Source organism: Agromyces sp. CF514 (assembly GCF_900113185.1).
GTDB lineage: Bacteria > Actinomycetota > Actinomycetes > Actinomycetales > Microbacteriaceae > Agromyces.
In genome coordinates this window covers 226,462-277,257 of record NZ_FOZD01000003.1, presented here as the reverse complement: position 1 = coordinate 277,257, position 50,796 = coordinate 226,462, and the positions used below count along the sequence as shown (strand labels likewise).

The 50,796-nt window shown below is 71.0% G+C and carries 48 protein-coding genes (1 of these 48 only partly in view); 30 read left to right on the top strand and 18 right to left on the bottom strand.

Annotated features, from left to right (window positions below):
• Positions 1–463 precede the first annotated feature (463 nt).
• Genes BM342_RS19340 through BM342_RS19330 form a run of 3 tightly spaced genes read left to right on the top strand, consistent with a single transcriptional unit; the run spans position 464 to position 5,008 of the window.
• The gene (locus BM342_RS19340) at positions 464–1,192 is read left to right on the top strand and encodes a TetR/AcrR family transcriptional regulator (RefSeq protein WP_177232273.1); all 729 of its coding nucleotides are present in this window, start codon (positions 464–466) and stop codon (positions 1,190–1,192) included.
• Positions 1,193–1,205: 13 nt separating this feature from the next.
• Positions 1,206–2,942 carry an ABC transporter ATP-binding protein gene (locus tag BM342_RS19335; RefSeq protein ID WP_092969443.1) on the top strand — a complete coding sequence of 579 codons (1,737 nt, stop codon included), beginning with the start codon at positions 1,206–1,208 and terminating at the stop codon, positions 2,940–2,942.
• Positions 2,939–5,008, top strand: coding sequence for an ABC transporter ATP-binding protein (locus tag BM342_RS19330; RefSeq protein WP_092969440.1), 2,070 nt, complete (start codon positions 2,939–2,941; stop codon positions 5,006–5,008). Before BM342_RS19335 ends, BM342_RS19330 begins: the two co-directional genes overlap by 4 nt.
• 104 nt (positions 5,009–5,112) lie before the next feature.
• On the opposite strand, the gene BM342_RS19325 is transcribed toward BM342_RS19330, so the two are convergent.
• Positions 5,113–8,463 (bottom strand): efflux RND transporter permease subunit, encoded by a 3,351-nt coding sequence (locus BM342_RS19325; RefSeq protein ID WP_092969437.1) that lies wholly within the window; start codon positions 8,461–8,463, stop codon positions 5,113–5,115.
• A gap of 134 nt (positions 8,464–8,597) precedes the next feature.
• On the opposite strand from BM342_RS19325, the gene BM342_RS19320 reads away from it, so the two are divergent.
• Entirely contained in the window at positions 8,598–9,713 is a 1,116-nt protein-coding gene (locus BM342_RS19320) for a hypothetical protein (protein WP_143109946.1), read from the top strand.
• A 123-nt stretch (positions 9,714–9,836) separates the two neighbouring features.
• A complete protein-coding gene (locus tag BM342_RS19315; RefSeq protein WP_092969431.1) occupies positions 9,837–11,216 on the top strand; it encodes a chaplin family protein in 1,380 nt (459 codons plus the stop codon).
• Positions 11,217–11,304: 88 nt separating this feature from the next.
• On the opposite strand, the gene BM342_RS19310 is transcribed toward BM342_RS19315, so the two are convergent.
• On the bottom strand, positions 11,305–12,792 hold the full coding sequence (locus tag BM342_RS19310; RefSeq protein ID WP_092969428.1) for a MocR-like transcription factor YczR: 1,488 nt from the start codon (positions 12,790–12,792) through the stop codon (positions 11,305–11,307).
• 62 nt (positions 12,793–12,854) lie between these two features.
• Here BM342_RS19310 and BM342_RS19305 point away from each other — a divergent pair, with 62 nt between their 5' ends.
• Positions 12,855–13,565 (top strand): membrane protein YczE, encoded by a 711-nt coding sequence (locus BM342_RS19305; protein ID WP_092969425.1) that lies wholly within the window; start codon positions 12,855–12,857, stop codon positions 13,563–13,565.
• Positions 13,566–13,682: 117 nt separating this feature from the next.
• On the opposite strand, the gene BM342_RS19300 is transcribed toward BM342_RS19305, so the two are convergent.
• Together BM342_RS19300 and BM342_RS19295 are read right to left on the bottom strand one after the other, a co-directional pair.
• Positions 13,683–14,354, bottom strand: coding sequence for a PadR family transcriptional regulator (locus BM342_RS19300; protein WP_092969422.1), 672 nt, complete (start codon positions 14,352–14,354; stop codon positions 13,683–13,685).
• The gene (locus BM342_RS19295) at positions 14,351–15,268 is read right to left on the bottom strand and encodes a DUF4097 family beta strand repeat-containing protein (RefSeq protein ID WP_092969419.1); all 918 of its coding nucleotides are present in this window, start codon (positions 15,266–15,268) and stop codon (positions 14,351–14,353) included. Before BM342_RS19295 ends, BM342_RS19300 begins: the two co-directional genes overlap by 4 nt.
• 215 nt (positions 15,269–15,483) lie before the next feature.
• Between BM342_RS19295 and BM342_RS19290 the strand changes: the two genes are divergently transcribed.
• The 5 genes from BM342_RS19290 to BM342_RS19270 all read left to right on the top strand — a co-directional run bounded on the left by BM342_RS19290 (position 15,484) and on the right by BM342_RS19270 (position 19,872).
• Positions 15,484–16,242: a MerR family transcriptional regulator gene (locus tag BM342_RS19290; protein WP_092969416.1), complete on the top strand. Its 759-nt coding sequence runs from the start codon at positions 15,484–15,486 to the stop codon at positions 16,240–16,242.
• A 76-nt stretch (positions 16,243–16,318) separates the two neighbouring features.
• Positions 16,319–16,840 carry a GNAT family N-acetyltransferase gene (locus tag BM342_RS19285; protein WP_092969413.1) on the top strand — a complete coding sequence of 174 codons (522 nt, stop codon included), beginning with the start codon at positions 16,319–16,321 and terminating at the stop codon, positions 16,838–16,840.
• 9 nt (positions 16,841–16,849) lie between these two features.
• Complete coding sequence (locus BM342_RS19280) at positions 16,850–17,269, top strand: fluoride efflux transporter FluC (RefSeq protein WP_092969410.1); 420 nt, start codon at positions 16,850–16,852, stop codon at positions 17,267–17,269.
• Positions 17,266–17,646 (top strand): fluoride efflux transporter CrcB, encoded by a 381-nt coding sequence (gene crcB / locus BM342_RS19275; protein WP_092969407.1) that lies wholly within the window; start codon positions 17,266–17,268, stop codon positions 17,644–17,646. The genes BM342_RS19280 and crcB overlap by 4 nt, the downstream gene beginning before the upstream one ends.
• Positions 17,647–17,769: 123 nt before the next feature.
• Positions 17,770–19,872: an APC family permease gene (locus BM342_RS19270; protein WP_255368976.1), complete on the top strand. Its 2,103-nt coding sequence runs from the start codon at positions 17,770–17,772 to the stop codon at positions 19,870–19,872.
• Positions 19,873–19,923: 51 nt separating this feature from the next.
• On the opposite strand, the gene BM342_RS19265 is transcribed toward BM342_RS19270, so the two are convergent.
• A complete protein-coding gene (locus tag BM342_RS19265) occupies positions 19,924–21,108 on the bottom strand; it encodes an NAD(P)-binding domain-containing protein (protein WP_092969404.1) in 1,185 nt (394 codons plus the stop codon).
• A gap of 180 nt (positions 21,109–21,288) precedes the next feature.
• On the opposite strand from BM342_RS19265, the gene BM342_RS19260 reads away from it, so the two are divergent.
• A complete protein-coding gene (locus tag BM342_RS19260) occupies positions 21,289–21,498 on the top strand; it encodes a DUF3073 domain-containing protein (protein WP_092969401.1) in 210 nt (69 codons plus the stop codon).
• Between the two features lie 33 nt (positions 21,499–21,531).
• Here BM342_RS19260 and BM342_RS19255 read toward each other — a convergent pair whose 3' ends face one another.
• Both BM342_RS19255 and purM read right to left on the bottom strand, forming a co-directional pair.
• Entirely contained in the window at positions 21,532–22,326 is a 795-nt protein-coding gene (locus tag BM342_RS19255; RefSeq protein ID WP_092969398.1) for an LLM class flavin-dependent oxidoreductase, read from the bottom strand.
• Positions 22,327–22,339: 13 nt separating this feature from the next.
• Positions 22,340–23,374 carry a phosphoribosylformylglycinamidine cyclo-ligase gene (gene purM, locus BM342_RS19250; protein ID WP_369823207.1) on the bottom strand — a complete coding sequence of 345 codons (1,035 nt, stop codon included), beginning with the start codon at positions 23,372–23,374 and terminating at the stop codon, positions 22,340–22,342.
• A gap of 159 nt (positions 23,375–23,533) precedes the next feature.
• Between purM and BM342_RS19245 the strand changes: the two genes are divergently transcribed.
• Both BM342_RS19245 and BM342_RS19240 read left to right on the top strand, forming a co-directional pair.
• Positions 23,534–24,145, top strand: a complete 612-nt coding sequence (locus BM342_RS19245) for a zinc-binding alcohol dehydrogenase (RefSeq protein ID WP_092969392.1) — start codon at positions 23,534–23,536, stop codon at positions 24,143–24,145.
• A gap of 67 nt (positions 24,146–24,212) precedes the next feature.
• Positions 24,213–24,647, top strand: a complete 435-nt coding sequence (locus BM342_RS19240) for a PaaI family thioesterase (protein WP_092969389.1) — start codon at positions 24,213–24,215, stop codon at positions 24,645–24,647.
• Positions 24,648–24,680: 33 nt separating this feature from the next.
• On the opposite strand, the gene BM342_RS19235 is transcribed toward BM342_RS19240, so the two are convergent.
• Positions 24,681–26,066 carry a MocR-like pyridoxine biosynthesis transcription factor PdxR gene (locus BM342_RS19235; protein WP_255368973.1) on the bottom strand — a complete coding sequence of 462 codons (1,386 nt, stop codon included), beginning with the start codon at positions 26,064–26,066 and terminating at the stop codon, positions 24,681–24,683.
• A 73-nt stretch (positions 26,067–26,139) separates the two neighbouring features.
• On the opposite strand from BM342_RS19235, the gene BM342_RS19230 reads away from it, so the two are divergent.
• The gene (locus BM342_RS19230; protein WP_092969384.1) at positions 26,140–26,661 is read left to right on the top strand and encodes a carboxymuconolactone decarboxylase family protein; all 522 of its coding nucleotides are present in this window, start codon (positions 26,140–26,142) and stop codon (positions 26,659–26,661) included.
• 130 nt (positions 26,662–26,791) lie between these two features.
• Complete coding sequence (gene purF / locus BM342_RS19225; protein WP_092969381.1) at positions 26,792–28,249, top strand: amidophosphoribosyltransferase; 1,458 nt, start codon at positions 26,792–26,794, stop codon at positions 28,247–28,249.
• A 113-nt stretch (positions 28,250–28,362) separates the two neighbouring features.
• Here purF and BM342_RS19220 read toward each other — a convergent pair whose 3' ends face one another.
• On the bottom strand, positions 28,363–28,803 hold the full coding sequence (locus BM342_RS19220) for a hypothetical protein (RefSeq protein WP_255368972.1): 441 nt from the start codon (positions 28,801–28,803) through the stop codon (positions 28,363–28,365).
• 90 nt (positions 28,804–28,893) lie between these two features.
• Positions 28,894–33,009 (bottom strand): HtaA domain-containing protein, encoded by a 4,116-nt coding sequence (locus BM342_RS19215; protein WP_143109945.1) that lies wholly within the window; start codon positions 33,007–33,009, stop codon positions 28,894–28,896.
• Between the two features lie 152 nt (positions 33,010–33,161).
• On the opposite strand from BM342_RS19215, the gene BM342_RS19210 reads away from it, so the two are divergent.
• From BM342_RS19210 to BM342_RS19190, 5 genes are read left to right on the top strand one after another with little or no spacing between them, the layout of a single operon-like run.
• Positions 33,162–34,388 carry a heme/hemin ABC transporter substrate-binding protein gene (locus BM342_RS19210; protein WP_092969375.1) on the top strand — a complete coding sequence of 409 codons (1,227 nt, stop codon included), beginning with the start codon at positions 33,162–33,164 and terminating at the stop codon, positions 34,386–34,388.
• Positions 34,385–35,482 (top strand): FecCD family ABC transporter permease, encoded by a 1,098-nt coding sequence (locus BM342_RS19205; RefSeq protein ID WP_092969372.1) that lies wholly within the window; start codon positions 34,385–34,387, stop codon positions 35,480–35,482. The genes BM342_RS19210 and BM342_RS19205 overlap by 4 nt, the downstream gene beginning before the upstream one ends.
• The gene (locus tag BM342_RS19200) at positions 35,479–36,282 is read left to right on the top strand and encodes a heme ABC transporter ATP-binding protein (RefSeq protein WP_092969514.1); all 804 of its coding nucleotides are present in this window, start codon (positions 35,479–35,481) and stop codon (positions 36,280–36,282) included. Before BM342_RS19205 ends, BM342_RS19200 begins: the two co-directional genes overlap by 4 nt.
• 60 nt (positions 36,283–36,342) lie before the next feature.
• The gene (locus BM342_RS19195; protein ID WP_092969369.1) at positions 36,343–36,810 is read left to right on the top strand and encodes an SRPBCC family protein; all 468 of its coding nucleotides are present in this window, start codon (positions 36,343–36,345) and stop codon (positions 36,808–36,810) included.
• A complete protein-coding gene (locus tag BM342_RS19190; protein WP_255368971.1) occupies positions 36,807–37,283 on the top strand; it encodes a DUF1990 family protein in 477 nt (158 codons plus the stop codon). The genes BM342_RS19195 and BM342_RS19190 overlap by 4 nt, the downstream gene beginning before the upstream one ends.
• A gap of 46 nt (positions 37,284–37,329) precedes the next feature.
• Here the strand turns inward: BM342_RS19190 and BM342_RS19185 are convergent, their stop codons facing one another.
• From BM342_RS19185 to BM342_RS19175, 3 genes are all read right to left on the bottom strand, one after another.
• Entirely contained in the window at positions 37,330–37,587 is a 258-nt protein-coding gene (locus BM342_RS19185) for a hypothetical protein (RefSeq protein WP_092969366.1), read from the bottom strand.
• Positions 37,588–37,727: 140 nt separating this feature from the next.
• Positions 37,728–38,300 carry a putative immunity protein gene (locus BM342_RS19180; protein ID WP_092969363.1) on the bottom strand — a complete coding sequence of 191 codons (573 nt, stop codon included), beginning with the start codon at positions 38,298–38,300 and terminating at the stop codon, positions 37,728–37,730.
• A 70-nt stretch (positions 38,301–38,370) separates the two neighbouring features.
• Entirely contained in the window at positions 38,371–38,817 is a 447-nt protein-coding gene (locus BM342_RS19175) for a sterol carrier family protein (protein WP_092969360.1), read from the bottom strand.
• A 208-nt stretch (positions 38,818–39,025) separates the two neighbouring features.
• Here BM342_RS19175 and purD point away from each other — a divergent pair, with 208 nt between their 5' ends.
• Complete coding sequence (purD, locus tag BM342_RS19170; RefSeq protein ID WP_092969357.1) at positions 39,026–40,339, top strand: phosphoribosylamine--glycine ligase; 1,314 nt, start codon at positions 39,026–39,028, stop codon at positions 40,337–40,339.
• A 42-nt stretch (positions 40,340–40,381) separates the two neighbouring features.
• Positions 40,382–41,329, top strand: a complete 948-nt coding sequence (locus BM342_RS19165) for a phosphoribosylaminoimidazolesuccinocarboxamide synthase (protein WP_092969354.1) — start codon at positions 40,382–40,384, stop codon at positions 41,327–41,329.
• A gap of 81 nt (positions 41,330–41,410) precedes the next feature.
• Here BM342_RS19165 and BM342_RS19160 read toward each other — a convergent pair whose 3' ends face one another.
• On the bottom strand, positions 41,411–41,938 hold the full coding sequence (locus BM342_RS19160) for a DUF1269 domain-containing protein (protein WP_092969351.1): 528 nt from the start codon (positions 41,936–41,938) through the stop codon (positions 41,411–41,413).
• A 223-nt stretch (positions 41,939–42,161) separates the two neighbouring features.
• Between BM342_RS19160 and BM342_RS19155 the strand changes: the two genes are divergently transcribed.
• Entirely contained in the window at positions 42,162–43,004 is an 843-nt protein-coding gene (locus tag BM342_RS19155) for a VOC family protein (protein ID WP_092969348.1), read from the top strand.
• 10 nt (positions 43,005–43,014) lie between these two features.
• Here BM342_RS19155 and BM342_RS19150 read toward each other — a convergent pair whose 3' ends face one another.
• Both BM342_RS19150 and BM342_RS19145 read right to left on the bottom strand, forming a co-directional pair.
• Positions 43,015–43,296, bottom strand: coding sequence for a hypothetical protein (locus BM342_RS19150; RefSeq protein WP_092969345.1), 282 nt, complete (start codon positions 43,294–43,296; stop codon positions 43,015–43,017).
• A 30-nt stretch (positions 43,297–43,326) separates the two neighbouring features.
• Complete coding sequence (locus BM342_RS19145; protein WP_177232272.1) at positions 43,327–43,986, bottom strand: TetR/AcrR family transcriptional regulator; 660 nt, start codon at positions 43,984–43,986, stop codon at positions 43,327–43,329.
• Positions 43,987–44,179: 193 nt separating this feature from the next.
• On the opposite strand from BM342_RS19145, the gene kynA reads away from it, so the two are divergent.
• From kynA to BM342_RS19125, 4 genes are all read left to right on the top strand, one after another.
• On the top strand, positions 44,180–45,058 hold the full coding sequence (gene kynA, locus BM342_RS19140) for a tryptophan 2,3-dioxygenase (protein ID WP_092969339.1): 879 nt from the start codon (positions 44,180–44,182) through the stop codon (positions 45,056–45,058).
• A gap of 4 nt (positions 45,059–45,062) precedes the next feature.
• A complete protein-coding gene (locus tag BM342_RS19135) occupies positions 45,063–46,079 on the top strand; it encodes an amidohydrolase family protein (RefSeq protein ID WP_177232271.1) in 1,017 nt (338 codons plus the stop codon).
• Between the two features lie 32 nt (positions 46,080–46,111).
• Positions 46,112–47,335 (top strand): kynureninase, encoded by a 1,224-nt coding sequence (locus BM342_RS19130; RefSeq protein WP_092969508.1) that lies wholly within the window; start codon positions 46,112–46,114, stop codon positions 47,333–47,335.
• Between the two features lie 147 nt (positions 47,336–47,482).
• Positions 47,483–47,920 carry a hypothetical protein gene (locus BM342_RS19125; RefSeq protein ID WP_092969336.1) on the top strand — a complete coding sequence of 146 codons (438 nt, stop codon included), beginning with the start codon at positions 47,483–47,485 and terminating at the stop codon, positions 47,918–47,920.
• Positions 47,921–48,031: 111 nt separating this feature from the next.
• On the opposite strand, the gene BM342_RS19120 is transcribed toward BM342_RS19125, so the two are convergent.
• The gene (locus BM342_RS19120; RefSeq protein WP_092969332.1) at positions 48,032–49,558 is read right to left on the bottom strand and encodes a DHA2 family efflux MFS transporter permease subunit; all 1,527 of its coding nucleotides are present in this window, start codon (positions 49,556–49,558) and stop codon (positions 48,032–48,034) included.
• Positions 49,559–49,602: 44 nt separating this feature from the next.
• Positions 49,603–50,190: a PadR family transcriptional regulator gene (locus BM342_RS19115; protein ID WP_092969328.1), complete on the bottom strand. Its 588-nt coding sequence runs from the start codon at positions 50,188–50,190 to the stop codon at positions 49,603–49,605.
• A gap of 163 nt (positions 50,191–50,353) precedes the next feature.
• Between BM342_RS19115 and purS the strand changes: the two genes are divergently transcribed.
• Positions 50,354–50,629 carry a phosphoribosylformylglycinamidine synthase subunit PurS gene (gene purS, locus BM342_RS19110; RefSeq protein WP_177232270.1) on the top strand — a complete coding sequence of 92 codons (276 nt, stop codon included), beginning with the start codon at positions 50,354–50,356 and terminating at the stop codon, positions 50,627–50,629.
• Between the two features lie 4 nt (positions 50,630–50,633).
• A protein-coding gene (gene purQ, locus BM342_RS19105) for a phosphoribosylformylglycinamidine synthase subunit PurQ (RefSeq protein ID WP_092969324.1) crosses the window boundary here: on the top strand, positions 50,634–50,796 show its 5' end (the start). Its footprint extends 536 nt past the window's final position; only the first 163 of its 699 coding nucleotides appear in the window; it begins with the start codon at positions 50,634–50,636; its stop codon lies off the right edge, out of view.

The following is a 50,796-nucleotide window of genomic DNA, read 5'->3' as shown; positions in this document are numbered from 1 at the left end:
ACGCTGTTGAGTTCTCAAGAACCAGACGCCACAAAACCAGACACCCACAACCCGTGGACCTGCAATTCAGGGCAACCTGCCAACCATACCACCACCCAGCACACCCAAACCGGAAACCAGCTGAGAACACCAAGAGGAGAAAGGTTCAATCCTAGACTTGAAATCACCGAGTCGCATTCCTGCGCCTTCGAGGTTATTTGGCTAGAACCGCACCCGACCATCCGGCCCGAAGACCCGACCGCCGCGGCGACATGGATAAACATACGCACCCCCACCCCGACCACACAAATCCAACACACACCCCGGGCGTGTCGCACGTGAGCCGGGGCGCCCGCGCTCCGCGGTGACGGCCGACATCCGCGCCCGCCGCCGGCATCCGCTCGCTCGAACAGGCCACCTCGAAACAGCCGCTCATCTGCGATGAGTCTTCTGAGTGAGCGCTCATTCAGTTATGATCGCACTCATGACCGAACGCACACGACGGGCGAAGCCGCTGAGTCGCGACGAGCGACGCGCCTCGATCATGGACGCGGCGGTGCCGCTGCTCGTGCAGTACGGGCGCGACGTGACCAGCAAGCAGCTCGCCGAGGCGGCCGGGGTGGCCGAGGGCACGCTGTACTCCGTGTTCCAGGACAAGGACGAGCTCATCCACGACTCGATCCACCGGCACATCGAGGCGACCTCCATGGTCGACGCGATCCGGGAGATCCCGGCGTCCGCCGAGCTCGAGGACGTGATCCGCACCATCGTCGAGCTCACGCAGCACCGCACCGAGCAGATCTTCGCGCTCGTCGCGATCCTCGGCTTCCACGAGCGCACCCCCGAACAGGCCAAGCGGCGCCCGCCGGACAACGAGCCCGTCATCCAGGCGATCACCGACGTGCTGCTGCCGCACCGCGAGCAGCTCGCCGTCCCACCGCGGCGTGCGGCCCAGTTCATCCGGTACGCGACCTTCTCGATGACGCACCCGATGATCACCAACGGCGACATCGTGCCCGCGGGCGAGATCAGCGAACTGCTCCTGCACGGGTTCTCGGCACGAGCGGATGCCGGCGGCACGCCCGCACCCGCCGACGAACGCCGCGCCGCGGCATCCGTCATCGACTCGCCCTTCATCGTGCCGCCCTCCACCGCGCCGCCCACCGTGCCGCCGTCCACCGCATCGCCGTCCACCGCATCCGTCTCCGCGTAGAAAGCCGCACCGCATGCTCCTCACCCTGTTGAAGCGCTACGTCCAGCCGTACTGGGGGCTGGTCGTGGGCGTCATCGTGTTCCAACTCGCGCAGTCGATGGCCTCCCTGTACCTGCCGACGCTCAACGCCGACATCATCGACCAGGGCGTCGCCACCGGCGACACCGCGTACATCCTGACGACGGGCGGCTGGATGCTGCTCATCACCCTGCTCCAGGTCGCCTGCTCGATCACCGCCGTCTACTTCGGCGCGAAGGTCGCCATGGCCGTCGGCCGGGACCTCCGTCGCGGGGTGTTCCGCAAGGTCGGCGAGTTCTCGGAGCGCGAGGTCTCGAAGTTCGGCGCCCCATCGCTCATCACGCGCACGACGAACGACGTGCAGCAGGTGCAGATGCTCGTGCTCATGACGTCGACCATGCTCGTCTCGGCTCCGATCCTCGCGATCGGCGGGGTGATCATGGCCATGCAGCAGGACCTCGAGCTGTCGTGGCTCATCGCGATCAGCGTGCCCGTGCTGCTCATCGCCGTCGGCCTCATCGTGACGCGCATGGTGCCGCTGTTCCGGGTCATGCAGAAGAAGATCGACCGCGTGAACCTCGTGCTCCGCGAGCAGCTGACCGGCATCAGGGTGATCCGCGCCTTCGTGCGCGAGCCGGAGGAACGCGACCGATTCGAGGTCGCGAATGCCGAGATCACGGATGTCGCGACTCGCGCCGGTCGCCTCATGGCCCTCATGTTCCCGGTCGTGATGGCCGTGCTCAACGTGTCGAGCGTCGCGGTGCTGTGGTTCGGCGCATTCCGCATCGAGGACGGCAGCATGCAGGTCGGAACCCTCATGGCATTCCTGCAGTACCTGATGCAGATCCTCATGGCCGTCATGATGGCGACGTTCATGGCCGTGATGATCCCGCGCGCGTCGGTGAGCGCCGACCGCATCGGCGAGGTGCTCGACACGACCTCGAGCGTCGTGCCCCCGCTGCAGCCCGCCCGCGAGCTCAGCATGCACGGCGCGATCGAGCTCGACGACGTGAGCTTCGCCTACCCCGGTGCCGAATCCCCCGTGCTGCGCAACCTGACCTTCCTGACCGAGCCGGGCACGACGACGGCGGTCATCGGCAGCACCGGCGCAGGCAAGACGACCCTCGTCAACCTGCTCCCCCGGCTCTTCGACGCGACCGAGGGCAGCGTGCGCATCGACGGCGTCGACGTGCGCGACCTCGAGCCCGACGCACTCTGGGAGCGCATCGGGCTGGTGCCGCAGAAGCCCTACCTGTTCTCGGGCACGGTCGCTTCCAACCTGCGATACGGAAAGCCGGATGCCACGGACGACGAGCTCTGGCACGCGCTCGAGGTGGCTCAGGCGCGCGGGTTCGTCTCGGCGCTGAAGGGAGGCCTCGACGCCCCCATCGCGCAGGGCGGCACCAATGTCTCGGGCGGACAGCGCCAACGACTGGCGATCGCGAGGGCGCTCGTGAAACGACCGGAGATCTACGTCTTCGACGACTCGTTCTCGGCACTCGACGTCGCGACCGACGGCCGCCTGCGCCGCGCCCTCCGCGCCGACATCGGAGACGCCTCGATGTTCGTGGTCGCCCAGCGGGTCTCGAGCATCGTCGACGCCGACCAGATCCTCGTGCTCGAGCACGGCGAGATCGTCGCCCGCGGCACCCACGAGGAGCTCCTCGCGAGCTCGCCCACCTACGAGGAGATCGTCTCCAGCCAGCTCAGCGCCGAGGAGGCCGCAGCATGACCACCGAGCAGCGCGACGCACAGCCCGATACCGGCTCGATCAGCGCGGCCACCCAGGCCGAGGTCGCCTCGGAGGCCGAGGCGGCGCCCGCGCCCGCCGCACCTCCCCGCCGCGGCGGCGGTCCGTTCGGCGGCGGCGCGCAGGCGCCCGTGCAGAAGGCCATCGACTTCTGGCCGTCGGCGAAGCGGCTCATCGGGCGGCTCCGCCCCGAGGCGTGGCCCGTCATCAGCGTGACCGTGCTCGCCATCATCGGCGTCGTCTTCAGCGTGCTCGGGCCGAAACTGCTCGGCGAGGGCACGAACATCATCTTCGAGGGCGTCGTCTCGTCGGCACTCGGCGGGCAGATGCCGGCCGGCACCACGCAGGCGCAGGCCGTCGAGATGCTGCGGGCCGCCGGTCAGGACGACATCGCCAACATGGTCTCGGCGATGAACGACTTCAGCGTCGGTGCGGGCATCGACTTCCAGGCGCTCGGCATGGTGCTCATGGGCGTGCTCGCGCTCTACCTGCTGGCCTCGCTGTTCATGTGGCTGCAGGGCTGGGTGCTGAACGGCGCAATCCAGCGCACGGTGTACCGCCTGCGCGAGGACGTCGAGGAGAAGATCAACCGCCTGCCGTTGAAGTACTTCGACGGCATGCAGCGCGGCGAGGTGCTCTCGCGGGTCACCAACGACATGGACAACGTGTCGCAGAGCCTGCAGCAGACCATGAGCCAGATGCTGACCTCGCTGCTGACGGTCGTCGGCGTGCTGGTCATGATGTTCACCATCTCGCCAGTGCTCGCCCTCGTGGCGCTCGTGACGATCCCCCTCTCGGCGGTCATCACGGTCGTCATCGCGAAGCGATCGCAGAAGATGTTCGCCGCCCAGTGGAAGCACACCGGCATGCTCAACGCACGGATCGAGGAGACCTTCACGGGGCACTCGCTCGTCAAGGTGTTCGGCCGCCAGAAGGAGGTCGACGAGGCATTCGACGCCAAGAACGACGAGCTGTACACGGCGAGCTTCGGCGCCCAGTTCGTGTCGGGCATCATCATGCCGGCCATGATGTTCGTCGGGAACCTCGTATATGTCGCCATCGCCGTCGTGGGCGGGCTCATGGTCGCCGGCGGCACCATGCGGCTCGGCGACGTGCAGGCGTTCATCCAGTACTCCCGCCAGTTCACGCAGCCGCTCAGCCAGCTCGGCTCCATGGCCAACCTGCTGCAGTCGGGCGTCGCGAGCGCCGAGCGCATCTTCGAGCTGCTCGACGCAGACGAGCAGGACGCCGACCCCGAGACGCCGGCGTCACCGGCATCCGTCGCGGAAGGCGGCGAGGCCGGCGCGCGCCTGGCGTTCGAGGACGTCTCGTTCAGCTACTCGCCCGACAAGCCGCTCATCGAGCACATGGACCTCGTGGCCGAGCCGGGCTCGACGGTCGCGATCGTCGGGCCGACGGGTGCAGGCAAGACGACGCTCGTGAACCTCATCATGCGGTTCTACGACGTCGACTCGGGTCGCATCACCTACAACGGCGTCGACATCAACGACATGACCCGCGACGACCTGCGCTCGCGCACGGGCATGGTGCTGCAGGACACCTGGCTGTTCGGGGGCACGATCCGCGACAACATCGCCTACGGGCGACCGGATGCCACCGAGGAGGAGATCCTCGCAGCGGCCGTGGCCGCCTACGTCGACCGGTTCGTGCACGCACTGCCCGACGGGTACGACACCGTGCTCGACGACGAGGCCGGCAACCTCTCGGCCGGCGAGAAGCAGCTCATCACCATCGCCAGGGCGTTCCTCGCCCGGCCGAACGTGCTGATCCTCGACGAGGCGACGAGCTCGGTCGACACGCGCACCGAGGTGCTCGTGCAGAAGGCCATGGCCGCCCTGCGCGAGAACCGCACGAGCTTCGTCATCGCGCACCGGCTCTCGACGATCCGCGACGCCGACGTGATCCTCGTGATGGAGGACGGCTCGATCGTCGAGCAGGGCTCGCACACGCAGCTGCTCGCCGCGAAGGGCGCGTACTACCGCCTCTACAACGCGCAGTTCGAGGCACCGGTCGACGAGCAGGTCTGATCGACGGATGCCTCGAGCCGGGCAGGATCCGGCGGGAACGGCCGAGGGGCGCATGCGAGTGATCGCATGCGGCCCCTCGCCGTTCGGGCGGGCCTTGGGCCGGGTCAGGCTCCGAGCTTCGGCTCGGTGGGCTCGTCGGGCTCGGACGCCTCGTCGGATGCGCTCGTCTCGAGAGGCTCCGCTCCTCGACCGGCGGGAACCAGTGCGGGCTCCGTGGCGGCATCTGCGGTCTCGGCGGCCTCGGCACGCGCCGCGCGCTTGGCCGCGCGACGCTCGCGCCCGCCCTCGACGAGGTTGTAGAGCACGGGCAGCACGACGAGCGTGAGCACGGTCGACGAGAGCAGTCCGCCGATCACGACGATCGCGAGGGGCTGCGAGATGAACCCGCCGTGGCCGGTGACGCCGAGGGCCATCGGCACGAGGGCGAAGATCGTCGCCAGAGCCGTCATGAGGATCGGGCGCAGTCGTCGCGAGGCGCCGTGCACGAGCGCGTCGCGCACGTTCATGCCTCGATCGCGGTACTGGTTCACGAGGTCGACGAGCACGATCGCGTTCGTCACCACGATGCCGACGAGCATCAGCACGCCGATCAGCGAGGGGACGCCGAGCGGCACGCCCGTGATGACCTGCAGGGCGATGGCACCCGTCGCCGCGAACGGCACCGAGACGAGCAGCAGCAGCGGCTGGAGCAGCGAGCGGAACGTCGCGACCATCACGATGTACACGATGAGGATCGCGGCGAGCAGCGCGAGTCCGAGCTGCGAGAACGACTCGGCCTGGTCGGCCGACACGCCGCCGATCTCGGCGGTCGTGCCCGCGGGCAGGTCGACCTCGGCGAGCGCGGTCGACACGTCGGCGTTGGCCGCCGTGAGGTCGTCGCCGGCCGGGGTCGCCGTGACGGTCGCGCTGCGCAGACCCTGCACGGTCGTGATCGAGGTGGGGCCGTCGACCGTCTCGACCGTCGCCAGGGTGTCGAGGCGAACCAGGCCGGTCGCCGTCGGCACCTCGAGGCCCTGGAGCTCCTCGACCGTGGTCGGGGGGTTCTCGTCGGCGATGTAGATCGTGAGCGTCTGCTCGTCGATGACGACGGAGCCCTTGGCCTGCGGCGACATCTTGCCCGACACGAACCCGCCGAGCGCCACCTCGGAGAACCCGGCATCGGCCGCCGCGTCGCGGTCGATCTCGACGGCGATGTACTCGCGCGACTCGGACAGGTTCGAGCTGACCTGCGTCAGCGAGTCGAAGCTCTCGAACTCGTCGACCATCGCATCGGTCGCCGCCTGCAGGTCTTCGGCGTTCGACGCGGTGATGTTCACCGCGATGTCGTTCGACGCCCCGAACCCGCTCGACGCGGTGAGCGTGACCTGGCCCACGTCGGAGAGCCCGTCGAGGCTCTCGCGAACGTCGGCCTGCAGCGCCTCCTGGTCGGCGTCTTCATCGGTGGTGATCGAGTAGGTGACCGTCGCGCCGCCGCCGCCGAAGATCGCGGCGAGTCCGCTGCCCGACCCGATCGAGGTCTGCACGGTCTCGACGCCCTCGGTGTCGAGGATCGCCTGTTCGACGGGCTCGGATGCCGCGTCCATGGCGTCGAGGCTCGAACCCACGGGGAGCTCCTGGGTGACCTGGAACGTGTTCTGGCCCGACGAACCGAGGAAGTTGGTCTTCATCAGGGGGACCATCGCGACCGTGCCGCCGAGCACGAGCAGCGCGATGATGATCGTCACGAAGCTGTGCTTCAGGGTCCAGGCGATGATCGGCAGGTACCCGCGCTGCAGGCGCGACGGGTGCTCGAGCTCGTCGGGAGCGCCCTTGCCCGCCTGATCGACGAACGCCGCCGCCGCGGCATCCGTCGCCCCTTCGCCGCCGTGCGCGTGCACCTTGGCGGGCTTGAGGAACCAGTACGCGAGCACGGGCACGATCGTGAGCGACACGAGCAGCGAGGCGAGCAGCGCGATCGTGACCGTCAGCGAGAACGGACGGAACAGTTCGCCGGTCACGCCCTCGACGAGCGCGATCGGCACGAACACCGCGACCGTCGTGATGGTCGAAGCCGTGATCGCTCCGGCGACCTCGCGCACGGCGTGCACGATCGTCTCGGCCTTGTCGACCCCGGCGACGAGATGCCGCTTGATGTTCTCGATGACGACGATCGAGTCGTCGACCACGCGGCCGATCGCGATCGTCAGCGCGCCGAGGGTCAGGATGTTCAGCGTGTAGCCGGTGGCCTGCAGCCCGATGAAGGTGATCAGCACCGACGTCGGGATCGAGATCGCGGTGACGAGGGTCGCGCGCACCGAGAGCAAGAACAGCAGGATCACGATGACGGCGAACGCGAGCCCGAGCAGGCCCTCGGTCGCGAGCGATTCGATCGACTGCTGGATGTAGGGCGCCTGGTCGAAGACGACCGTGAACTCGGCTCCGGGGTTCGTGCTGTCGAGCGAGGCCTGCAGGTCGGGCAGCAGCGCCGTGACCGCCGTCGAGACGTCGACCGTGTTGGCTGCCGGCAGCTTCGTGACCTGGATCGTGAGCGCGGGCTCGCCGTTCACGCGCGAGATGCTCGTGACCGGGTTCTCGTCGAGCGCGACGGAGGCCACGTCGTCGATCGCGAGGGCCACCGGGACGCTCGCGGCCGCGACGGCACCGGCACCGGGAATCGCCGTGCCGTCGGGCAGCGCGCCGGCTGCGGCATCGGGTGCGACCGGGGCCGCCTCGGTGCCGCCCAGCACGGGAAGCGCGGCGAGTTCGTCGATGCTCCCGATGCGGGCGCCCGTCTGCACGGCGTAGGTCTTGTCGCCCTCGGTGATCGAGCCGGCGGGGATGAGCACGCCGTTCTGCGCGAGCGCGTCGCCGATGGCCTGCGAGGTGAGGCCGTACGACGCGAGCTTCGCGGGGTCGGGCGTGATCGTGACGCGCTGGCCGGAGTCGCCGACCAGGGTCGCGTCGCGCACGCCGTCGACGTCCTTGATCTCGCCGAGCGTCGTGCGCGTCAGCTCGTCGGAGAGCGCCGCCGTGTCGTCGGCGCCGGTGACGGCGATCTGCAGCACGGGGAAGTCGTCGAGGCTGAGTGCGAGCACCTGCGGGTCGACGTCGTCGGGCAGCTGGCTCGAGATGCGGTTGATCGACGAGAGCAGCTTCTGCTCGGCGAAGGCGAGGTCGGTGCCGTACGTGAAGCTCGCGGTGACTCGCGAGACGCCCGTCGAGCTGTTCGTCGACGTGTCCTCGAGCCCGGTGATGCCCTGGATCGCGGTCTCGATCGGCGTCGAGACGTCGGTGTTCACCACGTCGGGCGAGGCGCCGGGGTACTGGGTGATGATCGACAGCTGCGGGAAGGAGATCGACGGCGCGAGCTCCTGCTTCAGGGTGGTCAGCGAGATTCCGCCGAAGATCGCCACGACGACCGTGACGAGGGCGATGAGCGCGCGGTTCTTCATGCTGAGCGCAGCGAGCAGTGACATGGGGTCAATCCTCGCAGTGCACGGGGTCGGATTCGGTCACGGATGCCTGTGAAAGCGAGGACCGAGTCTCCGGATCGTGCGCGCACCACTAGCCCTGTTCGGGGGACACCCGATATGGTGCAGACAGGATGGGGGTGATCCGGTTGGATTCGACGACGAGCGCGCTGCGCACGAACGCGACGCCCCGCGTCGGCGTGCGATACGCACTCCTCGGCGTCGGCATCTCCGCCGCATGGCTCACCGTCTCCCTGTTCTCGGGCGCCCAGAGCGCTTCGGCCGACGACGGCGGAGGCCGCGGCCTGCTCGGCGCCGTCGGCTCGCTGCTCGGCGGGGTCTCGGCGACCACCGACACCGTGGGCGACACGCTCGGAGCGGTGGTCGGCGTCGTCGTCGAACCCGTGAACACCGCGCTCGAACCGGTCGTCGAGATCGTGCCCGAGCCCGTTGCACCGGTCGTCGCCGTCGTGCCCGCGGTCGTCGACGGCGCCACCGGCACGGTCGACGCCGTGCTCGACACGGCGGACGACGCGACCGTCGACGTGGTCGCCGAGACGACGCAGGCGGTGACGGATGTCGCGAGCGGCGGCACCGTCGGAGGCATCGTCGATCCCGTGGTCGGCGTGGTCGACCGCGTGGTGGGCGAGGTTCCGGTCGTCGGCGGCGCCGTCGGCGGACTGGTCGGCGACGGCGGTCTCGGCGGCGTGATCGCTCCGGTGACGAACGGCGTCGACGACCTGCTCGGCGGGATCATCGGCTCGACCGGCGACCTTCCGGGCGGCGTGCTGCCCGGTCTGCCCGACGTGCCGCTCCTGCCCGGCATCGTCACGCCCGGCGGCGGGTCCGAGGGCGAAGAGCCCGCCCTGCCTCCGACACCGCCGGCGACGGTCGAGCCCGCCGGGCCCTCGGGGCCCCCCGGATCGACCGGTTCCGCGGGGCAGGCGCGTGCCGCGACATCCGGCGCACAGTACGCATCGGATCTCGGCCTCGCGCCGCCCGACGCGATCGTCGCCTCCGCACCGATCGGCGACATCCGCTCCGCTGCTCCTCCCGCAGATGCAGGCGGCCCATCCGGTGCGCCGCTGCCCGCCGGCGGCCCGAGCGCGGGTTCCGGCTCGGCTGCCGGCCTCATCGGGTCCGACGCGATCGACGCCTCGCAGGCGCTCGACGCCACCGCGTCGCGCACGCTCTCCTCGGTCGACGACGCGCTGCCGTCGTCGCCGGTCTTCGCGACCGACACCACCCCCGACTGACGGGGACCGCACCGCCCGCTCGCCGGGCGCGCAATCGGCGCGCCACGAGCACGGCGGTCACGGTCATCGCCCGCTCCGCATCGCGGCGCCGGGCAACCCACACGATCAGTCAGGAGCAACACCATGGATCTCAAGCGATTCGCCACGAGGGCGCTGTACGCCGCCCTCGTCACCGGAGGGCTCACGCTCCTCGGCGCCGGCGTCGCGCACGCCTCGGAGACGAGCGGCGACGACGGCATCCTCTCGGGCACGCAGGCGCTCGTCTCGATCTCGGTTCCGGTCACCCTCTCGGGCAACGGCATCTCGGTCATCGGCGACTCCAGCTCGTCGGATGCCGCGACCGAGGTCGCACCGGCACCCGCACCGGCACCTGCTGCCGAGCCGGCCGCCGAGGCGGCGACCACGAACGGCGACGACTCGCTGCTCGGCGGGCTCCAGGGCCTCGTCGACGTCGCGATCCCGGTCACCGTCGGCGGCAACGCCATCAGCGTCGTCGGCGACTCGTCGTCGGAGGGCGCGGCGACCGAGGTCGCACCGGCACCAGCTGCCGAGCCAACCGCCGGAGCGGCCACCACGAACGGCGACGACTCGCTGCTCGGCGGCACCCAGGCGGTCGTAGACGCCGCGATCCCGGTCACGGTCGGCGGCAACGCGATCTCGGTCGTCGGCGACTCCTCATCGACCGATGGGGGCACCTCCGTCGCGCCGAACGAGGCGACAGTCGGAAGCGAGGGCAGCGCCTCGACCTCCGGCGACGACTCGCTGCTCGGCGGGCTCCAGGGCCTCGTCGACGTCGCGATCCCGGTCACCGTCGGCGGCAACGCCATCAGCGTCGTCGGCGACTCGTCGTCGGAGGGCGCGGCGACCGAGGTCGCACCCGGCACGTCCACGGGCGCCGGAGACGGCGCGTCGACGAGCGGCGACGACTCGCTGCTCGGCGGCGCGCAGGCGATCATCGGCGCCGTCGTGCCGGTCACGGTCGGCGGCAACGCGATCTCGGTCGTCGGCGACTCCTCGTCGACGGATGCCGCGACGACCGTGACGCCGACGACCGGAGCCGGCGGCGGAACCCCGTCGACCTCCGGCCTCGGCGGACTGCTCGGGGGAACCCAGCTGATCCCGAGCGTCTCGCTGCCGATCACCGTCGGCGGCAATGCCGTCTCGGTCATCGGCGACAGCGCGACCGGTGGATCGAGGACGGTCGTCCTTCCCGGCGACCCGACCGACCCGACCGACCCGACCGACCCCGTGGACCCCGTGGACCCGGTCGACCCGGTCGACCCCACGGACCCCGTGGACCCGGGAACGCCGAGTGAGCCGGGCACGCCCGGAACCTCGGGCGGCAGCGGATCGAGCGTCGCGAGCGGCGCCGTGACGGCCGTCGCCTCGGACGGGTCGCTCGCCTCGACCGGCTTCGAGTCGAACTGGCTCTCGCTGGGCGGCCTCCTGCTGGCAGCAGGGCTCGGACTCATCGGCCTCCGGCGGCAGCCGAAGCGCCGCTGAGTGCCACGGTCGGGGTCGCCGAGTCTCGGCGGCCCCGACCGTCCGCGCGCCCGCAGGCCTCGCGTCAGCCCTCGCGTCGGGCCTCGCGTCAGACCACGGAGGCCAGCAGCTCGGGGTCGGGCTCGCCGAGCGGCACCCCGCCGAGCGAGCGCCACGCGCGCGCGAGCGCCTGCAGCGCGGCATCCGTCGCCTCGAGGCTCTGGCAGATCGGCACGCGGAGGAACCGCTCGAACGCGCCGTCGACGCCGAACCGCGGGCCGGCCGTGATGATGAGGCCCTCCTGCCTGGCGGCGAGCACGAGCTGCGAGCTCACGGGAGCGCCGAGGCCGATCCACGTCACGATGCCGCCGTCGACGTGCGGCACCTGCCACTCGGGCAGCAGCTCGGCCACGCGACGCTCGACGAGCTCACGACCCGCGAGCAGTTGCTCCCGTCGCAGGGCGAGCACGTCGTCCATGCGCTCGATCGCACGTGCGACGAGCAGTTGCTCGAGGATCGGCGTGCCGAGGTCGCCCGGGGCCCGGACGGCGAGCAGGCGACGGATGAGCGGTCGGTCGGCGCGGATCCAGCCGACTCGGATGCCGCCCCAGATCGTCTTGCCGACGCTGCCGATGAGCACGGCGGGGCCATCGGCAGCCATGGGCGGGAACGTCTCGGCCCGGTCGATGTCGAGCTCGGCGATCGTCTCGTCGGCCATGACGACGGTGCCCTGCCGCGCCGCGGCGTCGAGCACGCGCGCCCGGGACTCCCGGCTCATGGTGCGCCCGGTCGGGTTCTGGAAGTCGGGCATGAGGTACGCGATCGCCGGATTCGAGTGGCGGATGGACTGCACGAGGCTCGCGGCCTCCTCGCGGTCGGCGTCGAGCGCGGCCGCGGCACCGGCCCCTGCCCCGGTGGCCCCCTTCGGCCCCGCGCCGGCGTGCGGCACGACGGGCGAGCCCACGAGCCGGGCGCCGGCACCCCTCAAGGCCTCGTAGGCGTGCGGGTAGGTCGGCATCTCGATGAGGGCGCGGTCGCCGCGGCCGAGCACCGCGCGCGAGACGAGCGCGATGGCGTGCTGCGCGCCGATCGTCACCATGATCTGGTCGGGCGAGGTCGGCAGTCCGCGCTGCGCGTAGCGGTCGGCGATCGCCTGTCGCAGGGGCAGGATGCCGATCGGGTCGTACCCCGAGTCGCCGAGGTGGCCTGGCAGGTCCGCTGCGGCTTCGCGCGCGAGGTCGGACAGCCACGGCAGGGCCGGCGGCGCGGCCTTCGAGAAGTCGAGGTACTCGGACTCGAACGCCGCGGGCAGGATCGCGGGAGCACCGGGCAGTCGGGCCACGCTGCCCGACCCGCGCACGCTGTGCAGGTGGTCGAGCTCGCGCAGCCGACGATAGGCCGCGGCGACGGTCGTGCGGCTCACGCCCAGGCGGTCCGCGAGGTCGCGTTCGGCAGGCAGGCGCGTCTCGACGGGGATGCGCCCGTCGACGACGAGCAGTCGGATGCGGTCGGCCAGCGACTCGTAGGCGCTGCCACGGCCGCGCCAGTCGCCGAGCAGCAGTTCGAGCGAGCGGGCGCTGAGCGAACGATCAACCATCAGGCCACTTTAGGAGAATTGGATGTATACGAAAAGGCCAATCGTGGAATTGGATTGACGTCATGCTCAGCTCCTTCCGCGATCCCGCGCCGATCCTCGTACGCCGAATCGTGCAGCTCTACGTCGGACTGCTCTTCTACGGCATCGGCATCGCACTCATCGTGCGCGGCGAGCTCGGCGTCGCACCGTGGGACGTGCTCACGCAGGGCATCTCCAAGCAGACCGGGCTGAACTTCGGCCTCGTCACCGTCATCACGAGCGTGTTCGTGCTGCTGCTCTGGATCCCGATCCGGCAGAAGCCCGGCTTCGGCACGATCATGAACGTGCTGCTCGTCGGCCCTGCGGCCGATCTCGGCCTCTGGCTGATCCCGGAGGGCCTCGACCTCTGGGTGCGCATCCTGCTGCTGCCGGCCGGCATCCTCGTGCTCGCCATGGCGACCGGCCTCTACATCGGCGCGCACTTCGGCCCCGGCCCGCGCGACGGCCTCATGACCGGCATCCATGCGAGGACCGGTTGGCGCATCTGGATCGTGCGCACGAGCATCGAGCTTGTCGTACTCGCCACGGGTTGGCTGCTCGGCGGCAACGTGGGCATCGGCACCGTCGCGTTCGCGCTGCTCATCGGGCCGCTCTGCGGCTACACGATCCCGCTGTTCGCCATCAAGCGAGCCGCAGTCGAGCGCACGACGGTCGAGCGAGCGGATGCCGGCGCCTCCAGCGAGCGCGAGTCGACGTCACCGGCACCGTCGTCGACGGCCCCTTCGACCCCCTGAACCCGGCGGGTCGGCGCGTAGGGACACCCGCCGACCCGCCGTACCTCCACCCGGGTCTCGAGACGCCTCGATCCCCGAGCGACAGCGTCCTGCGACCTCGGCGTCAGCGGTCGGCGGTCAGCGGTCGGCGAAGGTCGCGAGCACATCGGCCCGCACCTGCGCGAGCCGCGCCTTGAGCAGCGTGACCGCCTCGGGGCGCACGCGATCGCGATGCGTGCGCAGGTCGGTGCGCAGCTGCTGGCGGAACTCCGTGATGGCGAGGTCGGCCTCCTGGAGCGCCCGCTCGGATGCGATGCGATCGCTCTCGGCCGACCCCGAACCCGACCCCGAACCCGTGGCCGACGTACCGCCCGCACCCCCCGACGTCGAGCTCGCGCCCGCCGTCGTGGTCGTGGCCGCGCGCTTGGCCTCGCGGGCCGCGCTCGCGAGTTCGGCGCGCAGCGAGCGCATGGCGTCGTTCACCTCGGCGCGCACGCCGTCGGCGAGACGTCGCACCGAGTCGGTGACCTCGTTCTCGATGTCGTCGAGCTCGTGGCGACGCGACTCGAGTTCTGCACGGCCCGCGGCCGTGATCTCGTAGACGGTCTTGCGCCCGTCGGCGGCCTTGGTGACGAGTCCCTCTTCTTCGAGCTTGGCGAGCCGGGGATAGATCGTGCCCGCACTCGGCGTGTAGGTGCCGCCGAACTGCTCGCTCAGTGCCTGGATCAGCTCGTACCCGTGCCGCGACCGCTCGTCGAGCAGGGCGAGCAGGTAGAGGCGCAGGCTGCCGTGCGCGAAGACGGGGGTCATACGGATGCCTCGGCGTCGCGTTCTGCGCCCGCGCCGCCCGCCTGGGCGCCGGCCTCTGCGTCGGCGGATCCGCCGGCATCCGTCGCCCCTGCGCCGCCGGTCGCACCCGTGCGCGCCCGTGTCATGACCGAGATCGAACCCGAGACGCTGTTCGCGGCGAGGTCGAGCCAACGGCCGGCGAGCTCGCCCGTCACGCGCTCGAAGCCCTTGCCGAGCACGCCCTTGATGCGGGTGTCGTCGAGCAGCACCGTGCCGCCGACCGTGTTGATGCGGTAGCGGGCGCCTGCGCCCGCGTCGTAGCGCACGGTGAGCGAGCCCGAGACGGTGTTCGTGTCGATCTTGCCGGGCGTGCCCTGCGCGTCGACGATCATGTTGCCCGAGACCGTGTCGGCGTCGAAGCCGTAGATGTCGCCCGTGGCGACGACGTCGCCCGAGACGGAGTGCGCGTCGATCGCGCCCACGTGGTTGCCGATCGAGATCTCGCCCGAGACGCTCGACACGTCGAGGTCGCCCTCGTGGTTGTCGACGACGACGCTGCCCGAGACGGTGCTGATCTTGCCGTCGGTCGTGAAGCCCGCGATGAGGGCGTCGCCCGAGACCATGCCGAGCTTGAGCGCGACGTGGCGCGGCGCGAGGATCGACACGTCGGCCTTCGCGTTGCCAGCCCAGCCCTTGAACACGTCGATGAAGTTGTCCCAGCCGAGCTGCGGGTGGTCGATCTCGAGCACGTCGCCCACGATCGAGACCTTCAGGTCCTTGCCGGTGACGCCGCTGATCTCGACGCGTGCACCGGGCTCGTCGTGCGCGATGACGTCGACCTTGCCGCCGATGAGGCCGACCTTGAGCCGGCGCACGAGTTCGAGGTCGATCACGCGCGTCTCGCCGGGGTTGATGACCCACTGCTCGATGCTCATGGGGTGCTCCTTCTGTTGCGGGCGGATGCCGCGGCATCCGGGGTGCTTCCATATCGCGATATATCGCGTCTGCTTCAAACACGATATATCGCGTCTGGCCGGAATGCAAGGGCGAGCGGATGCCGCGGGCTTGACCTTGACGTAACGTCAACCTCTAGCGTGGAATCCGTCGGGGCGAGCACCCCGGCGAACCGCATGAGAGGAAGGGAGCCGCCGTGGACTGGTCGATCCAGGAGATCGCGAAGCTCGCCGGAACCACGAGTCGCACGCTGCGTCACTACGACGACATCGGGCTGCTCGCGCCGGCGCGCATCGGCCCGAACGGCTACCGCTACTACGACGCCGAGGCGCTCGTCAGGCTGCAGCGCATCCTGCTGCTGCGCGAGCTCGGCCTCGGCCTCCCCGCGGTCGCCGACGTGCTCGAGCGCGAGGACCGCGCACCCCATGCCCTGCGGAGCCACCTCGAGTGGCTGCGCGGGGAGCAGCACCGGCTGGCACGGCAGATCGTGTCGGTCGAGAAGACCATCGACGCATTGGAAGGAGGTGAACGACTCATGGCAGAGCAGATGTTCGACGGGTTCGACCACACCGAGTACAAGGAGGAGGTCGAGCAGCGTTGGGGCGAGGACGCCTACGCGAAGAGCGACGCGTGGTGGCGCTCGATGACCGCCGACGAGAGGCGGGCCTGGCAGCAACGGCTGGCATCGCTGAACGCCGACTGGGTCGCCGCGGGCGAACGCGGCATCTACCCGGCGGGCGACGAGGCGCAGGCGCTCGCGCAGCGCCACTTCGAGTGGCTCCGCGGCATCCCGGGAACGCCCGGCGGCGCCGCGGCCGGCCCCAGCAGGGAGTACTTCCTCGGCCTCGCCGAGATGTACGTGGCCGACGAGCGCTTCGGCGCGAACTACGGCGGCACCGACGGCGCCCGGTTCGTGCGCGACGCGATGACGGCGTACGCCGAGCGCAACCTGTAGCGCCTGGCCGTGCGGGGGCGCTGCCGCGAGGCATTGCCCCCGCATCGACGTCGGTGGTGCGTGCTTGGGTGAGGGCATGACGGATGTCTCGCTCGAACCCTGGTCCGACGACGACCTCGACGTGCTCAGGCGCGCGAACACGCCCGACCTCATGGACCAGATGGGCGGGCCCGAGACCGACGAGCAGGTCGTCGCGCGCCACGCCAGGTACCTGCGCCTGCATGCCGAAGGCGCGGCGAGCCACTTCCGCATCGTGATCCCCGGGCATCCCGAGGGCGTCGGCATGGTCGGCTACTGGCAGCACGAGCACGCGGGCGAGCCGGCGCTCGAATCCGGGTGGTCGGTCGAGGCGGAGTACCGCGGGCTGGGCATCGCGCCCGCGGCCGTGCGCGCCATGCTCGACGTCGCACGCGCCGCCGGCGAGACGCTGCCCGTGCACGCGTATCCCCGCGTCGACAACCTCCCGTCGAACGCGGTCTGCCGAAAGGCCGGCTTCGACCTGCTCGGTCCGCTCGAGTTCGAGATCAAGCCGGGCATCGTGCTGCACACGAACGACTGGGTGTTCGACCTCGCCGCTCGCGAGGCGCCCCTGGCGTAGCCTCGTCGCGTGCGCTCCTACCTCGCCGTGATCGTCGGCGGCCTCCTCGGCACCGGGCTGCGGCTCGCGTGCGATCTCGCGCTGCCCCACGCCGACGACGAGTTCCCGTTCAGCACGCTCGCCGTGAACCTCGTGGGCGCGTTCGTGCTGGGCTGGCTCGTCGGCGGGCTCTGGAAGCGGCCCGCGACGCCGAACTGGCTGAAGGCCGGCATCGGCTCTGGCGTGCTCGGCTCCTTCACGACGATGTCGGCCGTGCTGGCCGCCGTGGTGCTGCTCTCGGGCGCGGGCGAGGCCTGGCTCGCGGCGATCTACCTCGCCGTCTCGGCCGCCGGCGGCCTGCTGCTGGCCGCCGCCGGCCTCAAGGTGGGCTCCCTCATCGCGCATCGTCCGATGCCCACCACGGTCACGGATGCCGGGCAGACCCTGTGACCGCCCAGCTCACGCCCCTCGTGCTCACCGCCGTGCTCGTCGCCGGAGCGTTCGGTGCCGTGATCCGCTTCGCGCTCTCGAGGGCCCTGCCCGTACGACCCGGGCACCTGCCGGGCGGCATCCTGATCGTGAACGTGGTCGGGTCGGGCATCGCCGGTGCCGTGCTCGGCCTCGCCGAGCGCGCCGCGATCGACGGCGACCTCCGGCTCGTGCTCGTGACCGGGTTCTGCGGCGGCCTCACGACGTTCAGCACGTGGAGCGTCGAGACGATCGAACTGCTCGACGGCGGACGATGGCGGGCCGCGATCCTCAACGTGCTGCTCACGCTCGCACTCGGCATCGCGGTCGCCGCCGGGGGGTACCTGCTGCTGCGCTGAACGCCGTCCGACTCGCGCGAGCGCGCCGGGGATTCCCCGGTGAACGGCGAGTTTCCGCGGATCTCGAGCCACGCGGCATCCGTCGACTTGACATGGCCCGTGGCGGGTGTAGTGTCATCCGCCGTGACAAATGAGGCGGATTCACCGCCCCCCGAACTGAAATCGCCGAAGCACTGGATCATCGGCGACCCGCTGCCGACCGAGAAGCTCGAGGGGCAGCTCCTACCGAAGCATCTCGCACTCCCGATCTTCGCGAGCGACCCGTTGAGCTCCGTGGCGTACGCGCCGCAGGAACTGCTCATGATCCTCACGGTCGGCGGCCTCGCCTTCCTGAGCTTCGCGCCGTGGGTGGCCTTCGCGGTCGTCGTGCTGCTCGTGACGGTCGTCGCGTCGTACCGGCAGCTGATCCGCGCCTACCCGTCGGGCGGCGGCGACTACGAGGTCGCGCACCGCAACCTCGGAGAGAAGGCCGGCCTGGTCGTGGCCTCGGCCCTGCTCGTCGACTACGTCATGACGGTCGTGGTGTCGGTCGCCTCGGGCGTCGACAACATCATCTCGGCGATCCCCGAGCTCGACCCGTTCCGCGTCGAGCTCGCCGTGATCTTCGTGATCATCCTCGCGGCGGTGAACCTCCGAGGCGTGAGCGAGTCGTCGAAGGCCTTCGCGATCCCGACGTACCTCTTCATCGGCAGCGTCTTCGTGATGATCGTGGTCGGCCTCACCCGCACGGTGCTGGGCGACGCACCGGTCGCATCTTCGGCCCACTTCGAGGTCGATGCCGAGTCCATGACGCAGGCGGGCGTGATCCTCCTGCTGCTCCGATCGTTCGCGAGCGGATGCTCCGCCCTCACGGGCGTCGAGGCCATCGCGAACGGCGTTCCCGCGTTCCGGCGCCCCAAGGTGCGCAACGCGCAGCGGACCCTCGTGCTCATGGGCGGCATCGCGATCATCCTGTTCGCCGGCCTCACGGCGCTCGCGCTCATCTCCCAGGTCCATTACGCCGAAGACCCGTGCAACCTCATCGGCTGGACCGAGTGCGCCACCGAGCCGCAGCTCAGCCTCATGGCCCAGGTCGCGGGGGCGACGTTCGGCGATTCGAGCGCGTTCTTCTACCTGATCCAGGCGGCCACGGCGCTCGTGCTGCTGCTCGCGGCCAATACGGCGTTCAACGGGTTCCCGCTGCTCGGTTCGGTGCTCGCCCGCGACGGGTACGCGCCCAAGTCGCTCTCGACCCGCGGCGACCGGCTCATCTACTCGAACGGCGTGCTGATCCTCGCGCTCGCGGCATCCGTGATCCTGGTGGTGTTCCAGGCGAACCTGACCGTGCTCATCCAGCTCTACATCATCGGCGTCTTCGTGTCGTTCACGCTCGGGCAGACCGGCATGGTGCGGCACTGGCTGCGCGAGCTGTCGAAGGGACGCCATCCCGCCGGCAAGTCCTCCGCGCCGCGCAGGGCCCCCGAAGACGACCGCGCCCTCTCCCGCGGGGCGATGCTGCGCGCGCTCGTGATCAACTCGATCGGCGCGGGCATGACCGCGATCGTGCTCATCGTCGTGACCGTGACGAAGTTCACCCACGGCGCCTGGATCGTGTTCGTCATGATGCCGATCCTCTTCACGCTCATGGTGGGCGTGAACCGCTACTACCGCGACGTCGAGCGCGAGATCGAGCCCGACCCCACGACCACGTTCGGGTCGAGCGGCGACCACGCGATCGTGCTCGTCGGCCGCATGCAGAAGCCCGTGCTGAAGGCGCTCGACTACGCGATCGCCGCCCGCCACGACTCGCTCGAGGCCGTGCACGTCTCGCTCGACGAAGATGCGACGAAGCAGCTCAAGAAGGACTGGGTCAAGCAGAACGTGCACGTGAAGCTGCGCATCCTGTCGTCGCCCTACCGCGACCTCAGCCACCCCCTCATCCAGTACATCAAGCAGCGCCGCGAGGAGCACGGCTCCGAGGTGATCACGGTCTACCTGCCGCAGTACATCGTCGGCCACTGGTGGGAGGGCATCCTGCACAACCACAAGGCCCGCCGCATCAGCCAGAAGCTGCTGCTCGTGCACGGCGTCACGGTGGCGCTCGTGCCGTGGCTGCTCGACTCGTCCGACCTCATCTACGGCCGACGGTCGCGCCCGCTGCCCGGCCAGGACCGCCGCGGCGAGCCGGTGCGTCCGCCCCGCCGATCGGTCGAGGCCACGACGGCGTCCAAGCAGCGCAAGCCGTAGTCGTCACGGGCGACGGATGCCGCGGACGACGCGTCTCTCGATGGACTGCCGTCAGAGCATCGCCATGATCTGGCGCGCGATCATGCGGCCGGCGCGGCTCGCCCCGACCGTCGAGGCCTGGGGACCGTAGCCCGCGAGGAAGATGCGGGGGTCGTTCCACGACGCACCCTGGCCGACGCTGATGCCGCCCGCCTTCTCGCGGAGCTTCAACGGTGCGAGGTGCCGGAGCTCGGGGCGGAACCCGGTGGCCCAGATGATCGCGTCGGCACGCACTTCGCTCGCCGGGTGGTCTGCATCGCCCTCCCAGACCACGCGGTCGGCGTCGATGCGGTCGAACATGGGCCGGGCGACGAGCAGGCCGCGCTCGATGCCCGCGGCGATGCGGCGGTTCTTGGGAACGCCCGTGCCGCTCACGATCGAAGGCAGGGCACGCCCGGATCGCGCCGCCTCGTCCTGCTTGGCGACGGCCGTTGACGCGCCCTCGAGATCGAGCTCCTGCCGGTCGAGCCAGTCGATCGGGCGTCGGGAGACCCAGGTGAGCTCGGCGGCGATGCCCTCGAGTTCGAGCATGAACCCGATCGCCGAGGTGCCGCCGCCCACCACGACCACGTGCTTGTCGCGGAAGTCCTCGGCGTCGGCGAAGTCGGAGGTGTGCAGGTGGCGCCCCTGGAAGGCGGTCATGCCCGGGTAATAGGGCACGAACGGCGAGCCCCAGGTGCCGGTGGCGTTGACCAGGAACTGCACGGCGAGCTCGTGCCGGGGCGGCGCCTGCTCGGGCGGCTCCTGGAACGACTTGCGCATGCGCCCGAAGAAGCCCCGCGCGCGCTGCTCATCGAGCGGCTGGGGGCTCAGGTCGTCGTAGCGCACGACGAGGTCGACGCCTTCGTTCGTGACCGAGCGCACGTCCATCGGGCGACGCACCTTCAGGTCGAAGTGCTCCTCGAACCGGCCGTAGTACTCGGCGACCACCTCGCGCGCCGGAAGCGTGCGATCGGCGGTGTCGAAGCTGAGGCCGAGGTCGGCCATGCCGGGCAGGTCGTTGACGCGATGGGCCGTGCCGAGGCGCAACGAGGACCACCGATGCTGCCACGCGCCGCCCGGGCCGGGGGCCCGGTCGAGCATCACGAAGTCCTCGCCTGCGACCAGCTCGAAGCGGCGCAGGTAGTACGCGACCGAGAGTCCAGCCTGCCCTGCGCCGATCACCGCGATCTTCACGCGTTCAGGGCTCGACGTCACGGTTCCATCGAACCACGTCCAGCTGTGCGCCCGCCCAATTACGCGGTCGAGACGCACCTGTGCAGGGCGAGATCGGCATGCCCACGGCGGTGCTAAACTGGCGGTCGGACGAATTCATATAAACCAGAAGCGCCGGGTGAAGACAATGCCACCCGGCCAGACGTCGTAAGGGGGTCACGCATGGGGCGCGGCCGTCAGAAAGCCAAGCACACCAAGGTCGCTCGGGAGCTGAAGTACTTCAGCCCGAACACCGACTACTCGGCGCTTGAGCGCGAACTCACGAGTTCGCATGACGATTATTCCGAAGAAGCTGCGAAGTGGGCAGAGTATGCCGACGACGAAGACGACAGCTACGTCACCGACGACGAACAGCACGAGCAACGCGCGTAGCCTGCCCGATCACTGCTGACCGGTTCACGGCCTTCAGTTCGATCCGGCCCAAGCGGCAGCGTGCTCGACGAACGCCTCGAGCTCGCGCAACGTCGAGCCCGCGGTGATCGCGCGCAGCACGAGTTCGTCGACGGGATCCGAGACCGACGCGTAGTCCGCGAGCCGGTCGGCATGGTCGATCGTCGAGTCGATCGCACGGAACCCGAGTCGGTCGAAGTTCGCCGCGTAGGCCGGGTAGGCGTCGTATGCGGACGCCTCGGCCGAGAGCACGGGCCTGGCCGCTTCGTCGACGATCGTGCGCGCGTAGAGCACGCCGCGCACGGGGCGCCCGCCTGCATCGGCTCTGAGCTCGCGCATCGCGGCGGCCCCGGCATCGGGAGTCAGCCAGTTCAGCAGCACGCCGTCGGCCTCCTCGGCCGCGAGCCGGCGCATGCGCGGACCGAGCGCGCCCACGACGATCGCGGCATCGGTGCGCTCGCGAAGGCCGACGATCGCCTCGCGTACCGAGGCGATCGGCCGGTCGGTGCGACCCGACCCGATGCCGATCGCCGTGCGGTCGGACGGAAGCCCGTCGAGGTCGAGTGAACTCGCCGGCCGCCGGTCGATCGGGATCACGCCGGTCGCCAGGCGCAGCGTCGAGGTCACGGATGCCGCGATGCGGAGGCCGTCGAGCGAGTCCCCGCCGGGGACGTCGTTCAGCCAGAGCCCAGCGAACCCGAGGCGTTCGATGCGCGGCGCGAGCGCCGACAGCGTCTCGGACGAGGTCGTGCCCATGAGGCCGATCGAGACCGCCATGGCGGTGCCGGCGCCCTGCGACTGCTGCGTCACGCGAAGGCCCGGATCAGCTCGCGTAGCCGCCGACGAGGCGGACCGCTCCGCCGTCGACGCCCTTGGCTCCCTGCTCGAAGCCGTCGAGGTCACGCGCGCCGATCGTGACCGTTCCCGCCTGCCAGGACGGCAGCCCGAGCCGTTCGAGCGCGCCGATCACGTCGGTCGCGGAATCGGCATCGACGACCGCGAAGAAGCCGACGCCGAGGTTCCACGTGCCCTCGGAGCTCTCGAGGGTCGACCCGGCGAGCGCGCTCAGCGAGCGGAACACCGCGGCCGGCGACCACGTGGAGCGATCGACCTCGACCCACGAGCCGACGGGCAGCACGCGGGCGAGGTTCGCGGCGATGCCGCCGCCCGTGACGTGCGAGAGCGAGTGCACGGCCGAACCGTGCGGGCCCTCGAGGAGCTCGACCAGCGGGCCGCTGTAGAGCCGGGTCGGTTCGAGCAGCGCCTCGCCCCAGGTCGTGCCGAGGTCGGGCGCGGCGTCGCCGTAGTGCAGCCCGGCGTTCGCGAGGATGTGGCGCACGAGCGAGAAGCCGTTGGAGTGCAGGCCGCTCGACGAGATCGCGATGACCGCGTCGCCGTCGCGCACCCGGTCGGCGCCGAGCAGTCGGTCGGCCTCGACCACGCCCACGGCAGCACCGGCCACGTCGTAGTCGTTCACGCCCATGAGCCCGGGGTGCTCGGCGGTCTCGCCGCCGACGAGGGCGGTGCCGGTCTCGGCGCACGCCTTCGCGATGCCCGTGACGATCGACGCGATGCGCTCGGGCACGACCTTGCCGCACGCGATGTAGTCGGTCATGAAGAGCGGCTTCGCTCCCACGACGACGATGTCGTCGACGACCATGCCCACCAGGTCTTGACCGATGGTGTCGTGCTTGTCGAGCGCCTGCGCGATCGCGATCTTCGTGCCGACGCCGTCGGTCGAGGTCGCGAGCAGCGGACGCTCGTACGCCTTCGCGAACGACAGGTCGAAGAGGCCCGCGAATCCGCCGACGCCGCCGAGCACGTTCGGACCGTGCGTCGCGGCCACGGAGGCCTTCATGAGTTCGACGGCGAGGTCGCCTGCTGCGGTGTCGACTCCGGCAGCGGCGTAGGACGAGTTCGCGCTCACCCGACAAGGGTACCCGCCTCGCGGCGCGCCGAAGGCCCGCTCGTCCCGGCATCCCGGCCGCGGGCCGCACGCGCGCGTAGAATCCGTCGCATGCAGGCGGATGGGACCCCGTCGTGGGTGATCCGGGAGAACGCGAGTCGGCCTGTGCTGATCGCGCTGTACCTCCGTGCGGCCCTCGGGGTCGCCTCCCCCGTCGAGTTGCCGCGAGTGCGCGACGTGGGCAAGGTCGGCGCGACGCTCGTCATCGACCAGCACGACCTGCTCGAGCGTCAGTGGCGCGACTGGTGGGCCATGACGGTCGAGCCCGAGTCGCATCCGTCGCCCGTGCCGCTGCAGCTCGTCGACGAGTACGAGACCGAGATCGCGCTGCCCGTCTCGGGCGCCGAGGTGCTGCTCGCCGCGATCCCCCCGCACGCAGAGGCCGCCAGGGCATGGGCCGAATGGACGCAGGACGCCTACCGGGCCGCGTCCTCGGCTCGCCGGGGCGACTCCTACCGCGCCTACGCCGGCACCATCGCCGAGCACGAGCGCGAGGTCGGGCGGCGGGCCCACTCGTTCGAGTTGAACGTCGAGGTGCTGCCGCTCGCGACATCCGGCGTCTGGTGGATCGGCGAGAAGACCGTCGCCGTGACCGACTCGCTGCGGGCCGACGCCGCCGCGTTCGACGACGCGATCCATCCGATCATCGCCGAACTGGCCTGAGCGCCCCGCGCGGGGTGCCGGTCTCGAGACGCCTCGCTCCTCGACCGGGCGTGCCAGACTCGGACGCATGAGCATCTGGTTCGGCGAGCCCTCGGTCGAGTGGGCGAACGCACGTTGCGAGGGCACCGCGATCCGAGCACTCGGCATCGAGATGACCGAGATCACCGACGAGTCCCTGAAGGGACGGATGCCGGTGGACGGCCGCACCCGTCAGCCGGGCGGAGTGCTGCACGGCGGGGCATCCGTCGCCCTGGCCGAGACGCTGGCGAGCTGGGGGGCGACCTTCACGGTCGATCCCGAGCAGTTCTACTGCGTCGGCATGGAGATCAACGCGAACCACGTGCGCCCGGTCGCAGACGGCTGGGTGACCGGAGAGGCACGGCCGATCACCCGCGGCCGCACGACGCAGGTGTGGGACATCCGCATCACCGACGAGAACGGCAAGCTCGTGTGCGTGTCCCGCTGCACGATGGCCGTGCTCGCGAAGCCCTCGGAGTACTGACCGGCGACCGAGACGGGTGAGCGCCGGGCAGGCTCAGCGCGAGACGCGCGCGGCCTCGACCGCGGCGAGCACCACGGCCATCGCCTGGTCGAACCGGTGGTCTGGCGGGGCGCCGATGCCGACCACGAGGGCGGGCGGGCGCGGCGTCGCAGCCGGGTCGACGGCGTATTCGGCGATGCCGCCGATGCGGAGCCCGAGCGCCGCCGCCTCGGCGACGACCGCCTCCTCGGCGATGCCCGGCGGCAGCTCGAGCAGGCATTGGATGCCCGCAGCGAGTCCGACGACCCGCGCATCGGGCAGGTTCGCCTCGACGAACGCCTCGAACCGCTCCCGACGCGCCCGGTAGCGCAGGCGGAGTGCGCGCACGCTCCGGTCGTAGCCGCCGGAGCCGAGGAACGCGGCGAGCGCCAGCTGCGAGAGGGCGTCGGTGGCGGATCCGGTGCGGGCCCGCTCCGCGAGCAGGTCGCCGCGGAGCCAGCGGGGCACCACACCCCAGCCGAGGCCGAGCGCGGGCGAGAGCGCCTTGCTCGTGGTGCCGCCGTAGACGGTTCGGTCGGGCGCGAGCGGCTGGAACGCGCCGATGCTGCGACCGTCGAACCGGAACTCGCCGTCGTAGTCGTCCTCGATGACGAGGCCGTCGGTGCTCGTCGCCCAGGCAGCGAGCCCGACCCGGCGCTCGCGCGACAACGGCACGCCGGTCGGGAACTGGTGCGCGGGCGTGAGCAGCACCGCGTCGACGGGCGGCATCCCGGCGTCGAGCAGATCGACGCGAGCGCCGTGGTCGTCGATGGGCAGCGCGACGAGCTCGAGGCCCGCGGCCTCGAGCACGGCGCGGTGCGAAGCGTGCCCGTGGCTCTCGAGGGCGATCCGGGTGCCGCCACGGGCGACGAGCGCCCGCGCCACGAGCCCGAGCAGTCCGCCGAACCCGTGCGTGACGATCACGTCGTCCGGGGTGGCGAGCACTCCCCTGGTCCTGGCGAGGTACTCGGCGAGGCGCTCGCGCAGCGCCGCCACGCCCTCGGGCGCACCGTAGCCGAGGGCCTCGGTCGGGGCATCCGCCAGCGCCCGCCTCATCGCGTCGAGCCAGGCCGAGCGGGGGAACGCCGAACCGTCGGGCAGGCCGCCGCGCAGGTCGAGGTCGAACCGCGTCGAGCGATCGGCGGGGGCCATCGGCGTCGGTGAGGGGCGCTCGCGCACCCAGGTGCCCGCGCCGACCCTGGCATCGAGCCATCCCTCGCCGACGAGCCGGGCGTAGACCTCGGCCACGCCATTGCGCGAGATGCCGAGGTCGACGGCGAGCGATCGGGTCGCCGGCAGCCGCACCCCGGGAGCGAGCACGCCGTCACGGACCGCATCGCGCAGCGCGTCCTCGAGCGACCCGCGCTTGCGGCCTGCGTCGAGCAGGACGTGGAGATCCAATCCTGAATTGGCCCAGTCATCCGCCATGGAAATGGACGTTACCAGCGCCAGCCGTGCTCCGTAGCGTGGAGTCATGACCACTTCGACCACCTCCGAGACCGTCACGACCGGCACCTCCGCCGCGACCGTCACGCCGAACCGCCGCCTCGACCTCGACGGCGTCGCCCCCGCCTTCATCCGCGCGGTCACCGCGCTCGACGAGGTCGCCGACGCCGAGGCGGACCGCGCCGGCATCGACCGCGGCCTCCGCGACCTGCTGAAGCTGCGCGCCTCGCAGCTGAACGGCTGCTCGTACTGCGTCGACCTGCACTCGCGCGACGCGATCGCGGGCGGCGAGCACGCCCAGCGGGTGTTCGCCGTCGCCGTCTGGCCCGAGTCGAACTTCTTCACGGCGCGCGAGCGGGCCGCCTTCGCCCTCACCGAGTCGGTCACGCGCCTGTCGGAGACGCATGTGCCCGAGGCCGTCTGGAACGAGGCATCCGCACACTTCACCGACGACGAGACCGCGGCCCTGCTCGCCGTCATCGTCGCGATCAACGCCTGGAACGAACTCGCCGTCGCGACCCGCGGATGGCGCCCGCGACTGCAGGCCTGAGCGCTCGCGCGTGCGGGCCGATGCTCACCTGAGCAGCGGCCCGCATCCAGCCGGCGCACATGCGCGCGTGTGGGAGGATGATGCAGTCCGATCGGACACCTTCCCCCACCTTCGAGGAGCCATTGCTCGCATGTGCGGCATCGTCGGAATCGTCTCGACCGAACCCGTCAACCAGCAGGTGTACGACAGCCTGCTCCTCCTGCAACACCGAGGCCAGGATTCGACCGGCATCGCGACCGCCGACGGATCGGCCTTCCACATGGCGAAGGCACGCGGTCAGGTGCGCGAGGCGTTCCGCACGCGCGACATGCGCTCGCTCATCGGCAACATGGGCCTCGGCCACGTGCGCTACACCACGAAGGGTGCGGCCGAGCGCGAAGAGGAGGCCCAGCCGTTCTACGTGAACGCGCCCTACGGCATCATCCTCGTGCACAACGGCAACCTCACGAACACGCGCGAGCTCTCGCAGGACCTCTTCAACATCGACCGTCGCCACGTGAACTCCACGAGCGACACCGAGATGCTGCTGAACGTGCTCGCGACCGAGCTCACCGGGCAGATCACGGGCCTCGACCTCGACCCCGACCAGGTGTTCGCGGCCGTCGAGCAGGTGCACGAGCGCGTCGAGGGTTCGTACGCCGTCATCTCCATGATCGCCGGCCACGGCCTGCTCGCGTTCCGCGACCCGTTCGGCATCCGCCCGCTGATCCTCGGCCGCCGCGTCACCGAGCGGGGCAAGGAGGAGTGGATCGTCGCATCCGAATCCCTCGTGCTCGAGAACGGCGACTACGAGATCGTGCGCGACGTCGAGCCCGGCGAGGCGATCTTCATCACGCTCGACGGCCAGATGATCTCGCGCCAGTGCGCCAAGAACCCGCGCCTCGTGCCGTGCTCGTTCGAGTACGTCTACCTCGCCCGCCCCGACTCCGTCATGAACGGCATCTCGGTCTACGAGTCGCGCCTGCGCATGGGCGACCGCCTCGCCGACACGATCGCGAAGCACATGCCGCTCGGCGACGCCGACGTGGTCATGCCCATTCCCGACTCGTCGCGCCCGTCGGCCATGCAGGTCGCGCAGAAGCTCGGCATCGAGTACCGCGAGGGCTTCTACAAGAACCGCTACGTGGGTCGCACGTTCATCATGCCCGGCCAGTCGGAGCGCAAGCGCTCGGTGCGCCAGAAGCTGAACGCCATGGGCACCGAGTTCCGCGGCAAGAACATCCTCATCGTCGACGACTCGATCGTGCGCGGCACCACGTCGCAGCAGATCGTGCAGATGGCCCGCGACGCCGGCGCGAACAAGGTGACCTTCGCCTCGGCGGCGCCGCCCGTGCGCTTCCCGCACGTGTACGGCATCAACATGCCGAGCCGCCAGGAGCTCATCGCGCACGGACGCAAGATCCCCGAGATCGCGGCCGAGCTCGGCGCCGACCACATGATCTACCAGGAGGTCGCCGACCTGCAGGCCGCGATCACCGAGGGCACGTCGATCGAGGCGCTCGACCTGTCGTGCTTCACGGGCGACTACGTCACCGGCACGGTCACCGAGGAGTACCTCGGCTGGGTCGAGCAGACGCAGCTCAGCTGAGCTCCGCCTGCTCGCGGCATCCGGATGTCGCGTGCGGGCCACGCACGAAGGGCCGCCCCGTTCGATCGGGGCGGCCCTTCGTCATGTCGTGGGCGAGCGGATGCCTGCGGACGCTACGGCGCCTCGTCGACCCGGTGCGCGACCTCGTGCTCGACGCCCACCGAGGCGGTGCGCCGCGCGAGGGCACGATCGAAGGCCAGTGCGACCAGCGCGCCGAGGGCGACGCCGATCGAGGCGCAGATCAGCAGCAGGAAGCCGAACACCTGGCCGCCGTCGAACCCGACGGGCACGAACTCGCTCTGCTCCGGCGTGAAGGCGAGCGTGAGCACGAGTGCGACGACCGCGCCGAGGCCCGCCCCGAGGGTCATGAACCGGCCGTACTTCGGCGCCCGGCGCACGCGCACGGTGTCGCTCGTGACATCCGTCTCGATGAGGATCTCGGATGCCGCGGGCGCGACGTCTGCGGGCGGCTGGGCCGGCGTCGGCTCGAGGGCGGCGGCCGTGTTCGGCTCGGCGGCCTCGGACGAGTCGGCGGGGGTGGGGGCGTTGCTCACCCCTCCATTGTCGCGCACGCAGCTGGGCGCGCGCAGAACGGCGACGGGCCGCCGACCTCGAGGTCGACGGCCCGTCGGGCGGTGCCGGTCTCAGCTCTCGGTCGAGCTGCGACGCGACCGGATGACGAGCACGGCGACGATCGCGAGCACGATCACCAGCAGCGCGGCGGAGAGCGCCCAGATCCACCAGGCGGATCCTGTGTCGGCGGCCTGATCGACGGCTTCGACGGCCTTCGCGTCGGACTCGACCTCGGCGGTCTCGACCGAAGCAGGCGCCGCGACCACGCAGTCGCTCGAGACGGTGGCCGTGAACGACACCGGGTCGAGCTCCTCGTCGGCCGGGTACGTGCCGAACGCGGCGGCGCCGTCGGCGGTGAGCACCGCGGCGGCCTCACCCGTCAGCACGCCGTCGACCACCGTGACGCCCTCGCCCAGATCGAGCTCGGCGAACCGCACCGACTTCAGGTCGACGGGCGCGCCGTCCTGGGTCGTGCCGGCGACGTCGAGCAGCAGGATCGCGCCGCCCTCGCCGTCGAGCTCGACCTTCGGGTTCGCGATCGTCGTGTCGAGCGCGCCGTCGTGACCCGTGAACTCGACCGAGCCGGTGTAGGCGAGCACCCCGCGACCGGACTCCTCGAGCGAGCCAGACCCGCCGACGAACGTGAACACGCCGGCGTCCTCGGTCACGCCCGTGAGCGTCCAGTCGCCGTTGGCGATGCCGCTCGTGAGGTAGCTGCGGAACGACTCCTTGAAGCCCCAGTCGAGGCTGCCGGCCGTCACCTTGCATGCGCCGGCCTGCTCGGCGGGAACGGTGAACTGCACTCCGACGTTCGTCGAGCCCTGGAAGGTCAGCGTGTGCACGCCGGGCTCGAGCGAGGCCGGGATGCTTCCGGTCCAGCTGACGTTGCCCGATGCGTCGGCCGACAGGTCGTCGGCGAGCACGATCGGCGTCGAGTAGACGACCGCCGCGACATCCGACTCGTTCGGCTCGAAACCGCCGGCGGTGACGGTGACGCGCTGACCCGCGCCGAGCGCCTCGAGCGACGCGGCGTCGAGCACGATGCCGGTCGTCGCGGGCGGCGTCGCCGGGTAGCTCTTCTTCGCTGCCGCCGTCGACGAGGATGCGGATGCCACGACGACCGTTCCGCCGCCGTTGCCGCCCGCGGCGACACCGGCCGAGCCGATCACGACGGTGAGCGGGTCGAGGCTCCTGCCAGGCTCGTACCTGCCGTCGAACGCGGCGGAGCCGGCCGAGGTGAGAGTGACCGGGGCGTTGTCGAAGCGCGTCGCTCCGTCGACGGTCGAGCGCGCGGCCGACGACAGGTCGACGGTGGCGAACTCGACGCGGTTGCCGTTGGCGGTCACGACGAGAGCGGCGGAGCCGACACCCTTCGCGACGAGCGTCGGGTTGGTGAGCGTCAGGTCGAGCGCGCCGTCGTGACCCGTGAACCGAACGGTTCCGGCGTAGTCGGCCGAGCCGGTCGTGGTGATCGGGCTGAACGAGCTGCCCGACTGCACGAAGCGGAACGACGAGCCGTTCGAGCTCGCGCCGCCGCCGACGGCGATCGAGCCCTTGGCGATGTCGCTGATGATGTACTCGCGGAACGAGCTGGAGACGCCCCAGTCGAGCGAGCCCGCGGCGATCACGACGGGCGGAGTGGTGGTGCCGCCCCCGGTGTTGCCGCCGTTGCCGCCACCGGTGTTGCCTCCGTTGCCGCCGCCGGTGTTGCCGCCGCCGGTGCTCGCGAGGAGCTTGATCGGTGCGAACGCGTCGAGCGAGCGGTCGGTCGCCGAGAGCCCGTGGGCTGCCGACGAGGCGACCTGGTACGACTTCGAGCGGTCGAAGCTGCCGGCCGCGATCGTGAAGGACGTCGTGAACGAGCCGTCGACGATCTTCGAGGTCGGCACCCAGGTCGACGCGATCCACCCGTCGTTGACGAGCGGGCCCTGACCGTTCCAGATCGAGGTCTCGCCCACGAGCACGTACGCACCGTTCGCGGCACCCGCACCGGTGAAGCCGGTGCCCGTGATCGTCAGCGTGTTCTTCGTCGCCGGGTCGACGCCCGCGACGGGCTCGACGCTCAGCTTCGGGGCCTCGATCGGCGCGCCGAAGCTGATCGGCACGGCGAGCTCGTTCGCGGCCTGCACCGCTCCACCGGCACCGAGCGTGAAGACCGCGAGCGTGTACCCGTCCTTGGCCTTCGCGTCGAGCTCTGCCTTGGTCACGTTGACCGTCCACGACGCGTTCGCGGTGCCGTCGGGGTTCTTGGTCCACTTCGTCGGCGCGATCGTGTTCGCCTCATCGGCGACCCACGTGTTGTAGGCGTTGGTGCGGGCAGCGGACGGCGCCTTCTCGGACGCCTTCCACGTGTCGGCGAGCCAGCCCACCTGGATGTAGAACCCGGCCTCGCCCGGCGCGTAGCTCGACGTGAACCCGGTCGCGTAGTGCTCCGCCGTGATCGTCAGGTCCTCACCGGCCGGGTCCAGCCCCTCCGTCTTGGACACCGACAGCGACGGCGTCGCCGGCTCGAAGCTGATCGGCACGGCCAGTTCGTTCGCGGCCTGCACGGCACCGCCGGCACCGAGCGTGAAGACCGCGAGCGTGTACCCGTCCTTGGCCTTCGCGTCGAGCGCGGCCTTGGTCACCTCGACGGTCCACGAGACATCCGCGGTGCCGTCGGCGTTCTTCGTCCACTTCGTGGGCGCGATGGTGTTCGCCTCATCGGCCACCCACGTGTTGTACGCGTTCGTGCGGGACGAGGAGGGCGCCTTCTCGGAGGGCTTCCAGGTGTCGGCGAGCCAGCCGACCTGGAGGTAGAAGCCCGCCTCGCCCGGCGCATACGTCGATGTGAACCCGGTCGCGTAGTGCTCCGCCGTGATCGTCAGGTCCTCACCGGCCGGGTCCAGCCCCTCCGTCTTGGACACCGTCAACGAAGGCGTCGCCGGCTCGGGTGCGGGCTGCTTGATCGTGATGGGCGCGAACGCATCGAGCGTGCGGTTCGTCACCGAGAGGCCGTGCGCCGCCGAGGAGGCGACCTGGTACGTCAGCGACGGGTCGAACTTCGCCGCGGGCACGGTGATCGTCGTGGTGAACCCACCGTTCACGATCTGCGCGGCGGGCACCCAGGCCTGCGCGAGCCATCCGGCGCCGGGCAGCGCACTGCCGCCCTGCCAGACCGACCGGGCGCCGATCAGCACGTAGGCGCCGCTCGCGGCCCCCGGGCCGATGTAGCCCGTGCCGGAGACGGTGAACGTGTTCGCGACGGCGGCATCGACATCCGTCGCCGGCGTGACCGACAGCACCGGGGTCGCGACGGGTGCGGGCTGCTTGACGGTGATGGGCGCGAACGCATCGAGCGTGCGGTTCGTCACCGAGAGGCCGTGGGCCGCCGACGAGGCGACCTGGTACGTCACCTTCGGGTCGAACGTGCCGGCCGGGATCTTGACCGTCGTGGTGAACGCACCGCCCACGATCTGGGCGGCGGGCACCCACGCCTGCGCGAGCCATCCGGAACCCGGCAGCGCACTGCCGCCCTGCCAGACCGACTGCGCACCGATCAGCACGTAGGCGCCGCTCGCAGCGCCGGCACCCACGTAGCCCGTGCCCGACACGGTGAACGTGTTCTCGACGGCGGGGTCGACATCCGTCGCCGGCGTGAACGAGAGCACCGGGTTCGCGACCGGCTCGGGCGGAGCGGGCTGCCTGACGGTGATGGGCGCGAACGCATCGAGCGTGCGGTTCGTGACCGACAGTCCGTGGGCCGCCGACGAGGCGACCTGGTAGGTCACCGCGGAGTCGAACGTGCCGGCCGGGATCGTGATCGTCGTGGTGAACGCACCGCCCACGATCTGCGCGGCGGGAACCCACGCCTGCGCGAGCCATCCGGTGCTGACCAGCGGACCCCCACCCTGCCAGACCGACTGCGCACCGAGGAGCACGTACGCGCCGTTGGCCGCACCCGCGCCGACGTAGCCGGTGCCCGACACGGTGAACGTGTTCTCGACGGCGGGGTCGACATCCGTCGCCGGCGTGACCGAGAGCACCGGGGCGGGCGCGAGCTCATCGGCCATGGCCGTGGCCGCGCCGAAGCTCGTGCCGCCGATGACGAGGAGGGCGGCGAGCAGTGCCGCCAGCCATCGTCGGGGCTTCGGCGGAGCACTCGCTCCGGTCTCAGGGGGCGGAGCTGTGGGCAGTGTCGACGTCAAGACGCGGACCTCCGGGTCGGCGCGCGAGCGCGACGGAACCAGGGGTTCCGTGGCGTGCAGCGGGTGAGGGGGATGCCTGAAGTTAGGTTAGGCTTATCTAACATATGCGGACGAATGCTCACCGCGCAAGGTGAGGTAAGGCTAACCTTAAGATGACGAAGAATCGAACTGCGCGCGCCGCCCTCGCGGCACTCGCAGCAATCGTGGCGCTGTCCTTCACCGGCTGCGCGACGACCGGCTCCGACGACGCGACGGCCGCAGGCGTCGCCACCGAGGCCGAGTGCCCCGGCGCTTCCACCCCGTTCGACCAGCTCGAGCTCGCGGCCGACGTTCGCGCGATCGAAGGCCCGTCGACGGCCTGCCTCGCCGACACCGGCCTGCCGGTCATCGAGTCCGCCGAGGCATCCGCCGTTCCCCTGACCGTGGTCGGCGTCGACGGCGTCGGGGCGACCGTGGAGTCGACCGAGCGGATCCTGCCGATCGACATCACCGGCACGATCGCCGCGACCGTCTTCAGCCTCGGCCTCGGCGACCAGGTCGTGGGCCGCGACTCGTCGACCGGGTTCCCCGAGGCCGCCGGCCTGCCCGAGGTCACGCAGGAGGGCCACACGCTCTCGGCCGAGGCCGTGCTCTCGCTCGACCCGACGGTCGTGATCACCGACACGACGCTCGGCCCGCGCGACGCGCTCGCGCAGTTGCGCGACGCCGGCATTCCGGTCGTCATCGTCACGAAGGAACGCAGCGTCGAGAACATCGGCGAGCTCGTCGACCAGATCGCCGCCGCACTCGGCGTGCCCGAGCGCGCCGAGCTGCTGAAGTCCGCGATGGACGCCGACCTCACGGCGGTCACGACGCCGATCGAGGCGTCGATCCCCGCCGACCCGGCCGACCGGCCGCGCATGATCTTCCTCTACGTGCGCGGCAGCGCGAACGTCTACTACCTCTTCGGCGAGGAGTCCGGCGCCGACTCGCTCATCAACGCGGTCGGCGGCTTCGACGTCGCGGGCGAGATCGGCTGGGAGGGCATGCGACCCGTCACCGCCGAGGCGCTCGTGCAGGCGGCACCCGACGTCGTGCTCGTCATGACCGAGGGGCTCGCCTCCACCGGCGGCGTCGACGGACTGCTCGAACGCCTGCCCGCGCTCGCCGCCACGCCCGCGGGCCAGCACCGGCGCATCGTCGACATGGCCGACACCGAGATCCTCGGGTTCGGCCCGCGCACGCCCGCCGTCGTCGACGCGCTCGCCCGCGCGGTGTACGCGCCCGACACGGTCGCCACGGCATCCGGCACCGGTACCGGCACCAGCACCAGCACCGGCACCGGCACCAGCACCAGCACCGGCACCGGCACCGGCACGGCAGAGGGCACCGACGGATGACCCGGCTCGCACCCTCGACGGAGGCCGGCCCCGCGACATCCGCCCCGCTCGAGACCCGCCGTTCGACGCGCCGCCGCATCGCGCTGTTCACCGGACTCTCCATCGCGCTCGTCGTGTTCGCGCTCGTCTCTGCGGGCATGGGGCAGCTGCAGATCGCGCCGGGCGAGGTGTGGAACAGCCTGCTGCGCGGCCTCGGGCTGAGCGATGCGCCCGCGGCCGCACCGCACGTCGATGCGGCGCTGTGGACGATCCGGTTCCCGCGCATCGTCGCCGCGATCCTCATCGGCGCGGCGCTCGCTGTGGCCGGAACGATCATGCAGGCCGTGTTCGCGAACCCGCTCGCCGAGCCGGGCGTCGTCGGCGTCTCGTCGGGTGCTGCGCTCGGCGCCGCGGTCACGATCGTGTTCGGCCTGACCGCGACGAGCGACTGGGTGACCGCCGGGGCGTCGTTCCTCGCAGGACTCGCGACGACGATGGTCGTCTACCTCGCGAGCCGTTCGGGCGGCCGCACCGAGGTCGTCACGCTCGTGCTCACGGGCATCGCCGTCAACGCGTTCGCCGCGGGCGGGCTGGCGCTGCTCACGTTCCTCGGCGACACGGCGAGCCGCGAGGAGATCATCTTCTGGCAGCTCGGATCGCTGAACGGATCGCGCTGGCAGGAGATCGGGGTCATCGCGCCGCTCGTCGCCGTGTCGCTCGTGTTCGCGTTCGTGCTCGCCCGCCAGCTCGACCTGTTCTCGCTCGGCGAGCGCGGCGCACGCCATCTCGGCGTCAACGTCGAACGCGTGCGCATCGTCTCGATCGTGCTCGTCGCGGTGCTCACGTGCGCGGCCGTCGCGTTCGCGGGCATCATCAGCTTCGTCGGCCTGATCGTGCCGCACCTCATGCGCATGGTGATCGGCCCGGCCCACCGGGGGCTCATCGCGGCGAGCGCGCTCGGCGGCGCCCTGCTGCTGCTCGTCGCCGACCTCGTCGCCCGCACGGCCGTGCCGATGGCCGACCTGCCGATCGGCATGCTCACCTCGCTCGTGGGCGGCCCCTTCTTCTTCTGGCTGCTTCGGCGCCAGCGCAAGGGCGCCGGAGGGTGGCGATGAGCGCGACCGGGCCTTTCGCGACCACGGTGGTCGGCGGCGGTCTCGTCGCCGAGCACGTGTCGGTCACGATCGATCGCGCGCACCTGCTGACGGATGTCTCGTTCGCGGCGATTCCCGGCCGCGTGCACTCGTTGCTGGGCCCGAACGGGGCCGGCAAGTCGACCCTGCTCTCCGTGCTGGCCGGCGACCGGGCACCGTCGTCGGGGCGGGTCGTGCTGAGGGACCGCCCGCTCGCCGACTGGCCGCTGCGCGATCTCGCCCGCACCCGCGCCGTGCTGACGCAGGAGCACAGCGTGACCTTCGCGTTCCGCTCGCGCGAGATCGTCGAGATGGGCCGCCACCCGTGGGCGCGCACGCCCGCCGAAGTCGACGACGAGCGCGAGATCGAGCGCGCCATGGCGGTGACGGATGTCTCGCACCTCGCCGACCGCCCGGTCGCGAACCTCTCGGGCGGTGAGAAGGCGCGCGTCGCCCTCGCCCGCGTGCTCGCGCAGCGCTCGCCCGTGCTGCTGCTCGACGAGCCGACCGCCGCGCTCGACCTGCGGCACCAGGAGGACGTGCTGCGCCTCGCGCGCGCCCAGGCCGCCGCCGGCGACGCCGTCGTGGTCGTGCTGCACGACCTCAACCTCGCCGCCGCCTACTCCGACGAGATCACGCTGCTCGAGCGCGGCCGGGTCGTCGCCCACGGAACGCCGGCCGACGTGCTCACTGCCGAGCGCATCGAGGCCGTCTACGGACAACCGGTCGACGTGATCGAGCACCCGCGCACGGGCGTTCCGTTGGTGCTGCCGATTCGGTGAGGCCGCCGCGGCGAACGCGCTCCGGCCGGGCCGATGCGCCCGCCCTGACATGATCGACGCATGGTCAGCACCTTCAGCGTCGTCACTCGCACCGGCGTGCCGGCCGAGCGGTTGTTCGACGCGAGCCTCAGCATCGACGCGCACGTGGCCTCGATGGCCCGATCCGGCGAGCGCGCCGTCGGCGGCGTGACGAGCGGAGCCATCGCGCTCGACGAGACGGTCACGTGGCGCGCGCGCCACTTCGGCATCCGCTTCACGATGACCTCGCGGATCACGAGCCTCGACCAACCGAACCGATTCGTCGACGAGCAGGTGCGGGGGCCGTTCCGCTCGTTCCACCACGAGCACGCCTTCGCGGTCGACGGCGCGGAGACCGTGATGGTGGACACCCTGACGATCGCCTCGCCGGTGTTCGGACGCCTCGCCGAGCGGCTGGTGCTCGTGCCCTACCTGCGACGGCTGATCACCGAGCGCAACCGGTACCTCGTCGAATCGCTCAGCTCGAACCCCGGCAGGGGCGTAGCGTGACGCATCCCCAGCTGCCGACCTGGCCGGCGGGCGGCGCCGACGGGTTCCGCCGCAGCGAGGTGTCGGCGCATGTCGGCAGCGGCGACGACGTCTGGGATCGGGCGAGCCGCGACATCCTGCACTGGATGGTGAAGACGCGAAGCGGGTTCCACGTCGACGATGCGCGCGCCGTGACATCCGGTGCCCGCCTGACGATCACCGCTCGGGTTCTCGACATCACCGTGCGCGAGCCCGTCGAGGTGGCCGATGTCGTCATCACCCCGTCGCGCGTGGGGTTCGCGTACCGCACGCTCGCGGGGCATCCGGTGTCGGGCGAGGAGGCGTTCATCGTCCATCGCGAGGGCACCGACGTGTTCCTGACCGTCCGCTCGCTCACGAGCCCCGCGCCGCAGCAACCGTGGCGGTCGCTCCACCCGCTGCTCCGCGTCGCGCAGATCGTGGCACGGCGCAGGTACCTGCGCTCGCTGCGCTGAGTGCGACGGCGGCACCCCGAACCGCTCGACAGCATCCGGCCCGCGTTCAGTGGAGGCCCTGCGCCCAGAACGCTTGGGCGAGCGGCAGGAGGAAAGCGATCGCGGCGGCCGCGATCATCGACCCAGGCAGCCAGCGGATCCTGGCCTCCGGGTAGGCGCGAAGGACACCGCACGCGACGACCCCCGAGACGAATCCGGCCCAGGCGGCCACTCCTGCGACGACCCTGAGCACCGGTGCAGCGACGACGACGGCTTGATCCGTCAGGATGCTCGGGGTCGCGGGCATGGCCGCGAGCAGCGCCACGGCGAAAGCCGCGGCTGCGACCAAGGATCCGATTCCCGAGAGGACTGCGACAGCGCGGCCGAGACGAACCTGACTGAGGTCGATGAGATTGCGATATGCAGGATCGCTCGGATCGACCTCCCCGCTCGAATGCTGACCGCTCACCCGGCACCCTCCTGGGCGGTGCCGGAGCGCCCGGACGGTTCGCAGAGCGCTGCCTGGATCTCGCGGATCGTCGACCCGAGCACACCTGACGCGAGCAAGCCCGAGCCGAGCGGTCCGGCGGAGTCGGTGCCGAGCAATGGCAGCTGCAGCAGTGCTGAGCGCGTCGCACCGTCGAGGTGCTCGAGTTGCCAGGCGATCTCGTCGTGCAGGGCATCCGGACGATCGGGGGTGGCGAGTCCCGCCGCCTTCGCGGCGTAGGCGGCCGCGCCGAGCGCGTGCGCGCCCATGTGCGCGACTCCGGCGGCTTGCGCGGCGGCCCTCGCGGCAGCGACGGCTGCCGGCGAACTCACCGCCTGCGCGGCCCGGCCCGCGACGAACCGGACGCGGATCTGACCGGCGGCATCGAGCTCACCTCGGCCGAAGGCCCTGGCGCGCGCGATGCCGTCGCGGGGCCGATCGTCGTCGGGCGCCTCCGCCTCGAACAACGGCAGGACGCGCTCGGCGCAGTCGGCCGCCCACGATGCGACCAGGCGACGATCGGGTTCGCCCAGCGTCTGCGGTGAGAGCATCACAGCAGCCTGCCACACCGCTCCGCGAGTCGTTCCGCGAGCGGTGCCGAACCGTGGGAGCGCAGCTCGATCAGCCGCGCAGCACCGGCAGCAGACCCTCGAGGTCGGCCCGCTGACCCGAGGCGTGCACGCGGCCCGCGTCTCGGGCGTCGGCCCACGTGAGGCTGCCGGTGGCCAGCGACAGCCACGTCGCGGCATCCGTCTCGATGACGTTGGGCGGGGTACCGCGGGTGTGCTTGGGGCCCTCGACGCACTGCACCGCGGCGAACGGCGGCACGCGAACCTCGACGGTGCCGCCTGGCGCCCGCTCGGCGAGCAGTTGCAGCGAGTAGCGCACCGCGAGCGCGAGCGTCGTGCGGTCGACCACGGGAGGGGCGGATGCCGCGGGCGACTCGTCTGCGGCCGACTCGCCGTCACCGGCAGTACCGCCAGCCGCGCCGGCAGCGACTCCGGATGCCGCCCGCCAGGCGGCCACCGCCTCGCGTCCTTCGTCGTCGCCGATTCTCGCTCGTGCCATGGCTCCATCCTCCCGCACACCGCCGACCCTGCCGGATGCCCTGCGGATGCCCATCGTGCGGACGCGAGTGGTCGCCATTCGCTCCGTGAGGCGACCATCTGCGTCCGCGCGAACGCCGTTCCCGGGCTCGTCGGCGGTGCGCGTCCGCAGCGCGCGCGAGCGGCGTCACGCCGCGGGCGCCGGGGGCCCGATCGGGTAGCCTGAACCGGTGAGAATCCTCATCCTCGGCTCGGGCGCGCGCGAGCACGCCATCATCCTCGCGCTCCTCGATGAGGAGGCCGGGCACGAGATCGTCGCCGCACCGGGCAACGCCGGCATCGCGGCATCCGCGACCTCGTCGGCTCGCGGCAGCGTCGAGACGATCGCGCTCGACCCGACCGACCGCTCGGTGGTCACCGAGTACGCGCTCGAGAACGACATCGACCTCGTCGTCGTGGGCCCCGAGGCCCCGCTCGTCGCGGGCGTCGCCGACGCCCTGCGCACGCGCGGCATCCCGGTGTTCGGCCCGGGCAAGGCGGCCGCCGCGCTCGAGGGTTCGAAGACCTTCGCGAAGCGCATCATGGAGGACGCGAACGTGCCGACCGGCCGTGCCCGCCTCGCCGAGACCCTCGCCGACGTCGAGGCGACGCTCGACGAGTACGGCGCCCCGCACGTCGTGAAGGCGGACGGCCTCGCCGCAGGCAAGGGCGTGCTCGTCACCGAAGATCGCGACGCCGCGCTCGCGCACGCCGCCCACTACCTGCAGCAGGGTCCGGTGCTCGTCGAGGAGTTCCTCGACGGTCAAGAGGTATCGCTGTTCCTGCTCTCCGACGGCACGAACGTGCTGCCGCTCTCACCCGCGCAGGACTACAAGCGCCTGCGCGACGGCGACCAGGGCCCGAACACCGGAGGCATGGGCGCGTACTCGCCGCTGCCGTGGCTCGACGCCGAGTTCGGCAGCGAGCAGGCGTTCGTCGACGAGGTCATCGAGACCATCGCGCTGCCGACCGTGAAGCAGCTCGCCGACGAGCAGACGCCGTTCATCGGCCTGCTCTACGCGGGGCTCATCCTCACGACGCGCGGCATCCGCGTGATCGAGTTCAACGCGCGCTTCGGCGACCCCGAGACCCAGGTCGTGCTGCCCCGCCTCGCGACCCCGCTGTCGAGCCTGCTGCTGGCCGCCTCCACGGGCGGGCTGGGCGAGCTGCCCCGCCCCGAGTTCCGGCCCGATGCCGCGGTCACGGTCGTGCTCGCGAGCGAGGGGTACCCCGAGGCCCCCGAGACCGGGCGCGCCATCGAGGGACTGGATGCCGCGGCTTCCGTTCCCGGCGTGCACATCGCGCATGCGGCGACCGCCATCGGCTCGGTGACCGAGCCCGACGTCGACCCGCCGCTCATCGCGACCGGCGGCCGCGTGCTCAACGTCGTCGCGGTCGGTGAGGACTTCGGCGAGGCGCGGCGCCGCGCCTACGAGGCGCTCGGCCACCTGCGCCTCGAGGGCGGCCAGTACCGCACCGACATCGCCGCACGCGTCGCCGAGTAACCAGAGCAAGCAGCGCCGAGGAACCAGAGCAAGGGGAGCACCATGACCGACAGCGAGTACGCCGGCTGGACCCACGTCTACTCGGGCAAGGTGCGCGACCTCTACGTGCCCACGTCCGTGCTCGACGACGACGACACCTGGACCGGCGATCCGCTGCGGCTCTCGCCCGTCGTGCTGGTGGTCGCGAGCGACCGCGTGAGCGCGTTCGACCAGGTGCTCGAGCCCGCGATCCCGGGCAAGGGCGCGATGCTCACCGACCTGACCCGTTGGTGGTTCGACCAGCTGCCCGAGGTGCCGAACCACCTCGCGCACCGGCTCGACGACCGCCTCGAGGCGCTGCACCTTCCCGACGTGCCCGCCGAGCTCGCCGACCGGGCGACGCTCTGCCGCACGCTCGACATGTTCCCGATCGAGTGCGTCGTGCGCGGCTTCATCACGGGCGGCGGCTGGAAGGAGTACCAGGCGACGGGCGCCATCGGCGGCATCCGCCTGCCCGAGGGGCTCTCGAACGGCGACCGCCTGCCCGAGCCGATCTTCACGCCCGCGTGGAAGGCGCCGCTCGGCGAGCACGACGAGAACATCAGCTACGAGCGCACCGTCGAGATCGTCGGAGAGGTCGTCGCAGCCCAGCTGCGCGAGCTCTCGCTCGAGATCTTCGCGAAGGCCCAGGCGATCGCCGAGGCGCGCGGCCTCATCCTCGCCGACACCAAGTTCGAGTTCGGCGCCGATCGCGCCACGGGCATCGTCACGCTCGGTGACGAGGTGCTCACGAGCGACTCGAGCCGGTACTGGGATGCCGCGACCTACGCGTCCGAGACCACGCCAGAGCGCCGCATGGCGAGCTTCGACAAGCAGATCGTGCGCGACTGGCTCGCGGCGAACTGGGACCAGTCCGCGGTCGAGGACGCGCCGACCCTGCCGCACGAGATCGTGGAGCAGACGGCTGCGAAGTACCGTGAGCTGCTCGATCGGCTGACGACCGGCGCCTGACCGCGAGTCGGTCGCACCGACGACCGCGCGCGACGGCCGCCGGCTGTGCCGGCGGCCGAGACGTTCCGCTCGACGCGAACCCTACGACGAGATCGCGTGCGCGATCTTGTCGCCGCCCTCGGTGATCGCCTTCTCGAGCGCTTCGAAGTCGTCGCGATCGATGGCCTTGCTGACCTTCTTGCTCGCCTTGGCGAGCGCCGAGTCGATGCGGTCGAGGTAACGGTCGTCGATGACGGCCACGATCGCCGACGAGCCCTTCGGCAGGTACTCCTCGAGTTCGAGGCCGACCTTCTTCTCGTCGTGCTTCTTGGCCAGCTTGCCCGAGATCGCGCCGACGCCCGCACCGATCGCCGTCGCGGCGAGCAGCGGCGGAGCGAACAGGCCGACGACCAGGCCCGCACCGGCGCCGATCCAGGCGCCGGAAGCGACCTGACCCGTTCCGTGCTCGTCGACCGTGACCCTGCCGTCTTCGCCTCGGCGCAACACGACCGATGACACGACCTCGAGTTCGTCGCCCTCCGCCGCGCCCTTCAGCGACCGGTATTGGTCGGTCGCGACGTCGGCGTCGTCGTATGTGGCGACGTACAGCAGCAGGTTGTCCATTCCCATGAGCGAATCCCCCTCGACTCGGGCTCCCCGCGTGACCCCGGGAGCCGTGATGGCTCAACACTAGGGAGCGCGGCGCATCGAACTCAAGAGCGCTCCGCACACCCGGATGCCCGGCTCGGCGACATCCGCTCGGAATACTCGGCGCCTCGACGCGTTATGATTAGTTGTGCTTACAACCAATGGAACGCCCCAAGGCGCTGGACTCCTCGCCGCAGACACCGGCATGGGCGCGGTGACCCTGCGCGTCGGCGACCTCGACGGCATGATCCGCTACTACCGCGACGGCGTGACCCTCGACCTGCTGAGCCACGACGGCCCCGTCGCCGTGCTTGGTCGCGGCACCACGCCCGTCGTGATCCTGCAGCACTCCCCCGCGCTCAAGCACGCCTCGCCGAGCGACGCCGGGCTGTACCACACGGCCGTGCTCTTCGACTCGCGCGAGGCGCTGGCGACCGCGATCTACTCGGTCGCCTCGCGCTACCCCGGCACCTTCACGGGCAGCGCCGACCATCTCGTGAGCGAGGCCTTCTACTTCACCGACCCCGAGGGCAACGGCGTCGAGCTCTACTTCGACCGCGACCGCTCCGGCTGGAGCTGGGTGCACGGCCAGGTCGAGATGGCGACGATCTACCTCGACCCGAACGGCTACCTGCGCGAGCACCTCGGGCAGGCCGGAGCGGATGCCGCGGCATCCGGAACCGGCATCGGCGACGCGGTCGTCGGGCACGTGCACCTGTCGGTGGGCGATGTGGCGAGCGCGCGCGAGTTCTACGTCGACCGCCTCGGATTCGAGACGACGGCCGCCATGGGCGATCAGGCGCTCTTCGTCTCGGCCGGCGGCTACCACCACCACATGGCCATGAACACGTGGGGCAGTCGCGGCGCCGGTCGACGCAGCCTCGCACTCGGCCTCGGCAAGGTCGAGATCGTCGTGCCGACGGCCGACGATCTCGGCGAGCTGGGCGAGCGGATGTCGCACTTCAGCGTCCCGACGCGCGACGACGGTCGCAGCCTGGCCTTCGACGACCCGTGGGCGAACCTCGTCGAGGTGCGCGCCGCGGGCTAGCCGAAGGGCGTCAGCCCGCCGACGCGATGGAACCCTCGAGTGCCGCGACGAGCTCGTCGAGCTGCGGCTTGTGCTCGTCATCGACGGTGAGCGACATGAACGACGACATCGCGAGCAGCACCTCGTAGGTGTCGGGCTTGCCGCGCTTGCCCGCTCGGCGCTTGACCTGGATGCTCCGGTACGTCGAGACGGGGTTGCGCGTCACCTCCTGCAGCCCGTCGTGCCGGAACTTCGCGACGCTCGCGCCGTCGTAGAGCAGGCGCTCGCCGTTCGCGCCCCTGACCTCGATCATCGATTCCCCCTCGGTGTTGCGACGTGCGTGCTACCCGACCGGCGGCGCGGGCGCCTGCGGCCCCTTGGCATGCGACATGTCGTGGAACTCCTCGAACGCCTGCCCTTCGCCGTCGATGGGCGTGTTGTCGGGGCGGGCGCGCAGTCCGTCGAGGATGACGACGAGCTGACGGCGCCAGTACGGCAGGTACGCCCCGCCGTACTGTCCGAGACCGCCGAGCATGTCGACGAGGATGCTCAGGTCGACGGCCGTGACGTCCGTGCGCAGGCTTCCCTCGGCCTGTGCGCGTTCGACCATGCCGGCAATCGCCTCGGCGAACTCGGTGCCGGGCTTGTACGTCGGATCGAGCGCCGCCATGCGCCGCATCACGGCGGGAACGTAGGGAGATCCGGCGAGCCATTCTGCGAGACGCTCGAGGTAGAGCTCGATCGAACGCCACCCGGTCTCGGCCCCGAGGATCTCGGGTGCGAGGGCATGCAGGTCGGCGACGCCGGCGTCGTACAGCTCGCGGATGAGCGCGTCGCGATTCGCGAAATGGCGGTACACGGTGCCCGGGCCCACGCCCGCTCGCGTGGCCAGTTCGTCGAGCGGCGCGTCGATGCCGCGTTCCGTGAAGAGGACCCTCGCCTCGGCGAGGAGGCGTTCGTGGTTTCGTCGCGCATCGCGACGGGGCGAAACGCTCGACGTCATGGAGTTCACTGTACGCCGCAGCGTCGGATATGATTCGGAGGGTCGGCTCCGTTTCATCCATTTCCGAGCCGAACGGCCTTCTTGGGGGAGAAGGATGCGGTGCGGCGGGCAGACCGCCGGTTCTACCGGTCGGGGGGAACGCCCGCCGCGCCCGAACCGCTCCCGCGCGAGACCCCGCGGCTAGGCTGGTCGTGTGAGTACCGACGAGGGCGCGACCGACGGCGTCGAGGGCAACACCCGGCGCATCGAGGCATCCGTCGTCACCGATTTCAGCGATCGCATGAGCTACGGCGGCTACCTCGACCTGCCGACGCTGTTGAGCGCGCAGCGGCCGATCTCGCGGCCCGAGCACCACGACGAGCTGCTGTTCATCATCCAGCACCAGACGACCGAGCTGTGGCTGAAGCTCGTGCTGCACGAGCTCGAGACGGCCCGCGACCTGCTGCGCGCCGACGAGCTCGCGCGGGCGCTGAAGTGCGTCGCCCGGGTCAAGCACATCCAGAAGACGCTGACCGAGCAGTGGTCGGTGCTCGCGACGCTGACGCCCGCCGAGTACGCGCAGTTCCGCGGGGTGCTCGGCAACGCGAGCGGGTTCCAGTCGTTCCAGTACCGCGCGGTCGAGTTCGTGCTCGGCAACAAGAACGCGAAGATGCTGCAGGTCTTCGAGTCGGATGCCGACGCCACCGCCATGCTGACGACGGCCCTCGAGACGCCGAGCCTCTACGACGAGTTCCTGCGGCTGCTCTCGCGCGCCGGCTACCCGATTCCCGAGTCCGTGCTCGAACGCGACGTGACCCAGGCGTGGACCTTCGTGCCCGAGCTCGTGCCCGTGTTCGCCCAGATCTACGCGCACACCGACCAGCACTGGGCCGCGTACGAGACCTGCGAGGAGCTCGTCGACCTCGAGGACAACTTCCAGCTGTGGCGCTTCCGCCACCTGAAGACCGTCGAGCGCATCATCGGCTCGAAGCCGGGCACGGGCGGGTCGAGCGGTGCGCCGTTCCTGCAGCGTGCGCTCTCGCTCACGTTCTTCCCCGAGCTCTACGCCGTGCGCACCGAGATCCCGGGGTGATCGGATGCCGCAGCTCCACGATTCCGCTCCGGCCCCCGACGGCCGGCCCGACCTCGGAACGCACGCCGTTCCCGCGCGGCGGTCGCTGAACGGGGAGCACCCGGGCGTGGTCGGCCTCGCGCTGCCGCCGTTCGTCGACCACCACGTGCACCTCATGCTCGTGAGTCCCGACGCGCTCGCGGGCGGCAACCTCGCCGGGGTGGTCGACCTCGGCGCCCCGCTCGAAGTGGTGACGGCCGCCCGCAGCCGCGAGGGCCTGCCGCGCACCGACTTCGCCGGGCGGTTCCTCACCACGCCGGGCGGGTATCCCACCGATCGTCCGTGGGCTCCCGACGGCTGCGCGCACGAGGTGCCCGCGGTCGACGGCGAACGCCGGGGCGCGCTGCCCTCGCCGGCCGAGGCGGCCGTGGCCGAGCAGCACGCGTTCGGGGCATCCGTCGTCAAGGTCGCCCTGAACTCCGCGGCCGGCCCCGTCTTCGACGCCGCGACGCTCGGCGCGATCGTCTCGGCCGCGCACGATCGACGGATGCCGGTGGTCGCCCATGTCGAGGGCGCGGGCATGACCCGGCTGGCCGTCGATGCGGGCGTCGACGCGCTCGCCCACACCCCCTTCACCGAGCGCGTCGACGACGAGCTCATCGCCCGGGCAATCGCGACCGGGCAGCGGTGGATCTCGACGCTGTTCGTCGCCGGCTACGGCGAGCCCACGCCCGACGCCGAACGCGCGGTCGACAACCTCCGCCGATTCCACGGCGCAGGCGGGCGCGTGCTCTACGGCACCGACCTCGGCAACGGCGAGCAGCCGGCGGGCGTCAATGCGCGCGAGCTCGCACTGCTCGTCGAGGCGGGGCTCGCGGCATCCGACCTGCTCGACGCCCTCACCGACCCGTGGCCGCGCGACGAACCCGCGGAGGGCATCGCGACCTTCGCCGCCGGAACCTCGCCCGAGACGCTCGCCGACCTGCCCGCGTGGCTCGCCTCGGCCGTCGTCGTGCCCGCCGAAGAACTGGAGACCCTGTGACGCTCGACCCGCAACTCGCGTTCGCCCGACGCATGGACCGCGCCGACGGGCTCGCGCACCACCGGGCGAAGTTCGAGGGCGCCGACACCGACCTCGTCTACTTCGACGGCAACTCCCTCGGACGGCCGCCGGTGTCGGCGATCGCCCGCGTCGAGGAGTTCCTGCGCGAGAGCTGGGGCGGGCGGCTCATCCGCGGGTGGGACGAGTCGTGGCTGCGCCTGCCGAACGAGATCGGCGACCGCATCGGCCGCGCCGTGATCGACGCAAAGGCCGGGCAGACCGTGATCGGCGACTCCACGACCGTGCTGCTCTACAAACTGGCCCGCGCCGCCGTCGACGCGCAGGTCGCCCGCGACCCCGCCCGCCGCGAGATCGTGCTCGACTCCGACAACTTCCCGACCGACCGGTACGTGCTCGACGGCATCGCGAAGGAGCGCGGGCTCACGCTGCGCTGGATCGAGGTCGACACCTCGTCGGGCGTCACTCCCGAGCAGCTCGCCGAGGCCGTCGGCCCGCACACCGCCCTCGTGGTGATCTCGCACGTCGCCTATCGCTCGGCCTACCTCGCCGATGCTCCCGAGCTCACCCGCATCGCGCACGACGCGGGCGCACTGATCCTCTGGGACCTCTGCCACTCGGCCGGTTCGGTGCCCGTGAAGGCCGACGAGTGGGGCTTCGACCTCGCCGTGGGCTGCACGTACAAGTACCTCAACGGCGGACCGGGGTCGCCCGCGTTCGCCTACGTGCGCGACGACCTGCAGGACGTGCTCGAGCAGCCGATCCAGGGTTGGTGGGGCACGACCGACATGTTCCTCATGGGGCCCGAGTACCGGCCGGCGCCCGGCATGCAGCGCTTCATCAGCGGCACCGCCCCGGTCGTCGGCATGATCGCCATGCAGGAGACCCTCGCGATGATCGAGGAGGCCGGCATGCCCGCGATCCGCGCGAAGTCGGTCGCGCTCACCGAGTTCGCGATCTCGCTCGCGGCCGACTGGCTGGCGCCGCTCGGCGTGACCCTCGCCTCCCCCGACGACGTCGAGGAACGCGGCGGCCACGTCACGTTCTTCCACCCCGAGATGCGCGAGGTCGTGGCCCGACTCTGGCAGCAGGACGTCATTCCCGACTACCGCGACCCCGGCGGCATCCGCATCGGGCTCTCGCCGCTCTCGACGAGCTTCGAAGAGGTGCACCGTGGCATGGCCGCGACCCGCGACGTGCTCAAGCAGGTGCTGCTCGAGCGCGCCGGGCTCGGCTGACACCGCGCTCGATACCACCCGGGCATGCCGCTGACAACCCCCTGAGCACGATCGGGCGATCCGGCCTCGGTCGACCTAGCATTGCGGGCATCCACGGACGGGTGGGTCGTCGTGGCACTCCGTCCTCGAACGGCTGGAGGGCAGTGCATGTCGGATCCGAATCGAACGGACGCAGATGCGACCGAGTCCGTACGGGATGCCGCCGAGCGGGCGACGGATGCCGCGAAGCACGCGGCCGATCAGGTGGAGGGCGCCGCGTCGGCAGCCGCATCGAACGTCGAGGACGCCGCGAAGCACGCGCGCGGCGCGGCCGATTCCGCCCTCGGGGCGGCGAAGGAGACCGTCGAGGAGACGCTCGGCGACCTGAAGTCGGCCGCATCGCAGGTCAAGGAGTCCGGCGCCGACGCCCTCGACGCCGCACAGGCCCAGGCGCAGCAGGCGTACGAGACCGGACGCAGCCTCGTCGATGAGGGATCCGGCTACGTGCGGGCGAAGTACCGCGAGAACCCGGCGCTCGTGATCGCCGTGGGAGCGGCCGCCGTGCTCGCGCTCGCCCTCATCATCCGGGGCATCGGCCGGCGCTGACGCGCCGCAAGGACAGGCGAAGGGGAACACGCCGAAACGGCGAGGAGCGTCCCGGGATCCGCGAGGATCTCGAGACGCTCCTTCGTCGCTTCCGGCGCGCGGGACGCCCTGCTAGTCGACCGCGCTCAGCGATCCGGTCGCGGGCGAGCCCGCGGCATCCGGCTGCGATGCCTGCTGTTCGCCCCAGGCCACGGTCTGCTTGGGCTTGGCGAAGAACAGCACGAGCACCGCGCCGAGCGCGAAGGCGACGACCGGAAGCCAGAGCGCCTGGCTCATCGCGTCGGTGAAGCCCGCGGCGATCTGGGGCGGCAGTGCCTGCCCGGCCTGGCTCGACTGGGCGCCGGACTCCGAGAACCCGGGCAGGTTCGCCTCGAGCCGCGCGTTCAGCAGTGCGGTGATCGCCGCGGCGCCGAACACCGAACCGACCTGACGGGTCATGTTGTAGACGCCCGAACCCGCGCCGGCCTGCGCCGGGGGGAGGTTGCGGGTCGCCGTGGAGGCGAGCGGCGCCCAGATGCCCGAGGTGCCGAGGCCGAGGCCCGCCGCGGGGATGAGCAGCACCCACAGCTCGACGTCGGGGGTGATGAGCAGCGACATGGCCGCGAGCGAGGCGGCCGTGATCGCGAAGCCGACGGCCGCGATCCACTTCGGGTCGACCCGGTCGGTGAGCCGGCCGATGATCGGCGCCATGACGCCGGCGACGACGGCCATGGGCGCGAGCATGAGCGCCGACTGCGTCGGCTCGAGGCCGCGGGCGACCTGGAAGTAGAACGTCAGCGGCAGGGGCATCGCGACGATCGCGAGGCCGACGAGCGTGATGCCGCCGTTCGCGAGCGAGAAGTTGCGGTCGCGGAAGAGCGAGAGCGGCAGCAGCGGCTCCTTGCGGTTGTACCGCTGCCAGACGACGAACGCGGCGAGCACCACGAGGCCAGTGATGATGAGGCCCCAGACCGTGATGGGCCCGGTGATGGTGCCCCAGTCGTACGTCTCGCCCTCCTGGATGCCGAAGATGACGAGGAACATGCCGACGGCCGAGAGCACGACGCCGAGCCAGTCGAACGAGTGCTGGTGCGTCTCGAGCTTCGGCACGAGCCGCAGGGCGAGCACGAACGCGATGACGCCGACGGGCACATTGACGATGAAGATCCACTCCCAGCCGAGGCTGTCGACCAGCACGCCGCCGAGGATCGGGCCGACGAGGGTCGCGATGCCGGCCACGGCACCCCAGAGGCCCATGGCCGCGCCGCGCTGGTTCGGCGGGAAGATGCGCGTGATCACGGCCATCGTCTGCGGCGTCATCAGCGCGGCGCCGAGGCCCTGCACGACGCGCGCGAGGATGAGCGTCTCGATGTCGCCCGAGAACCCGCACCAGAGGGAGGCCAGCGTGAAGATCACGAGGCCGATCAGGTAGATGTTCTTCGGTCCGAACCGGTCGCCGAGGCGGCCGGTGATGAGCAGCGGCACGGCGTAGGCGAGCAGGTAGGCGCTCGTGACCCAGAGCACGGCGGTGAGGTCGGCGTCGAGCCCGCGCATGATGGCGGGGTTCGCGACCGACACGATGGTCGAGTCGACCAGGATCATGAAGAAGCCGATGACCAGGGCCCAGAGGGCCGGCCAGGGGCGGAGTTCGCGTTGCATGTGAGGTTCCTCCGGAAGGGGTGCCGCACCGATGGGCGGGCAGGTCAGTGGATGGTGCGATGCGCACCGTGCGGCGACGACCAGTCGAGTGATCCCGTGGTCAGTTCGTCGATGGTCTGGGTGAGCCAGCCGAGCTCGGTCTCGAGCATCGCCCGCGAATAGTGCACGTTCAGCACGTAGCGCTTCGGCAGCTGCTTGGCGGCGATGCGCGCGAGCCCGTCGTCGAGCAGGGAGATCGCCGTGGCGACCTGCTCCTCCCGCGCACGGAGCAGTTCGACGACGCGGTCGGCCGGCAGGTTGTGGGCCTCGCCGATGGCGAGGGGGAACTCGGGGAACTCGTTGACGTGGTGGCCGAGCATCTCCTCGACCGTGTCGAGGAAGGCCCGGCGCCCGGCTTCGGTGATCGCGTACACCGTGCGCTCGGGGCGGTTGCCCTCGCGCTCGGTGGTGCTCTCGGCGATCAGGCCGTCGCGTTCGAGCCGCTCGACCGCGCGGTAGAGCGATCCGGCGTTCACCTTGACGACCCGGTCCTCACGCCGCTGGAGCATGAGCTGGTACATCTCGTACGGATGCATCGGGGCCTCGACGAGCAGCGCGAGCGCCGAGACGGCGAGCGGGGTGAGCTGCGGCATCCGTTCTCCTCTCGCCGGGCGCAAACTATTCCGACCGGAATAATACACTCGGAATACGGATGCGGCAAACGCGGCCGGTGCCCGCCCGGCGGCGGCGCGCGACATCCGTCGGCCCGGGTAGAATCGTGGCAAACCACCCCTCGACACCGGACGGAGAACCGCGGTGCCCACCATCGTCGTCGACGTGATGCCCAAGGCCGAACTGCTCGATCCCCAGGGGAAGGCCGTCGCCGGCGCCCTCGCCCGCACCGGCCACGCCGGATTCGCCTCCGTGCGCATCGGCAAGCGCTTCGAACTCACCGTCGACGGGCCCGTCGACGACGCGCTGCGCGCGAGCGTGCAGCAGATCGCCGAGGAGATCCTCTCCAACTCAGTCATCGAAGACGTCGTGAACATCGACTTCGGCGACGAGGCCGCCGACGCCGCCGTCGAGGCCTGACGCCATGCGCATCGGCGTCATCACCTTCCCCGGCTCGCTCGACGACCGCGACGCCCAGCGCGCGGTGCGCCTCGCGGGCGGCGAGCCCGTCGCCCTCTGGCACGGCTCGCACGACCTCGAGGGGGTCGACGCGCTGATCCTGCCTGGCGGGTTCAGCTACGGCGACT

Coding starts and splice junctions, on each gene's coding strand:
- BM342_RS19340 (WP_177232273.1), top strand. CDS start 464: ATGACCGAACGCACACGACGGGCGAAGCCGCTGAGTCGCGACGAGCGA.
- BM342_RS19335 (WP_092969443.1), top strand. CDS start 1,206: ATGCTCCTCACCCTGTTGAAGCGCTACGTCCAGCCGTACTGGGGGCTG.
- BM342_RS19330 (WP_092969440.1), top strand. CDS start 2,939: ATGACCACCGAGCAGCGCGACGCACAGCCCGATACCGGCTCGATCAGC.
- BM342_RS19325 (WP_092969437.1), bottom strand. CDS start 8,463: ATGTCACTGCTCGCTGCGCTCAGCATGAAGAACCGCGCGCTCATCGCC.
- BM342_RS19315 (WP_092969431.1), top strand. CDS start 9,837: ATGGATCTCAAGCGATTCGCCACGAGGGCGCTGTACGCCGCCCTCGTC.
- BM342_RS19310 (WP_092969428.1), bottom strand. CDS start 12,792: ATGGTTGATCGTTCGCTCAGCGCCCGCTCGCTCGAACTGCTGCTCGGC.
- BM342_RS19305 (WP_092969425.1), top strand. CDS start 12,855: ATGCTCAGCTCCTTCCGCGATCCCGCGCCGATCCTCGTACGCCGAATC.
- BM342_RS19300 (WP_092969422.1), bottom strand. CDS start 14,354: ATGACCCCCGTCTTCGCGCACGGCAGCCTGCGCCTCTACCTGCTCGCC.
- BM342_RS19295 (WP_092969419.1), bottom strand. CDS start 15,268: ATGAGCATCGAGCAGTGGGTCATCAACCCCGGCGAGACGCGCGTGATC.
- BM342_RS19285 (WP_092969413.1), top strand. CDS start 16,319: ATGACGGATGTCTCGCTCGAACCCTGGTCCGACGACGACCTCGACGTG.
- BM342_RS19260 (WP_092969401.1), top strand. CDS start 21,289: ATGGGGCGCGGCCGTCAGAAAGCCAAGCACACCAAGGTCGCTCGGGAG.
- purM (WP_369823207.1), bottom strand. CDS start 23,374: ATGAAGGCCTCCGTGGCCGCGACGCACGGTCCGAACGTGCTCGGCGGC.
- BM342_RS19245 (WP_092969392.1), top strand. CDS start 23,534: ATGCAGGCGGATGGGACCCCGTCGTGGGTGATCCGGGAGAACGCGAGT.
- BM342_RS19240 (WP_092969389.1), top strand. CDS start 24,213: ATGAGCATCTGGTTCGGCGAGCCCTCGGTCGAGTGGGCGAACGCACGT.
- BM342_RS19230 (WP_092969384.1), top strand. CDS start 26,140: ATGACCACTTCGACCACCTCCGAGACCGTCACGACCGGCACCTCCGCC.
- purF (WP_092969381.1), top strand. CDS start 26,792: ATGTGCGGCATCGTCGGAATCGTCTCGACCGAACCCGTCAACCAGCAG.
- BM342_RS19210 (WP_092969375.1), top strand. CDS start 33,162: ATGACGAAGAATCGAACTGCGCGCGCCGCCCTCGCGGCACTCGCAGCA.
- BM342_RS19205 (WP_092969372.1), top strand. CDS start 34,385: ATGACCCGGCTCGCACCCTCGACGGAGGCCGGCCCCGCGACATCCGCC.
- BM342_RS19200 (WP_092969514.1), top strand. CDS start 35,479: ATGAGCGCGACCGGGCCTTTCGCGACCACGGTGGTCGGCGGCGGTCTC.
- BM342_RS19195 (WP_092969369.1), top strand. CDS start 36,343: ATGGTCAGCACCTTCAGCGTCGTCACTCGCACCGGCGTGCCGGCCGAG.
- BM342_RS19180 (WP_092969363.1), bottom strand. CDS start 38,300: ATGCTCTCACCGCAGACGCTGGGCGAACCCGATCGTCGCCTGGTCGCA.
- BM342_RS19175 (WP_092969360.1), bottom strand. CDS start 38,817: ATGGCACGAGCGAGAATCGGCGACGACGAAGGACGCGAGGCGGTGGCC.
- BM342_RS19165 (WP_092969354.1), top strand. CDS start 40,382: ATGACCGACAGCGAGTACGCCGGCTGGACCCACGTCTACTCGGGCAAG.
- BM342_RS19160 (WP_092969351.1), bottom strand. CDS start 41,938: ATGGGAATGGACAACCTGCTGCTGTACGTCGCCACATACGACGACGCC.
- BM342_RS19155 (WP_092969348.1), top strand. CDS start 42,162: ATGGGCGCGGTGACCCTGCGCGTCGGCGACCTCGACGGCATGATCCGC.
- BM342_RS19150 (WP_092969345.1), bottom strand. CDS start 43,296: ATGATCGAGGTCAGGGGCGCGAACGGCGAGCGCCTGCTCTACGACGGC.
- BM342_RS19145 (WP_177232272.1), bottom strand. CDS start 43,986: ATGACGTCGAGCGTTTCGCCCCGTCGCGATGCGCGACGAAACCACGAA.
- BM342_RS19135 (WP_177232271.1), top strand. CDS start 45,063: ATGCCGCAGCTCCACGATTCCGCTCCGGCCCCCGACGGCCGGCCCGAC.
- BM342_RS19130 (WP_092969508.1), top strand. CDS start 46,112: ATGGACCGCGCCGACGGGCTCGCGCACCACCGGGCGAAGTTCGAGGGC.
- BM342_RS19125 (WP_092969336.1), top strand. CDS start 47,483: ATGTCGGATCCGAATCGAACGGACGCAGATGCGACCGAGTCCGTACGG.
- BM342_RS19120 (WP_092969332.1), bottom strand. CDS start 49,558: ATGCAACGCGAACTCCGCCCCTGGCCGGCCCTCTGGGCCCTGGTCATC.
- BM342_RS19115 (WP_092969328.1), bottom strand. CDS start 50,190: ATGCCGCAGCTCACCCCGCTCGCCGTCTCGGCGCTCGCGCTGCTCGTC.